The following is a 57,432-nucleotide window of genomic DNA, read 5'->3' on the forward strand; positions in this document are numbered from 1 at the left end:
TGATCGAGAAGGCAGCGACGCGGTAATCGCGCTTCAGGAAGCCGCCGGCGAGCCTAGCGAGCCCTTCGGTCGAGGCCGCGATACTGGCGCCGCTGAAGATCGCTTCGCTGCTCATGTCGGCATTGCGGGCCTGCTGGAAGGCCTTGGCGAAGGCATCGTCTTTCGAATAGAGCGCCTCGAAGAACAGAAGCTCATCCGCCGAGATCGGGATATCGTCCTTCGGCGACCAGATTTCCGCCGGATAATCGCCCTGCAGTATCAGGTCGGAGTCGGAGGTGACGTCGATAGCGCGAAGCTGTTCGCTACCCATCATGCCGATCGCGCGATTGAGCCAGCCATCGCGGCCGGCATGGCCGTTGCCGCCGGTCTCCAGAATGTCCTGGCCATCGAAATGGCTGCGGGCATCGCGGTAGGGCGTCGACACGGCGTGGACGAATGAGAGTTCGCCCGCCTTCCACAGCGGATAGAGATCGGCCGCGGCCGGGTTGAGTCCGAAACGGCCATCGAGATCGAGAAGGCCGGTATCGGGCGTCAGCGCCAGATCGGGACGCAGCCCGCGAAAGGCCGGATCGCCATAGGGCTGGACGAGATCGAGCCCGTCCATGGCGCCACGCAGAACGATCGCGACGAAGCGGTTCTCGCCATTGCCGCGGGCAAGCGCGAAGCTGGTCATCAGCGGCATGGCCGCCAGGCTGCAGGCACCACCGAGAAACAGGCGCCGTGTGGGATTGAAATCAATCGACATGCTGTCACCGCCTATCTGAGATTGAATTCGGGAGAAGCGAGCACGAGCGTCATCGCCGAAACCCGGTTCGGCGCCCGTTTCACCAGCGTTCTGGTATTATCGGAAAGCAGCGGACCGAGCGCCTGTTCGGCAAAGGCCTGCGGCTCCTGTTCCTTGTCGGCGAACCAGTTGATCAGCCGCCGCGCGGCGACGATCCGTCCGGCCAACTGATGGCCGTTCACCCAGCTCGCCCGACCGGCCTCGAAGCCCTCCGGGCTCGGCGGGTCCCAGACGGGCTGGCCGAGTGTGTTCAGCGTATAGTTGACACCCCTGCCGCGCTTGTCATCGGTGGTCAGGGCACGACCATCGACATTCAGGGCCCGCAGACAGGAGACGACATAGTCAAAGGGCTGCTTGACGTTGCAGGGCGCAAGCGTGAAGGCCTGCGGCGCCTCCAGCATGGTGGCGTAGACGGCGGCGAGGTCGCCATCCGTGCGCTTCCAGGTTTCTTCCATGGCGGCAACGACGTCTTCCGGGGCGTCCTCGTCGATGAAGTAGCTGGCAAGCTTGGTGCTGATATAGCGCGCCGTCTCCGGCCGGACCGCAAGGTCGTTCAGGAAATCATCGACATCCGAAATCTGGCGGGTATCGCCACCATAGGTCTTGCCGAGAATGGTGAAGGTGCCCGGCTCGGCGCGCTTGGCGTCGAAGACGGTCTTCGCGTCGGGGCGGTCAAGGGTGAGACCGGTCAGCAGGTAGGAGGCCTGACGCACGTCTGTCTGGGTATAGCCTGATCCGGCGCCAACCGTGTGCAGTTCGAGCAGTTCGCGCCCGTGATTCTCGTTGAGACCCAGCTTCTTATTGCGTTCCGCACGCACCGAATGCGGGCCGACCGAACGGAACTGATCGAGATAGGTGATCATCGCCGGATGCAGCGTGGCTTCGGTCAGAAGCGCGCCGAACGTCGAGGTCATGTTGGGGCGGATCGCTTCGGCTTCGTAAAGCGGCGTCATCAGCCGCATATCATCGGTCTTGCGGAACGAAACGGAGAAATGATCGGTCCAGAAGCTGGCCAGACGCTCATCGAAGCCATAGGGAGACGCCGCGGCTTGCGCGATGCGCGCGATCTGATCCGCCTGAAAGGCCTTTGCCGCCGACTGGCGAAGCTTCTTCATTTCCGCCATGCGGGCTTCGCCCTCATAGGCCTTGCTGATCGCACTGCGCTCGCTGAAATAATCGATCGCATGCTGGCGGCGGGCTTCGATCCCCTCCACCGGAAAGCCGGGCGCACCTTTGGTCGCCTGGCGAAGTGCGTTCTCGACCCCTGCGGGGTCATCGGGTGCCGTCTCGCCTGGACGAAGTCCATAGCCGAAACGCACCGCCGAAATTGCGGTTTGGCTTGATATCATCGTGCTCGACACATGGTTTCAGTGAAAATGCCGGGGCAAGACCGGACGCCGAGGCGAGTACTGAAGAAATGGCCGGTTCTGCAACTCCCACGACTTTATATGCCCCAACAATGTGGACAAAATGTCGCAGGAATTGGTCCGTTCGATGACGTTTACCAAAGACAGTCCGCGAGACCAGCCTCAGGCACGGAAGATGAACGCGGCCCCTGCGGCGATCAGGGCGAAGCCGATCAGATGGTTGAAGGTCAGCGACTCCTTAAGCCAGAAAACCGAAAAGCCCGTGAACACGGTGAGCGTGATCACCTCCTGGATGGTCTTGAGCTGGGCCGTGGAGTAGACGGCAACACCGATCCGGTTGGCAGGTACGGCCAGGCAATATTCGAAGAAGGCGATCCCCCAGCTCGTGAGGATCACGATCACGAGCGGCGCGCCGCGGAACTTCAGATGCCCATACCAGGCAAATGTCATGAACACGTTCGAGCAGACCAGCATCAGCACCGGCCAGGCGGCCGCGGGCGAAAACGAAGCAGGCATCAATGATCTCCGTGGAAACCGGCCCCAGCCGGATGCGCGTTCTTACAGCATGCCGAGCGGCCACGCACGCGATTTGACACCCGCACATGTTCTATTTTTGTTCACAATTCGGGTTGCCCTCTTTTCTTTTAGCTGCAACCTCTCCATATTCGCACCCATGGCCAGATCACCCAGAAAATCCCAGCAAAAGCCAGGTTTCGAAGAAGCGCCGCAGGCTCCCTTCGAGGGCAAGCCCTATGACGGCTCGATGAACGACTGGCTCGAAAATCTCGAACGCGAGGCCGAGGCGGAAACCGTCGAGAGCCAGCGCAAGCTCGCCTCCAAGGCCGGCAAGCACCGCCGCAAGGCGGCTGAAGGCGGCGGCACAACCGCCGGCCGCACATCGCGCGGCGTTTCGATCGGCGGCTCCTCCGATCCGGCAACCCGCGCCGCAGCCGGCCTCAACCCGGTTGCCGGTGTCGATGTTTCGCTTGAGGATGCCAAGAACCTCGCGCCCGGCGCCGTGACCGCCACGGTCGATGCCTTGTCGAAACTGATCGAGAGCGGCAATCCGCTGTTCAAGGACGGCAAGATCTGGACACCGCACCGGCCGGAACGACCGCAGAAGTCCGAGGGCGGCATCGCCATCGACATGGTGACCGAATACAAGCCTTCCGGCGACCAGCCGACAGCCATCGCCGATCTGGTCGAAGGGCTGAATTCCGGCGATCGCAGCCAGGTGCTGCTCGGCGTCACCGGTTCGGGCAAGACCTTCACCATGGCCAAGGTCATCGAGGCGACGCAGCGCCCTGCCCTCATTCTGGCGCCGAACAAGACGCTCGCGGCCCAGCTCTATTCGGAATTCAAGAACTTCTTCCCGAACAACGCGGTCGAGTATTTCGTCTCCTACTACGACTACTATCAGCCGGAAGCCTACGTGCCGCGCTCCGACACCTATATCGAGAAGGAATCCTCGATCAACGAGCAGATCGACCGGATGCGCCACGCCGCGACCCGCGCCATCCTCGAGCGCGACGACTGCATCATCATCGCCTCGGTCTCCTGTATCTACGGTATCGGTTCCGTCGAGACCTACACCGCCATGACCTTCCAGATGGAGGTTGGCGATACGCTCGACCAGCGTCAGCTTCTCGCCGACCTTGTCGCCCAGCAATACAAGCGACGTGACATGGACTTCCAGCGCGGCTCCTTCCGCGTGCGCGGGGATACGATCGAAATCTTCCCCGCCCACCTTGAGGATGCGGCCTGGCGCATCTCCATGTTTGGTGATGAGATCGACGCCATCACCGAGTTCGATCCGCTGACCGGCCAGAAGACCGGCGACCTGAAATCGGTGAAGATCTACGCCAATTCGCACTATGTCACCCCGCGCCCGACCCTCAACGCGGCAATCAAGTCGATAAAAGATGAGTTGAAGGGACGCCTTCAAGAGCTTGAAAAGGCAGGGCGTCTTTTGGAAGCCCAGCGCCTTGAGCAGCGCACCCGCTTCGACATCGAGATGATGGAGGCAACCGGCTCCTGCCCCGGCATCGAGAACTATTCGCGCTATCTCACCGGCCGCAAGCCGGGCGAGCCGCCCCCGACCCTTTTCGAATATATCCCCGATGACGCGCTGATCTTCATCGACGAAAGCCACGTCACCATTCCGCAGATCGGCGGCATGTATCGCGGCGACTTCCGGCGCAAGGCGACGCTCGCCGAATACGGCTTCCGCCTGCCCTCCTGCATGGACAACCGGCCACTGCGCTTCGAGGAATGGGACGCGATGCGCCCGGACACGATTGCTGTTTCGGCAACGCCGGGCGGCTGGGAAATGGAACAGGCGGGCGGCGTCTTCGCCGAACAGGTCATCCGCCCGACAGGCCTGATCGACCCGCCCGTCGAGGTGCGCTCGGCCAAGACCCAGGTCGACGACGTACTGTCCGAAATCCGCGAGGTTTCACTCAAGGGCTACCGTACGCTGGTGACGGTGCTGACCAAGCGCATGGCCGAGGACCTGACCGAATACCTGCATGAACAGGGCATCCGCGTGCGCTACATGCATTCCGACATCGACACGCTGGAGCGCATCGAGATCATTCGCGACCTGCGGCTCGGCGCCTTCGACGTGCTCGTCGGCATCAACCTGCTGCGCGAGGGCCTCGACATTCCCGAATGCGGCTTCGTCGCGATCCTCGACGCCGACAAGGAAGGTTTTTTGCGCTCGGAGACGTCCCTTATCCAGACCATCGGCCGTGCGGCCCGTAACGTCGATGGCCAGGTCATCCTTTATGCCGACCAGATCACCGGCTCGATGCAGCGCGCGATGGAAGAGACCAGCCGCCGCCGCGAAAAGCAGCTGACCTATAACGAAGAACACGGCATTACCCCGGAATCGGTGAAGGCGAAGATCTCCGACATCCTCGACTCGGTCTACGAAAAGGACCATGTCCGCGCCGACATCGGCACCAAGGGTGGCAAGGGCTTCGCCAAGGACGGCCATCTCGTCGGCAACAATCTTGCAGCCCATCTGGAGGCGCTCGAAAAGCAGATGCGCGATGCAGCCGCCGACCTCGATTTCGAAGCGGCCGCCCGCATCCGCGACGAGATCAAGCGCCTCAAGGCAGCAGAGCTTGAAGGCATGGACGACAAGCTCGAGCGCCAGGAATCCCGAGAGGCCGAGAGCGCGCCGAAATCGGAAGGCTATTTCGCCAAGCCCGACCTCGATTCGATGGGCCCCGGCACGGATATGGCGAAACCGCTGTTCCGCAAGAACGACCTCGACGAGATGACCGTTGGCCGCACCGAGAAGCCGCTCGGCGGCGACGCCAAGCCGGTGCAGCGCGGCAAGATCGGAACGGGTTCCTATGAGGATCCGGCTGAACAGAAGCGCCGCAGCCGCCGCAAGGGCAAGACCGGCCGGCCGGGGTCTTGAGCTCCCCCCAGCCGAAAAACACTACTTTAGATTATATCTTATCCACTCCTAGTTGTAAAATACTATAGGTGTGCTATTTTTATACCGCTTACTTAAACGGGTATCGTTTTATGGCGGGCGGATATGATCGATGATCTCTTGGCAATCAGTGCATCTCTTGGCGCTGCATTCGCGCAGGCGCAAAAGGTTACGGAGCCATACGACCACTGGCTGCTTAGCAAGCTTTTCCCGACGCATATCCTGCAGCAGTTGCAGACAATGGCCGCGCCTGCCCCTGGTCCGCAACTGCTCTCCGGAACACGGGAATCCAACAACGAGACGCGGTATTACCTGAATGCCGAGAGCAACAGGAAACACCGTTTCTGCGCCGCCGTGTCCGCAGCATTTCAGACGATGACCGTTGTTACAGGGATCGAGCAGATGACCGGCGCCCACCTGGAGGGGTCATATCTGCGGATCGAATACGCGCAGGATAGCGATGGCTTCTGGCTGGTGCCGCATACGGATATCGGCGCAAAACTGTTCACGCTCCTGATCTATCTTTCCGGGGAAGACGAGCAGCTCGGCACGGATATTTACAGCGCTCGCGACGCCTGGGCCGGGCGGACACCCTTCGCGCCCAATCTTGGCCTTGCCTTCGTTCCCTCCGACAAGACATGGCACGGCTTTGAAAAGCGACCGATCCGGGGCATCCGCAAAACCCTGATCGTCAACTACGTGAAGCCGGAATGGCGCGCGCGCGATCAGCTAGCCTTTCCGGATCAGCCCGTGACATCCCGTTAGCGCAACTCCGGAAGATGTGGAAGCCGGTCGCAATAGCGCCATATCAGTGCGACAGAGCGCTTTCGCATCATTGGGAAAAGCGAAATCGCTTCAGGCCTTGGTAGCGCGCTCCCGCATCGCTTGCTGAATGGCCTCTGCGATCAAGGCCGTTGCATCGACAGGCTCGTAGCTGTAGGGCGCAAGCGAGCCAGAGAACGGCCTGACCAGGCCATCGGCCTCCAGCTTGGCAAGAAACCGGGCCAGTTTCGGGTTGAGCCCTTCGGTGATGACCGGAAACACCGGCTTGCCGGTGAAAAGCGCCTCGCTGACCATATTGTGCGAGTCCGCGGTCACCGCCAGCATGTCGCAAAACCCGAGCAGAGCCCGATAGGGATTGTCCTCTTCGGGCGACCAGATCCAGTGCGGAAAGCCGGCAAGCCTGGCCCGGAGCGCGGTCATCACGTCCTCCGGCGTGCGTCGCGACTGGGTGACGATGATGCTTCCACTTTCCGCCTTCGCGTGATCGACCTCCCTGAGAAACCGCTCGAGCGCCGCCCGTCGGTCGCGCGCACGCGCGACCGGGTCTCCGATCAGCAGCCCGAGGCGCGGTGCAGGCAGCGCGTCCCAAGCAGCCGGCCTGTTGGCCGCAGCTTCGGCGAGCGCCTCCTGCGTCAGCGGATGCGGCCCGGTGTCGCTCACCAGCACATTGTCGCCCCTCAGCCGGTCATGCCGCGGCACCCAGATGAGATCGGCGGCCGACGAGCCGGTATGCGGATCCTTCAGGAAAACGGTAAATGTCCTGCCCCCGGACGCGGCCTTGATCGCCTTCAGATACGCCACCATCCGCCGGCCGGTCGCGATCGCGAGATCCGGAAACGGCGGCGCGATCGGGCTAGAGGCGCTGTCGGGCCGATGTGCCGGCGGCACAGGTCCCCAGGGCATGAACCATTCCCAAGGCTTGCCCGGCCGGATCGTCCGCTCCTCGGCATCGACACCAAGCCTGTTGGCGACCCCAAGGCACTGCACCCGATCCCCCATCTTCCCGTCGGTCAATATCCAGACTCGCAACGCCAAACCTCGCTTGTCAGCACCAACACCCCAGCCGCCCTCGTTTCTGCCGCGCCCCACCCGCACAGTCAATCGCCTGCCGGCCGCAAACCGAAACGTTGAACGGGGTACGAGCCGCTGAGGGCTTAGTGCTAGTGTTGTCGAGACGAGACGTACAACGGTGATTTCCGCAATGTTTTCAATCCACCAGATGGACCACTACGGCGAATTTCGATCTTAGCGTTTTCAATGACTTAGCGGCAGCCTGCCCCATGCTAAAGATCTCTCGCCCAAGAGTTGCCCTGGCTTAGCCCCACCCGGCAGCAGCCTGATCACCGATCAAAGTTCCAGGGATGAGGAACGAGAGCTTCCCGATGGAAATTCCACTTGAGTTTCCCACAAGTGGCAAGCTTTGACGCGGGGGCATGATGTCAACCTGGGCCTATGGACTCAAATCGGCGCTCGGCGCGCTACCGAACTTCGCCTTGTACTCTCGACTGAACTGCGACGGGCTCTGATAGCCGACCTCATAGGCAACGCTTGCAACGCTGGCGCCGCCGGCGCTCAGAAGCTTCCGCGCCTCCAGAAGGCGCATCTGCCTCTGGAAGGCAAGCGGGCTATAACCGGTCACAGCTTTGAAATGCCGGTGAAACGACGTGACGCTCATGCCAGCGGACGCCGCCAGGTCAGAGATAGCGACGGGCGCATTGTTGTTGACGCCAAGCCAGTCGGCCGCGGCCTTGATCTGGCGTCCGCGTTCATCGCGTTCAACGACCTGGCGCAGCGTGCTCCCCATCGGCCCCTGCAGTAGCCGATAGTAAAGCTCGCGTTCATAAAGCGGTGCGAGCACGGCGATGTCATCCGGCGTGTTCACTAACCCAACGAGACGCACGAACGCCTTGCCAACCACGCCACTCAGATCGTCCGCCGCAACAGCGCAGCTCCAGCGCTCCTCTTGCCGCGGCATATCGAGCGCGACACGGGCGAGACGGTCTATATCCAGATGCAGGCTGATGCCGACATAGGGAAGTTCGCGGGTCGCGCCTGTCAACTCGTGCGAATATGGAAGACCAAAGGAAGACGCAGCCGACGCGCCGGGCCGAAGCTCAAACCGGTTGGCGCCCATGGTCAGAACTTTGGTGCCGCGCAGGACAACATAAAACATCGGCTCAAAGACCGCCGATATCTTTGAGGTATCCGAAGTGCTTGCCCACACAGTCAGGCGCGGAACGGGTGTCGCGCGCCCTACCGGTCCCGGTAACGAGGCTATGTAAGGTGCCACATCTGTGAGTAGGCGTTGCTTGGTAGTTTCGATGTCGATCATCGGCCATATATAGGATCACGACAGGATCAGGCAAATGTTTGGCACCATCGTCGATGGTATCCGTCCCTTTTCTCGCTACTTATTCGGCAACTTTGGTAGAAAAGGACAAGACCATGATTGAGTTGACTGGAAAACGTACGCTGGTGACGGGCGGCTCGCGCGGGATCGGCGCTGCAATTGCCCAGGTTCTGGCGGAAAATGGAGCAGACGTCGCCTTCACCTATCAGCATTCGGGAGAAAAGGCGGATGAGGTCGCAAAGTCGATCCGCAAAATCGGACGACAAGCACTCGCCGTCCAGGCGGACAGTGCGGACCCGGCGGCGATAACCCGCTCGGTGGAAGAAGCTGTCGCTGCTCTTGGGGGACTTGACATCCTTGTGAACAGCGCAGCGAAGGGGCACTGGGGCATGACAGCGGACCTCGACCCGGATGAGTATCAGGCCGTAATGGATACCAACGTCCGCGCGCCGGTGTTCTACGCCAAGGCCGTCATCCCTCACCTTGGCGAAGGTGGGCGCATCATCAACATCGGCTCGGGTCTGGGCGAACGCGTTCCCTTCCCCGGCATCACGACCTACGCGACGTCCAAGGCAGCCCTGACATCCTTCACGCGCGGACTGGCACGCGAGCTTGGACCCAGCGGCATAACAGTCAATCTGGTGCAGCCCGGTTCGGTCAACACTGACGCGAATCCATCAGACGGCGAAAGCGCTGAAATGCAGAAAAGCATGATACCGCTCGGGCGATACGCCGAACCACGCGAGATCGCCAACGTCGTGGTCTTTCTCGCAAGCCCTGCCGCGAGCATAGTCACGGGTGCCGTTATCCTCGCCGACGGCGGCGCGCTCGCCTGACGGGGCGGCAGCCGGCATTTCAAGCGTGACTGGAAGAGATCAAGATAGGGCACCTCCAACACGCAGATGTGCCTTAGCAAGAGGTTCGGTGAAGCCGACCCTCTTGCTTCGATTATGCACCTGCCTCCAGCCAGTGCAGAAAGGCTACAAACGCGATTGAAGCTCTTTCCGCGTGCGGGCGGATGGCGATCCGGTCGCCCGTCTGCATGGCAACGGAATCACCGACCTAACATAAATGTGTTTTGAATTCGGGGCAGCGCTTCGCCATCTGAATGGCCAACGGTGAAGAAGGAATTCAACCTAGTTTGAACGTGTCTCTGCCTCTTCACCGCCCCTCAGGCGACTGTTGCGAGGTCTCGGCTTTGTTGTCGCCGCTCATTTTAAGGCAACCTCCAGTCCGTAGGAGAAAAGGCTTGGCCAGATCGCAAATTCTCTCAGCAACCGCCCTCCTTGCTATCGTGATGGCTGCACCCGCCAGCGCGCAAAGCGTGAATGCGGGCAATCGCAGTTTCAGCCAGACGACACCATTTGCGGCAGAGACGATTGCCGAGTTTGATACGCCCTGGGCAATCGCGTTTCTTCCAGACGGTCGCATGCTCGTCACTGAAAAGCCGGGTTCGCTCTTTCTGGTCGATCAGCAGGGAGGCAAGCTTGAGATCGGCAATGCTCCCGACGTCGCAGCATCCGGGCAGAATGGTCTTCTCGATGTCGCCGTGAGCCCCGACTACGCGCAGACCGGCGCGGTCTATCTGACCTATGTAGAACCGGGCGATAGCGGTTCTCGGCTGGCGCTGGCCCGTGCGCGACTTGACGATACGGCCGGGCGCCTTGAGGACCTCGCGGTGATCTGGCGTCAGACCCCTGCCGGAGGCAGGGGCCAGCCAGGCGGTATTATTGCCTTCGCTCCCGACGGCGAGCATCTCTTCCTGACCGTCGGAGACCGAATGGAACCTTCGAGCGCTCAGGATCCGCAACAGGCGCGCGGAAAGGTCATCCGCTTGGAGCTCGACGGCAGCGTCCCGGACGACAATCCGGGTGCCGATCAGAGTGGTGTGCCGGCCGTCACCTGGACGACGGGTCATCGGAACCCATACGGCCTTGCTTTCGCGCCAGACGGCGACCTCTGGATGCACGAGATGGCTCCACGCGGAGGCGATGAATTCAACCGCATTGTCAGTGGCGAAAATTATGGCTGGCCCGAAGTCTCCAACGGAAGGGAGTATAGTGGCGCTCCGATCCCCGATCACGAAACACGGCCTGAATTCGCTGCGCCCGCCGTCTACTGGACACCCGTGATCGCGCCCGCTGGCCTTACCTTCTATGAAGGGTCAATGTTTCCAGAATGGTATGGCTCAGCACTGATAGGTGCCCTGAAATCGATGGCGCTTGTCCGCGTTGAGATCGGTCAAGGCGACGCTGCAGACGAAGCCGAGCGCTGGGATATGGGCGCGCGCATCCGCGATGTGGCGGTCGCCCCCGATGGTGCCGTCTGGGTCATCGAGGACGCCGACCCGGGAAGGCTCCGCAGGTTGACGCCAGCCGAGTGAGCGGCGTTCTCCCCTGCGAAACCTATAGGCTGTAGTAGATGGGCGCACTGCAGCAGGTCACAAACTCTACATCAAACGCGGGACCATGCGGGGCGCAGGTCACAAGTTTACATTTAAATCCAACGGCGGCCCAAGAACTTACCGGAACGGCGTTCATAACCAGAAGTACTACCTATGAAGGCAGGATTAGCGAAATCGCCGTCAGCTTCTCCGTGTGTCTTGCCATAGCGCAGCAAACCATGACGAGCGCCAACTGCATTGGTAAGTCCGCCGGCCTTTCGCAATATAGCATCACCTGCGGCGGTATCCCATTCCATGGTGCGCCCAAAACGAGGATAAACATCCGCCAATCCCTCGGCTATCAGGCAGAACTTCAGCGACGATCCAACCGAGGCAAAATCTGTCACACCGTTTTGTCTGATGTACTCTTCCGTTTCTGGTCCGGAATGAGAGCGGCTAACGACCGCAGTAATCACTTCGCCCATTTCTCGGCATTGAATTACCAACGGTGTTGTGAGGTTGCCCTGTTGAATTGTTTGCTTGACGGCATAGTTTTCGTAAGTTCGGTAAAGAACCCCTTTTGCGGGAGCGAAAACAATCCCCTCAACCGGGCGCCCCTGTTCAATGAAGGCAATGTTAACGGTAAACTCGACCCTTTTCGCGACGAACTCTTTCGTGCCATCGAGAGGATCAACTAGGAAAAAAGGCTGGCCATCAACCGTAGGGACACAGCCGGCAGCCACCGACTCTTCTGCAACTATCGGTATAGAGGAAAACTTTTCAGCAAGATGCTTTAAAATTACCTGCTCAGCCTTCTCATCTGCGAGAGTCACGGGCGATTTGTCATCTTTGTAATCAACGTCAAATTCAGTCCTAAAGATATCCATAATGACCGCACCCGCCTCAAGAGCCGCCTCTAAAAAAACATCTTGCATTTTCGTCAACTCAGTCAGTCCTTATTCTGAATACCCAGTAAGTATTCATCTATCCGAGTGGCCAATTCGAAGGGATCACTTCCATTCGTTTCCAGATGAATTTCAGGGTTCTCGGGCACCTCGTAAGGAGATGTTACGCCCGTGAAGTTGGCTATCTGTCCGGCCATGGCTCTCTTGTATAGGCCTTTCGGGTCACGTCCGGAACAGACCTCAATAGGAGTGTCGACGAATATCTCAATAAATTCGCCTTCATCCATCATCTCACGCGCCAGCCGTCGTTCCGAACGGAAAGGAGAAATAAGCGAAACCAAAACGATAAGGCCTGCGTCGGTCATTAGCTTCGCGACCTCTGCGATACGGCGAATGTTCTCCACCCGATCTTCAGCCGTGAATCCTAAATCGCGACAAAGCCCGTGCCGGATATTATCGCCGTCCAGAAGATAAGTGTGCTTACCTTTTGCATAAAGAATTTTCTCCAATTCATTAGCGATAGTGGATTTTCCCGCCCCGGATAAACCAGTGAACCAAAGCACCGCTGGTTTTTGAGCTTTTATCTCAGCGTGTGCTTTCTTGTTGACTTCAACCGCCTGCCATTGAACGTTCTGCGCGCGACGCAAAGGAAAATCAATCATGCCAGCAGCGACGGTGGCGTTACTAAGTCTGTCGATGAGTATAAAGTTTCCGGTTGTGCGGTTGTCCTTGTAAGCATCGAAGACAATCGAAGACTGTGTCGACACGTTGCAGATCCCAATCTCATTCATAACCAATGTCTTGGCCGCCTCATGCGAGAATGAGTTGACGTTCACCTGATATTTGAGGGCAGTGATCGTGGCTGACGTGCTATCAACCTCTGTTCTAAGAATGTATGAGCGGCCAGGAATCATGGCAGTTGAATCAAACCAGATGATCTTCGCTTGAAACTGATCAGCAAGAGCGGGTCGGCTATCAGGAGCGACGAGAATGTTTCCGCGTGAGACTTCGATCTCATCTGCGAGCACAAGCGTAACGGCTTGGCCGGCTTCTGCGCTTGTCAAAGATCCGTCCATTGTGACGATTTGTTCAACTTTGGAGGATTGACCGGATTTCGCAACAACGACTTCATCTCCAACAGCAACAGTCCCTGACGCCACCTCCCCCGAAAAACCTCGGAAGTTGAGATTGGGGCGAGAAACAAGCTGGACTGGCATACGAAATGGCTTCTGCAGAAGATCCGAAGCAATAGGTACGGTTTCAAGGTGCTCGAGCAAAGTAGGGCCCGAATACCAAGCCATATGCTGAGAAGGAGTAGTCACGTTATCGCCGAAGCGGGCCGACATCGGAATAGGGGTAATCGATTCAAAACCAAGATTTTTCGCAAACTGGAGATAGTCAGCGACGATCCTGCTATAGACGTCATGCGAATAGTCCATAAGGTCGATTTTGTTGATCGCTAAAACGATATGGCGAATTCCGAGCAACGAAGAGATGAAGGAATGGCGCCGCGTCTGACGCAATATCCCCTGCCTGCTATCGACAAGAACAACGGCAAGATCGGCAGTAGAGGCACCAGTCGCCATGTTTCTCGTGTATTCCTCGTGCCCAGGCGTATCGGCAACGATGAACTTACGACGAGACGTGGTAAAAAAACGGTATGCTACATCGATTGTTATCCCCTGCTCTCGCTCAGATTCCAGTCCGTCTACTAAGAGAGCAAAATCAATGTCTTTACCGTTAGTACCGTGTTTATTGCTATCGCGTTCAAGGGCGGCAAGTTGATCTTCAAATATGAGTCTTGTATCATAAAGTAAACGACCGATCAGAGTGGACTTTCCATCATCCACGGATCCGCAGGTAAGAAAACGAAGCAAAGATTTCTTTTCCTGATCGGCGAGGTATGAAGCAACGTCACCGGAGAAATCTGAAAGATCGCTCATCAGAAATAGCCCTCGCGCTTCTTCTTTTCCATCGATCCCGCTTCGTCCTTATCAATTATCCGCCCTTGGCGTTCAGATGTTCGAGCAGTCAACATCTCGCGGACGATATCCTGAAGAGTCGTAGCTTCAGATTCCACCGCCCCAGTGAGCGGATAGCAGCCGAGCGTACGAAACCGCACCATTCTATTCTCGACCCTCTCGTCCGCGTCCAGCGGCATCCGCTCATCATCAACCATGATCAGAGCTCCATCGCGCTCAACAACAGGACGCATGGCAGCGTAATAAAGTGGAACGATGGGAATATTCTCCTGCATAATGTATTGCCAAATATCGATCTCCGTCCAATTTGACAGTGGAAAGACCCTGATCGATTCACCTTTGCCGACCCGCGTGTTATATGTTTTCCACATCTCAGGCCTTTGCTTTTTAGGGTTCCAAGCATGGTTTGCGTTACGGAATGAAAATATTCGCTCTTTAGCCCGCGACTTTTCTTCATCGCGCCTTGCACCGCCAAATGCTGCATCAAAACCGTAGCTGTCGAGTGCTTGCCTGAGACCGACAGTTTTCCAGATATGGGTATGTGTATTTGAACCATGATCGAAGGGATTGATTTTTCCCTCAACCCCCTCCTGGTTGATGTGAACGATTAGGTCAATGCCCAGATCACGAGCGACTTTCTCGCGGAACTCGTACATCGCCTTAAATTTCCATGTCGTATCGACGTGCAAAAACGGAAATGGTGGCTTGGCGGGGTAAAAGGCCTTAATCGCTAAGTGCGACATGACCGACGAATCTTTACCGATCGAGTAGAGCATTACCGGCTTCGAAAAGCTGGCTGCAACCTCACGCAAAATATGGATGGATTCCGCTTCAAGGCGAGCAAGATGGGACAAAGTCACTTCGGCGGGCGCTTTCAAATTAGTTTCGTTTGCGTGGATTTGTAACACCCACGCATCCGTAAAAAAACAGACTTCACTTCAAATCCGCCCGTCAGAGCGGATTGATTTGGCGCCAAAGACCATCAACGAGGAACGCCATTCGAACCGACGAGGCTGCCGCTTATCTATGTCGGAGAGGTTTGGATGCCCTTGAATCGCCCAGATGAGGCGGCCATGCACAGCATCATCGAGAACACCCAAGCAATCCTCGGCGTCACTGGTACGTCGCTGAGTATGACATCGAACTCTGCGAAATCGGCCAGAGGCTGCTCGCCGGGCGACGCAACTCCCGAGGATGCCGGCTCCCGGTCAGGCGGGTAGGTTTTTACTCACTCCCGTAGATAAGATGCAAACGTATCGACCACCGTCGCTAAATCCTTCTTGGGGCCATAGCTCCAAGCCCCAAGAACTCGATCTGCCCAACCTCTTGAAGTGGCCGACACCATTACCCGTCGCCGGTGCATACCCACGCTCGTAACTGGAGGCCTCGAAATACCTACCAGTTTCCGGCGTTTCATGATTCAGTTGGTTCGGGATGAATTCTCGGAGATTGGTTATGGACGGGCAGCCTGGTTTCTTTGATGTTGACGAGCGTGATGCGCGGCTGAGCGCTGTCGGTGATCCGTTGGAGAAGTTGAACGCGATCATACCGTGGGCTGTTTTCGAAAGGCCTCTGGCCAAAGCGCTGAAGCGGTCGGACGGCTCGAAAGGCGGTCGTCCCCCTATCCGGCCATCATGATGTTCAAGATCCTGATGCTGCAGGCTCTTTATAACCTATCGGATGACCAGTCCGAGTTCGTCATTCAGGATCGTCTGTCGTTCATGCGGTTTCTCGGCCTGCCACTTTCGCAGAAGGTGCCGGATGCCAAGACGATCTGGCTGTTTCGGGAAAGCCTTGTCCGGGCTGGTGCCATCGACAATCTGTTTGCCCGTTTCGACAAGCATCTCTCGAAATCCGGCTATTTGGCCAAGGGTGGCCAGATCGTGGATGCGACGATCATACAGGCCCCGAAACAGCGCAATACCCAGGACGAAAAGGATGCGATCAAGCGCGGGGAAATTCCTGATGGCTGGAAGGACAGGCCTGCAACGCTTGCCCAGAAGGACCGCGATGCGCGCTGGACTGTGAAATATTCAAAGGCGAAACGCCCGGAGGCAACGCCACATTCCGACAAGTCACAGCAGCGCATGATGGCGCTCAGCTCAAAAAAGTTCTGCGCAAGGACAATACGGCCTCGACGGTCTGGGCTGACAGCGCCTACCGTTCGAAGAAGAATGAAGCCTTTCTCGCCGACAATGGTTTGAAATCGGATATTCATCAGCGCAAACCAAAGGGCAGGCCCATGCCGGAGGCCATGTCGCGGGCCAATGGGCGACGATCAAAGATCAGGTCCGCCGTCGAGCATGTGTTCGCCCAACAGAAGGACAAGATGAAACTCTTCATCAGGACCATCGGCGTCAACAGGGCGAAGGTGAAGATCGGCATGGCCAACATCGCCTACAACATGCTCCGCTATGTCTTCCACGAACGAAAACCTGCCGCGGCATGACGACGGGCCCGGCAAGGGGCTGAAATGCCGAAAACCCAAACACCGAAATGACCGAAAAGCAGCCCCACGGACCGGAACTCTTGTCGCAAACGGCTCAAGCCGGGGTCAATCGAGGCGTCCAACTGTCTCCCTCGGCTCGCCCCATCCAAAGAAGTATGGGTGATCACCCCTCGCCGGTCTTCCGGGGCTAGCTCCCTAAGATCGGCGGCGCGCAGATAACGCAAATGAATAAAGCCGAGAATGCCTTTAAGTAACCTTGGACAGTTAACGTACCGGCGCATTTTTGAAGGCACGGGCAATTGCGTACCAGATGGGCTTGCGCGCGAAGTCTGAATCCAATGGCAGAGGCCTTGGTAGGTGCTCGCCACGATCTTCCGGTTCTCGACCTTGTTCAATTGGTGACCAGTAGAAGCTAGTTTGCGACGACAACCGGTCAGTAATGCCCCAGGTAAGTACTTTTTTGACATTCGGCTGCGCCAATGCAACGTCCAAATACGCTTCTGCCGCGCTAGCGACGCACTGATCTTGTTGCTCTATGGACTTCTCTGCTAGATTATCTTGTACGTCGAGCTCTGTTATATATATTTCATATCCCATATCAGAGATTTCCTTCAGAAACGCTGAGTAGATCTCTGCATTGAAGGGCTTGCCAGCAGTGAGATGAGACTGAAGACCGGCCACATGGCACGGAACTCCGCGCTTTCTGAATCCGCTCAGCAAATCGATAAAAGCCCGTCGCTTCACTTCATCTTCTGGAAGGTCGTACTCCATGAGATTATCGTTGCAGACAAGCTTAGCATCGGGATCAGCCTCGTGAGCGAGATGGAAAGCCGCATCAATATAAGCTGGCCCCATCGCGTGGTACCAGAAATTTTTCCGGTCACTCAGCAGACCGACATTCGGACTGAGAGCTTCATTGATCACATCCCAATCCGTAATCGTACCGCGATACCGCCGCATCACAGTGAAGATGTACCGCTCCATGATCCGATGTGCGTTGATGCTTCCAAGTCTGTAGACTTGCTCCGGCAACCAGTCAGGAGCTGAACGCGATCTGATCAACTCGTGTCCCCGGACCTCCAGACCATTAGATGTAGCAAAATCGACGATCTGATCGGCCTGTTCGAAGTTGTAATGCTCTGGCCGAGGTTCGATATGTCGCCATTTCATCTCGCTCTCGGAAACGACAACATTGCAATTTTCAAGAATTGCACTCCTATAGGCTGGAATGGATTTCAAGCGCCCTGCGCGTACAGCCGCACCATACCGGATGCCTTTTTCGCAGGCGATATCACCAAGCCCACTCTCCGCGCAGTCCATACCCGCGAAAGCTCTATTACCTGAGACCAGGACCCCCCCGCTTGCCTTTAGGAAAGTTCTCCGGCTGATCATCTTGTGGTCTTTCTTCAAAAGGCTCGCCAGTGCAACATCTTCGACCAATCGAAAGCTCTGCAGAGGTGAAAGAAAATTGATCGGCTTGCTGCCATTGCAGGTCTTATTGTTCAAAGAGGTTGCGGATCTTTTTGGCCACGCACTCCGCACCTTCGGCCGTCAAGTGCCCATAATCAAACTGACGGGGCACATCGTTGAGTAGAACGCCGCAATCGTCCTGATGCACTGCATCATAAGTTGAAAAATAAACGACATTTTCCGGAAGCCGATCTTCTTTAAAAAGGCGGTCCGCTTTCTTTGGCTCGGAAATCTCGCGACTTCTCACGTAAGATGACACGTCCACGCCTTTCCGCATTGCTGTAGCAATTTGACGGGGCAGTGTCCCTTCATACTCTGTGATAGGGCCCGGGATTATAACTTTGTCCGCATAAGCAGTAAGCGCTGCAGCCGTCCTGACGGCGTCAGCTTCATCAGCTGTTGTCCAGCGGCCGGCCAAAATAATACCATCCAAGTGATGCTTCGGTACAAATTCGTCAAAAACATATTCAAACAAGTCGGTGCATGATGCCCGTCCGCTCAGAGGAAGTATCGGCTTACAGCCGGAGGCCGTGGCCTGAAGGAAGTTCACCTCCGGCGCTTCCTCATTCAGCCCTGCAATCAAATGCGCAGCATGACTATCACCGACAAGCAAATAGTTCGGCTTGTCATCAACCAGGCTCAAGCATTTATTCTGATCGAAGAATCTGTAATCATCGTAGGAACTTGTAAGGAAACAAGTTCCTGTGTTCATTACCTCCGGATAATCGGTTCCGTAAGTTTCATAGGTCAATATCTTCTCTATTCCGCCCGGCAACTTCCCCCAAATAAGGGTGTTAATCCTGCCGGTAAAGCTTGCAACAACAGCTGTTGCTGCCATCAATGTCACACCCAATGTAAGCACACGCATCGTCGGCATTTGACTACGCCCGCGGAAGGGTTTCTCAATCACAGCCCAAGAAAAGGTGGCCATCACGAAGCTGAGAGCGATAAGCAATAATCCAATTCTTCCGCCCGTGCCCTGCAGGTCAGTTTGTTGTGCAAACACGTAAATCGGCCAGTGCCATAGATAGAGAGAATATGAAATCAGACCAATGAAGCGGATCACCGAGAACCCCAGTAATCGCGCAACCAACGTATCGCCATCTCGCCCGGAATAGATGATGGCAGCAGCGCCAATGCACGCCGGTGCAGCAGATAATCCAGGAAACGGCATATCATCTGAAATAAGAAGCACAGAGCCGACTACGAGCAAAAACCCGACAACTCCCAACCCTTCCTTGCACCATTTATTTGTCGGTAATGCCGGCGCAGAAATCGCTAGGACGCCACCAAGCATCAACTCCCAAGCGCGATATTGAACCAGGTAAAACGCACCACTTGGATCGAGATTGAGAGCCAGTTGAGCAGCCACAAGGCTTACGCCGGCAAGCAGCAGCAGTGCCCATACCTGTACCCGAAACCTGAACCGCGCGATAAAGAGGACGATGATCGGAAAGAATATGTAGAACTGTTCTTCGACAGAAAGCGACCATGTATGGAGCAGAGGATTACTGTGCAGCCCAGCATCAAAATAACCCGACGTATTATAGAATAATATATTGGAAACGAAAAATATCGAGCTTAGGAGCGTCTCCCCCACTTCCCTTGATTCAGAAGGAAATTGGATGCTAACAGATGCGACAATACAAAAGCCATACACAACATATAAAGCAGGAAAAATTCTCTTTATCCTACGCTTATAAAACTCAAAAATACTAAATCTTCCCTCACTAACCTCATCGTATATTATCCTTGAAATAAGGAATCCAGAAATCACAAAGAAAACATCTACACCAACGAATCCGCCAGGCATATATTTGGCAAAATTAATATGAAATAGAACGACTGGCACAACCGCCAAGGCCCTGAGTCCGTCAATATCTCTTCTATATTTCATACAAAACCACCATAATAAAATTAACTCGATCTATATTTAGGAATAGACCTTTTCGCAAAAACAATAGCGATGGAGAACAAAATTATGACCCACTCCGGACTATCGCGGTCGAGAAACTGGCTTTTGGTCATATTCCCGATAATGCCAAACAAGATCCAGGAAAATGCAAGGCTGCCGGCCTTGTCGACCACATTGAAAGACAAAACACGAAAAAGCGGAATCACGGCAAAAGCCAGGGTGCTCAGGACAAGCCCCACAACGCCGGTAGTCGCAAGAATTTCAAGATAGGAGTTGTGTGCGTGACTGACAGACTCCATCCAGCTCGCCACGATATACTGGCGCGCAGGCGCTGAAGCCCCCTCCCAGAAAGCACCGAAACCGGAGCCCAGCAAAAGATGGTCCGGCACATATGCAAATACAACTCGCCAGATAGAAAGGCGCCCGGTCAATGTCGTCGGGTCATCAAGCAACAGAGTAATTTCGGTCTGAAAGGCAAAGTACAGGGCTGTCATAAGCGACACAGCCCCGAGTACGACAAAGCGGAAAGCAAGTTGCCGATTTTTCGAACGCTCGAAATATCGGTAAACCAAAACCATAAACAACAGGAGAATAAGAAGCGCGATTGACGTTTTCGACTTCGTCCCGATTAGAAAAATAACCGAACATACGAAATAAAGCGTATCGAGCTTTCGTTTATCTAGCCACATATAGTGAAAGAAGACCAGAGCAGCAAGGCTCGCGATCGCACCGGCAGTATTCTTATGTCCGTGCATACCCGCCCAGGCAATGGCTCCTTCATAGGGATGTGTAGCCCCAGGCATGATCGGTATCGACAAGAGATCGACGATAATCACGAAAGCCAAGAGCTTCTTCAGGATACGCAGGCTCTTGTCGACGCCCAGCATGTCAACCGACCAGAACACACTGAGGGTCACAATAATGACAATGACGGACCGTCTCAGGGTCAGGGCTGGGTCAACAGACCACGAGATGCTGACGAAGACCCAACATAAGACAAGCAGCGTCGAAAGCGGGACCGAGCGGATTACACTGCCGCGCCCTCTCGCCACATAGACATAGAATATCGACGCAAAAGTCAAAATGTAGAGGAATTGGCGCAACAGGTTGCCCGAGCCAGCCGAAGCCGCCTCGCTGAGCGGCGTAAACGGCCTAACCCCGATAAAAATCAATACCAGGAAACAGGTAAAAACAAAGCGGCGCGCCTGCGCGCCGTTAACCCTATAACCCGAAGCGCCAGACCTGCCGACGTCCGCATGTGCCATACCTATTTCTCCCGATGAAGAGGCAATCCCAAGGCACTCAGATAGCTCTCAACCATGGACGAAGAGGCGAACTCATCAGCACGTGCCCGCCCGTCTTCCGCTATTTTCTCAAGGCGTTCGGGGCCTAACGAATGAATTTTTCGACCCCAGTCCCCCGGGTCCGACGACGCGTATACCGCTGCGTTGCCCCCAGCTTCTCTCATAACCTCTACATCATGGGCAAGAACCGGCGCGCCCGCGGACATTGCTTCAAGCATGACCAAGGGATGACCTTCGTATATCGAAGTCATCAGCAATAGGTCCACGGCTTTAAGGAAACGCGTAACGTCGGCGCCTCTCAGCGGACCAAGAAAATGAACGCGATCTTCAACGCCGCATTCGCTCGCGAGTCGACGAAGCATCTCCTCTTGAGGCCCACCACCAGCCATATAGAGATGCCCCTCCGCGACATATGGCATAGCACGGATAGCAAGCTGAAAGTTTTTTTGCTCGTGCAGTCGACCCAAGGTACCAAGCACAGGAGTACCATGTGTCATTCCAAAATGCGTCTGACATGCCACCTTGTCTTCATCAACCTCCGGCAACTTTGGAGGTTCATTATAGATCACCGATGTTTTCTTCTCGTATGCCTTGCCGCGGTGAGTAAAACTGTTTTTGACAAAATAGCTGCACGCTATGTTGCCTGAAACGAGCGGTGTTCGCGTCAGCAGCGTCTCAAGTTTCTCAGTTCCACTCGACTGCTGATCACGTGGCCAAGCCTGACGAGAGTAGAAGCGGCCTGCCCAGCCAGTGTTAAGCGCTCCAATGATATTGGCTAGCGGATGGAACCCTAAGGTCACACGCGGCCGTCTTCCAGCTATTTCTACACGGCAACGATTGAGAAAAGCACTCCACTCACGCGGCCCGGACGGCAGTTTGTAATAAACGACAAAAAAATCCTCGATTTCATGATAGTAGTCCGGCTCGCGCTCGAACAAGAAGCCCAGCTGCGCATTGTACCCACGCTCGCGAAACGCTTTAGTCAGGCGGCCCGCGTTATTTTGTGCCCCGCCAACACCGTGGGGCGTGCAAAGGCAAAGAATATCAGCACGTTCTTTAGTCATATCTACGCATACTCTCTTCCACCGCTGCTATGTATTTTTCTGCGATCGTCTCTGGTGAGAATTCTAGTACCCGACGCCGCAGTCGTGCCGCATCACGGTTTGACTGAAGCGCTTCCAACAAACCGCTGGCCAGACCTTCGCGATCGTTTTGCGGGACGAGAACGCCGTATTCTCCTCCCTTCAAGATCTCCCTAGGTCCACTCTCACAGTCGGTAGACACAGCTACTGTTCCACAAGCCAACGCCTCGACCAGCGCATTGGGCCAGCCTTCCCAACGAGAAGACAATACGAAGCAGTCAGCTTTGGCGACATAAGAATAGGGATTCTTGACAAACCCCGGCAAGTCGACACACTTTTCCAACCCCTTTCGCCTCACAAGTTCTTCAAGTGCTGCGCGTTCATGGCCTTCGCCAAGTATCACAAGGCGTGCTGGCGTTGTCTCGATTACCAAAGCAAACGACTCAAGAAGTCGGTCGAAACCCTTTTGGACAGACAGACGCCCCATAGCGACAACAACGGGAATCTGCCGATCCGCCGCGAACCACCTATGTTCCACCGCTTCTCCGGCCAGCGCGTCAATCCGGCTGGTATCGACGGGATTGGGAATTGCCGTGATCTTGACCGGCTTGCCGTTGAAGTGCTTGACAAGGGCCGCGCGAATACCCTCACTTTTGGTGATGATGTGATCGGCATGAGGGTAGAGATAGGGGCGCAGCCTCCGTATTGTCTTCCAAGCCATTCCAGTAACCGCCCCGCCGCTCGCCAGTGGGTTGTTACATTCGACAACAATCACCCTTGTTCTACCGATAAATGGCTTCAATAGAAGGCAACCGATGCTTGGCTGGTCGAGTACGGTAAGAACTGCGTCAAACCTCTCGCGCCGCAAGAGCCGGGCCAGCGAAGGGAGTGCCGAAAGCATTCTCTTCCCTAGAGAAAGAATACGCACGTTGGCGGAGACGTCGCTCAAATAAGGTCCGCGGCGATGATTGAGCACTAAGCTGACATCATGCCCGAGCCCGGCCATTGTATTTGCGACGTTGACCGCTACCCGCTCAGCACCGCCACCCGATAAGTTATTTAGTACAAAAGCTACGCGCATTAGCTCCACTCTTTATCGTTGTTTCGCGCAATGCTTAATGCCGTGACTATCATCACGAAATTAAATACAACACAAATAGATGTATAGCCAGCAATAGCATAAACGGAATCGTAATTGTAGGATATTGATAACAACGCCATTAACTGACAAATAAACATAAGTATCTCGAAGATAAATTGCAACTTCTGCCGGCCATAGGTATGAAAAATACACCAGGCGGGTATTTTAACCAGAACGGTCAGCATCCAAAGACCGACCCACCGGGCATACTCGCCGGCCTCACGCCACTCATCGCCAAATATGAAACCAAATATATACGGTCCGAAAGCAATCACTGGCGAAAATATGACACCACCAAATGCGGCCAGCCCGAGAGACGCCTTCAGCGCGCTTGGAAAAGCGCGCTGCCTGTTGTTAACACGCGCCGAAATATGCTGCAGCAGAACCTGCCTAATGGATTGACTAATGAAATTGATGGGAAGCTGCATGGTGCGGATCGTCAACCAATACCAACCGACAACATTCGCGCCAAAAAAACTGCCTAAGATAAAATATGGAAGGTTTTGCGTCAGGGATGTCAAAAGGTCCTGCGGGGCGGTGAACTGCGGTAATCGCCTGAAGCGGATGGCCGCCACTTTCATCCGGCGCCATGAGTAACCATGCATCAGGATACGCCGGTGAGGCCAGACCGCCTGCTTTATAAGAACTCCAGCAGCAAAAAAGAAGGCTATTATCTGGGCAGCAACGAGACCATGAACGCCCCAAGCCAAGAAAGCGGTTATGATCTGCAGGGATGCGAGAACGGCAGCTCGGGAGAACTGATATAGAGCCTGAGGACGATACACTTTGTGACGCGTAGCCCATTGGCTCCCGCTAAGAAAAAGGCCAATCGATATGACCTGAAGAGGAACCCATGGCAGGACGTCAGTGAGGGCATCGGAGCTCATCAGACGTGCCACGATATCGCCCCCGCCCGACACCAGGAAAAGGCCGAAAATTGCAGCTATGGAAAATACGATAGTGATGCAAAGCCCCCATAATGACGCGGCCATCCCCTCACCTTTTGCCAAAACAATACCGAGATCGTAGCGGAGGGATGAGACATTACCGATGAGGAATGCGAGCGACGTAAAAAGACCGAATAGGCCAAAGGTTTGAGGATCCAGAAGTCGCGTCAGAACAGGCGACGCTAACAGTGTGATTGCCTGCCCTGCTGCAACACCGACGCTAAGCATTCCGACGCGCCTCAGCAGAACGCTGCTAGTCAGCTTTGAAAACATATTTTGCGGCATAAATAATCTCGTAAAACCGCCTCAATTTTTCGCAATAAAGTCTTTGAGCGCTTGAAGTAATTGCGGCGTCGCCGTTGCAGAAACATCACGTCCGCTTCCCGTTAACTCGTCGCGTCTGTCGAGCAAATCAAACATCTCAGCCTTGTCTTTAGCGACGTAGATGCCTGGCTTGTTTGAAAAGCGCTGCGTGGTTGCCAACTGATGGTCATTGCGATGCTCGCCGAAGCGCGCCAGGCGAGGCATAATCACAAGCGGTTTCGCCATCTCCAAAGCGCCGATAATGGTACCCATACCAGCATGGCCGATGAGCAGAGCAGCCTGCCGCTGAAAACTTGCAAACTCCAAGGGGTCGATATAGGCGTAGGTCTTGATCGCCCTCGACTTGAAGTTGCTCGGACCTACTTGCGCTACGACATCTGAGACGCCCCGCTCGAACGCCCACTGATCAATTATCTCAATCATCCTATCGAACGGGAACTGCGTGCCAACGGCGACGAAAATCATACGACGGCTCCCTTCCACTCAACCCCTTCGTATTTTGCAGCAACTTCCGGCCACTGCGACAAAACCATATCAGCTCGACCGACGGCCAAACGGCCCGACAATGAGAGCTCTTCGGCGTTTGCTATGCTGTCGATCCAAACAGTGTTGGCACCAAGCAAACGGCCAATCAAAAGCGCAATGACACCAGGAGCAGCACCCGTAGTGACAATAACTTTAGGGCGAATACGTATTATCAGATAAAACAACCTAATTGATAGAATAAAAAGCCTAAACTTTTCCGATTTCGATGCGTCTGGAACAAATCTAACCTTTTCACCGGGCAGTATATCAGACATATGCTTCATGGTTGTGATATAGGTGACATCACAGCCCTCGAAGGCTGGCCTAAGACGCAGAAGCTGCACCCAGTGCCCCCCTGCAGACGCAATAGCGATAAGCTTTTTCAATTATTCACCTCAAAAATATACACAAATTATCAGATTATATACTCACGAAGATAAATTCACCACACGATATATAGAGTATACAATACTAAAGAATCATATTCATATAAACGAGTTTGTTCGATATGAATTTTTTACGTCTATTTTAGGCGGTCTTTGTACAATTCGAGGTAAAAAGACTTCTTTTCGTCATCCGGCAAACGCTTAGTGCGCTTCCCGATCTCATGAACTTTCTCACGATACTCATCGAGCCTGCGGAGCACTTTTGCCGGAACTCCGACAGCAACAACATTATCGGGTATGTCACGTGTGACCACGGACCCAGCACCAATTACGACGTTACTCCCAACTGTCACGCCAGGCATAATTACTGCCCCATAGCCTATAAAGACATTGTCTCCGACTACGATAGGTTTTACCACATCAATGTCAGGGCTACTATTGCGGAAAACCCAAACGCCTCCATCATGGGTTTCGAACCGTGTAGCCGTGGCACTGACATGATTACCAAGCTTTATGAGATATGGTTCAGAACTATAGCTGACTCGAATAAGGCGGCAATTCTCGCCAACATTGACACCAATCATCCGTGCATAGTGCACCGGGGCGCGACGCTTGTAATAGGCTAATTGGATCTTTTTCAATATGCGTTTCAAACCGTTTCTCCGGATCAGCTCAAGACAATATTGCTTCGTGATTAAACAGAAGGGCTAAAGGCGGTTCTCGCTCAAGAAATCAACTGCTCTCTGCCCGTCCTGTCCAAAAGACAGGCTGCAGCAAGAGAGAGAACGCGCGCTGTAGCAACAACCGAGTTTCAGCCACGAGCTACCCAGATCCTAAAGCTGATAGTAATCGCGATACCAATCAACAAACTGAGCAACCCCCTTAATTACCGGCGTCGTCGGCCTGTAGCCCGTGAGCGACATGAGCAGCGACGCATCCGCCCAGGTTGCAGGCACATCTCCGGCCTGCATTGGCATCAAGTTGCGCTCTGCGACCTTCCCCGTCGCCCTTTCGATGGCCTCAATGAACTCGGTCAGCTGAACTGAATCGGAATTTCCGATGTTAACTACCCGCCATGGGGCTACTGGTGACAGGCTATCACCGTCAGGCACAATCCCGTCTTCGGGACGCACCGGCGGTACGTCAATCAGCAATCGGATGGCATTTACGAGATCTTCAACGAAAGTGAAGTCACGCTTCATGTCACCGAAGTTATAGACATCAATCGGACGCCCTTCGAGAATAGCTTTAGTAAACTTGAACAATGCCATATCAGGCCGCCCCCAAGGGCCATAAACGGTGAAGAACCGAAACATCGTGATCGGAAGTTCAAACAAATGCGCATAGGAATGCGCCATGTTCTCATTCGCCTTCTTTGTGGCAGCATAAAAGGACATCTGGTGGTCGGCCTTCACCGTTTCGACATAAGGCATGTCCGTGTTGGCACCGTAAGCCGATGAGGTAGAAGCCAGCAAAGAATGAGCAGGCGGAAATGCCCGCATAGCCTGCAGCAGCTCAAATGTGCCGATAAGGTTGCTTTCAAGGTAAGAGCGAGGATTCTCGATAGAGTAACGCACGCCGGCTTGCGCAGCGAGATGTACCACGACATCTGGCTTTTCGTCAGAGAAGATATCCATCAGCAAGTCAGGCGCTTCGACACAATCATTGATCGCGCGAAACCCTTGATTCTGCAAAAGCATGGACTGCCGCCGCTCCTTGAGAGCTACATCATAATAGTCAGTCATTGCATCGAGCCCGATCACCCTGAAGCCATCTGCGAGCAAGCGGCAGCAAAGATGATATCCAATAAATCCGGCGGAACCGGTAACAAATGCTGTACGGCTGGTCATATCAATTCTCCTCAGTCCGCACCGAACAGGTCACGGGTAAAGACCTTGTCAATCACATCTGAAATATCGGCCGTCACTCGGTTAGCTACGATCACATCGCTCTTTGCCTTAAATTCAGACAGCTCGTTTACCACAGGAGATTTAAAGAACTCCGGAGCATCAAGAACGGGCTCATATACGATAACGTCGATACCCTTAGCCTTGACCCGCTTCATGATGCCCTGAATGGAGGATTGCCGAAAATTATCCGATCCAGCTTTCATGACCAGTCGATAGATGCCGACCGTCTTGGGACTTTTCGCAATGATCTGGTCGGCCAGATAATCTTTCCTCGTTCGATTTGCATCCACGATGGCACGGATGAGATTCTGCGGCACTTCCGAGTAGTTTGCCAATAGTTGTTTCGTGTCCTTCGGCAAGCAGTAACCGCCGTAGCCGAACGAAGGATTGTTGTAGTGGCTACCGATACGTGGATCGAGTCCGACGCCCTCGATGATCTGCTTGGAGTCCATTCCATGCGACATGGCGTAGGAATCGAGCTCATTAAAATAGGCAACGCGCATTGCGAGATAGGTATTGGCGAACAGTTTGATCGCTTCCGCCTCCGAGGGATCGGTAAAGAGGACAGGAACATCTTTTGTGATCGCCCCTCCAAGTAGCAGGTCGGCAAACTGTCTGGCGCGCTCAGAGCGCTCTCCCACAATGATCCTGGACGGGTGAAGGTTGTCATAAAGTGCCCGTCCTTCCCTAAGGAACTCAGGCGAGAACATCACCATATTTGTATTCAGCTCGCTGCGCATACGCTCAATGAAACCAACAGGCACTGTTGACTTCACCACCACCGTCGCAGAGGGATTGATCTCCTTCACCTGCTTGATGACGGCCTCAACGGATGATGTGTCAAAATAATTGTTTACCGAATCGTAGTTAGTCGGCGTAGCGACGATCACGAACGAAGCGTCCTTGTAAGCAACACCATATTCGGTGGTTGCGAAAAGATTTAGTTTTCTGTTCCTCAGAAAATCTTCGATTTCATTGTCGACGATCGGACTAATTTTATTGTTTAGGTCAGCGACCCGATCCGGACTTATATCTACAGCAATCACTTCGTTGTTCTGCGCCAACAAAATGGCATTTGACAGACCAACATATCCAATTCCTGCGACGGCGATCTTCATATCAACACCTATTCAGTATCTAAATTCTATAGCTTAAAATGAGAAACTATATGAAACGTCAACTCGACACTATCGATGACAACAAGACTACATCACCCCTCCTTAGCTCTGGGCAAGCGAGCAAAGAGAGATGCTAAGATATTGGCATACCAGTAGCTTTTCCGCTCGATGAAATTAAACGACATCCAACCCAGAAACAGAACCAGCGCAATCGTGCCAGCAATCATAAGTAGGTATCCAGCCGCCGACCAGCCGGCGGGCAGTGAAGTCAGAATCGTCACACCAATATTCTGATGCAACAAATAGGTTGAATAGCTGACAGCTCCAACAAAAACCAGCGGTCTAAAGCAAAGAAATCCCACGAGAGGCCGATTAAAAACAAGCAATATAAAAATAAAATAAAATGAAGTAACAACTAAACAACTATAGAAATCATTTCCGGTTAAGAATAATGCAGAGTAGACCACACAAACCATAATGGAATTTGATATTAAGTTACGACCCTGAAATATATTATAAAACAGAACACCAGATATAAAAAGATATAAATGATCGGTGAAGAATAACATATTGTTCGCAAAGTAAGCATATCGCCATCCAAGGAGCAAGAATATTATTCTGAGGGCGTACGCAACAAAAAACATAAACATCATGTTCGTGACGAGCGTAAATTTGCGAAAATACGGCATGAACGCAAAAACCGCTGCCCAAAAATAGAATCGAACTTCAACAAATAGCGACCAGTACGCCCCATCTATATAATCCGCATTGGGGAATATCGGATGCCAGAGCAGCGGACGCGTGAAAGTCCACGAAGGAAAGAACCCCTCCCAACCGACTCGTCGAAACTGCGTGAAGGGCGTATCAACGGACCACATAACCGCGAAGGTTAAGAGGGAACACGCAATCATCGGCGGCAGCAACCGACCAAGACGTTTTGAAACAAATTCAACGGCCACCGCACTCCGCTCCAATGTGAGCGAAATCACGAATCCGGAAATAATAAAAAACAGATGAACGCCAAGCTTCCCATACTCGAACACGTTGCTGACATTGAACCCATAGGGATAGAAGTCTGGAAATCGGCCAAGGTAGTGATAGAAAATTACGATGAGTATCGCCACCCCACGCAAACCATCGAGTTCTCTCAAACGGTCTCTCATTAATAACTTCCTAAAAACTCTTTTTGAACAAGCATCATAAAAAATACCCGAGAAAACTTAGCTAGTTCGAAGACGAGCGAAGACCCCGATCAAGGGTTGCTCCACCAATCTGTAAGCGACGCCGCCAGCAGAAGCTGCAATCAAAAACGCGACGAGAAAATAAGCATGCGGTCCAATTGCGTCGATCACCCCAAACTTCATTGAAATCTGCGTTAGTACAGAAATTACAGCCGAATGAACCAGATAGACGGAATAAGATGCATCGCCGAAGAATCTGAGTAGTGAGGGATACCGGAGTGCGTATCGCCTTTCGATCAGTATCGCACCGATAATGATGCACCAGAAGCTTGGCCCTAGGATAAAGTGTAAATATGAAAAGCGCTCCTCGGAAAGGTTCGCAATGCGAATAATTTCCGATCCCAGCACGGCATACAAAACGAAGAGAAGCATGCCGGCCATGAAGACAACGGCTCCTAAGCGCTCGGGAATGTGCTTGAGCAAAACGAACCCGAGCATCCCCATCAAGAAATAGAGATTCCAGAGAGATAAAAGATCAAACGGAAGAAACCATCCGGCGAAATATCCCACGATAATTACGCCAGCCCACCCCACGAACCCCCAAAGGGCCCTCCGCCCAAACAAAAGCAACACGATAAAGAGCAGATAAAATCGCACCTCGTACACAAGCGTCCACGCGACCTTCAGCGGCAGGCTGATAGCACCGCCATCCAGCGGAAACAGAATGTAGGACGAAATCAAATTAATAGGGTGCCAAGAAAAATCGGGATAACCGATACCGACAGCTGCGGCTAGCAGGAACAACGTTAGATAGACCCAATATGCGGGATAGACACGCGCAGCACGCTTATAGATATAAGTAGGAACAGAACTCGGAACGCCCAAATCTTTGTCATGTGCGAGGTAAATTATAAAACCGCTCAAAACAAAAAAGAAACTCACCCCTAAAAAACCATATTTTGCAAATCCTTGAAAAACGACGTGGCTTCCGTATTGAGGTTCCATCAATATAATATAGGTGTGATAGCAAACTACTGCCAACGCAGCGAGCCCCCGCAACACCTGAACGGATTCAATATTTTTCTTCACGTTATTGTGCACAAAAACCTCAAAAAAAGGGTATAGCTAAACAAAAAATATAAAAAAACGCATAATTAGGCTGAAATAAAGCGCCGGCCCAGATCGAAATCAGCATAACCAATCTTGATCGCTTTGACAAAGCCAAAGAAATCACTGAGCGCTTCAGCGTCGTGACATGGCCGCGCGCAACGAATTCCTCCTATCCACGATTTTTCTGCGTTTGCGGGACCTGCTATTTCCTATCACTGTCGCCGCCGTCAACTCCTGTCCTATTCCGGTACGGTCGTACGGTACAACGATCTGAACTGATGCCGTGATTGCCCCTTTGATAAGCTTTGTCTACGAGCCCAATTTAAAATTTATTGAATGATACGAGAAAGGATGGGTTCAACCACCTCTGCCAAGAGCGTGGAGAATCACATGCCCTGGACTGATATCGCCCGCCTGCAGCTTAACCGTGATTGCCTTCGCTATCCAACCGATTTGGCGGGACGTGATTGGGCTGTAGGGGCGCGAGGCCTCGCCCACGGCCGGTGTCATCGACAGCCAGAGTGTCGCTGATATCCAGGACCGTGACGGTGCACCCGATGTCCTGAAAGCCATCCGTTACCGCTTCCCCTGGCTGCGCCATGTCTTCGCGGATGGCGGCTATGTCGGGCAGAAGTTGCGAAAGGCGCTGCGTGGATGCGGCCAGTGGAACCTTGAGATCATCAGGCGCTCCGACACAGCGAAAGGCTTTGAGGTTCTGCCCCGCCGCTGGGTCGTCGAGCGCACCTTCGGCTGGTTCGGTCGATGCCGGCGACTGGCAAAGGATTGGGAAAAGTCCATCGCAACCGCCACAGCATGGATCAACATCGCAAGCATCAAGGTGATGATCAGGCGACTTGCAAGATATTGTTTCCCATCATGAACCTTTGAATCCGGCTCTAAGTTTTTTCGGCGGGGCCTTCCACCGAACATGTGACGGGCCTCAGATTGTGGCCTTCGATGGCGCCACGGGTCTGTATGCCATTCGGAATGGCTGGGCTCACATCGCTGCAGATCGCTACAAGCGCTAGAGCCCCCCAGTGCTGCATTTTCCTACCTTGAACTTCGAGACCCGTGTCGCGCACTTCTCATCGATCGCTCACTCCGGCCTTGCGGCTATGTCATGCCTTGTACTTTGCCGGTTTCAGTCACGCGTTTAGGTAATCGGCTTGCTTGGTCGAGGTTTCAGGGATTCTCCGGACCATCGTATTCGCCAGCGCAACGGCCGCGACCATTTGGGGCTTGCTTGCCACGAGGACAGCGAGGCAGCGGTTCGAACCGCCAAGCTTTTCGATGATCCGGCGATCACCCTCATCGCTCCGACGATTCGCAGTCGTCGAACAACGGTTCCCCGATATGATGAAGTACGGACTCTCGACTGGACGCCGGGCCTAGCATCAACGGAAAACAGCCATGGAAGAGTATATCGGCCGCGATGTATCTATGAAAGAGACAGCAGTTGCGATCCGCGGGTTGGGGTGCGTATCTGGCGCGGGAAATGCGCATTAGATCCTCACATTATTGCCGAGTTGATCCGCAAACGAGCACCCACGGTTAAGCGGGTGGTGTTTGAAACAGGGCCGCTCTCGGTGTGGTTCTATCATGCGCTTCGAGCCAAAGACCTTCCTGTCATCTGCATTGATGCACTACACGCTAAAGCGGCGCTCGACATGGCAACGAACAAAACGGCTGCCAATGATGCCGATGGGCTGGCCCACCTGGCGGAGGTAGGATTCTTTCGCGAGGTCCGCGTGAAGCGGTTCGACAGCATGTTAGCGCGCACGCTTGCCGCGGCCAGCACCCGGTTGGTCCATATGACGACCGAACTTTCCAACCAGATCCGCGGTATCATGAAGACGTTCGGCTTGGTCATCCCAGCCGGCAAAGGAAGCGTATTCGAGAAGAACGTTCGAGATCTTCTTTCCAGCAGTGATGATCTCGCCCATATCGTGTTACCGCTTCTCGATGCCTGGAAAGGTCTGCGCGCTCGCGCCGCGGACCTCGGACGTCAGTTGGTCGTGGATGCCCGACAGAGCCGAGCTTGCCGCGTTCTGATGTCTATTCCCGGCGTGGGAGCAATCATTGCGACTTCTTTCGCAACGGCCATTGAGGAGCCTGGGAACGTCAGAAAGTCTCGATCCGTGGGCGCATGGGTCGGCCTCACCACGCGCCGTTACCAGTCTGGCGAAGTCGATTATGACGGGCATATATCCCGACGCGGAGACCGCCATTTGCGCGGGCTCCTATACGAAGCGGCCTCGGTTATTCTCACGCGCAGTTCCAAACAGAGTTCGTTGCGGACATGGGGTCTTCAGCTGCGAGAGAGGGGCGGCTTCAAAAGAGCTGCCGTGGCTGTCGCGCGAAAGCTGGCTTTCACCATGCACACCATGCTGAAGACCGGAGAATTCTTCAATCCGACTGCGGGCGCGACCGCATAATACCGATAGCGTTCTATAATTTAGCGTTTGCAGCGTCCCTGCCGGGACGTGAGCCGAGCCATTCCGTTGATGGAGTTGCATCGCTATCTCAGCTGAATGCGTCATCCACATTGAAGGCTCGTCCCGCGAAGCTCCATCATGCGGCGCCTGATGTCGACCGCGAAGACAAACATGTACTCGGCAGCGATCTTGAGAGAAATTCAACCTTGACGACCTAGCTGCGATTAGACGATCCCATCAGTCCATATCGAGAATATCGCACCCTCAATTCTTGGGATCCAACACCTAAACTTTAGCCCCGACTTTAGGCTTCGAATTTAGCCTCAGACTGGGCAACCCGCGCGGTGCCAAATACCCGCAAGGGCAAGGGGCTGCGGAAGGACCCACCGTTTTTCTGAAGGCTGGCGGACCCCGTAAACCAAAGGGCGGACCGCCAAAACGATCCGCCCTTCTGCACCCGTCCCAGGCACTCAGTCAGAAGCTCTGAATCTGGACGCCGGGAACGCGTTGATTTAACAACGCATCAATGATGCCGACAATCCAGCCATTGGACTACACCTTGCTGATCGATGCCAAAGGCACGACCATCGGCGTCATCCGCCCGAACAGATCGACCTCGATCACGACATCACCCTTGCCCGTGGTGTTGGGCGTCACCACCGTCCCCACCTGCCCGGCGAAGATCCCGTCTTCGACCGTCACCCTGTCACCGGCAACAACCAGTACATCGCTCTGCCGCTCGTAGTCGAAAGCACCGTTGTCCGCCTTGCGCAGGAGAGCTGCGATGGCATCGGCCTTGAGGGCATAGGGTGTTTCCCATCCTCCGAGGATCGCCGTCACATGCTCCTGCCTCAGCAATCCTCTCAGCGCCTTCGCCGTGCTGACGAAGCGGACGAGGACATAGCCGGTCATCAGCACCTCGTCCTGCGGCGGCAGCAGCTTGCCACGGCGCTTGCGTCTCTTACCCCGGCGCATCGGTACCAGTGCCTCGGCCCCGATCGCCTTAAGGGCTGCCTCCGTCTCCTGCTCATGACCCGGATGAACAACGGCCACATACCAGCAGGCCGTGTCGCTTTCGGTATCGGAGGCTAGCGCCCCCTGCTCGTCCCGCCGCATCCGCCGGACAGCGTCATCCCGCTCCAGCTTGCGCAGACTGCGTTCACCGAGTTCCGCTTCCATGCTGCTCGTCATCATCTTCGCCACCGTCCCCGCCACCATCATTGTGCTGCCGCCTCGCTCTGTCCGATCCGCTGTAACCTGTCGAAGAAGCCGTTGAGCGCCGTTGCCGGCGTGCCGTCATCGAGCGGCGGGAAGTAGACCCATTCCGCCCTGCCCGTATCGGTCAGCCACGGATAACCGCGGGCCCTGTGCTCCTGCTCCCATGCCAGCCAGAGATCGCTTCCAACCTTCACTGGCTCGAAGTCAGAGCCGAACAGCACCGTTTCCGCCGAGACCCGGATACCTCGGCCCGGATAGCGCACCGCCTGGTCATGCATCGCATTCACGGAAGGCCAGCCCATCTTCTGCATCCGCTCATGCTGGAGGGCTTTGCGGTCCGTTCTGCCTGCAGCGATCTCATGCTCCTGGAACCGGGTGAGCGGTGGCAGCGGCGTGCAGGGTTCTGCAAGCCGGATGAAGCGTTCGGCCATCCAGGCCTTGCCGAAGGTTGCGGCCATGGCAGGGCCGGTTGCCGGGGCTTCCATGCCTTCAGGCACATCCTGCCAGCGCTTGTCCCGGAGATAGGTGCTGGCAGCAAACTTCACCGCCCTGCCCTTCATTGCGGCAAGGGTGAGGAAAGCAGGCAGCAGGCTCGATGCCCTCTCCCGGTCTTCTGCCGTCAGTCCCTGCCATTCGGCAAAGGCCCGCTCGTCACTGTCATCGCCGAAGGTCGGCCATTGCCGGTAGAACTTCAGGAAGGTCTTTCTGAGTGTCCTGCGGTCTTCGCTGTCAGTGCCGGTCATCGTGGCCTCCTGTGGTTCGGTGAGCCGCGGCTCCGGCGATCAGGGCCTTGGCGGCTGCGACCTTCTCCCTGCGGCGTTGCTTCTCCTCCGGTGAGAGCGATGCCGAAAGCCGCCGGCGTTCTTCGATGCCACTCACCCGCTCGCGCTCGATCCGCAGCATCTCCCGGTCATGACGAGCGGCATCATCGACGAGGGCGGAGAGTTCGGGCGGTTTCGGCAGGAAGGAGCGGAAGCGCTCATAGCGGCCGAGCCTGAGGTTCTCGAACACCCGGCGCATGGCACCGACAGGCTTGTCCCTCAGCACGTCCGCATAAAGCTCCGGTGCCATCTCCGGATCGATGCTGTCGGGGAGAATGAAGCCGTACTGCATCAGCTTCGCCAGCATCAGGTCGGAGCGGTGTGCACCTGCCGGTTCCATTGCTGCTTCATGGGCGGCGGCTCTCAACCGTCCAGTCAGTTCTGTCGATGTCGATGTCGATGATGTCTGCATCTCGTTTGCCATTGTTCTGCCCTGTGCGTTTGTCGAAGGATGCCTGCGCCCGCCTTTGGTGTTCACGCAGATGATCGGCGCGTGTTGCCGGCCATGGCGGTGATCTGGCCGATGATGCGGCGGGCGTGGACACGGGTTCCGGGGCAGGCCTGTCGGTCCAGCGATCCTGATTGAGCCATGTCGAGAGGTTGCACCACGGTCGGTCGTCGGTCTTGACGACGTAGCGCTTCAGCCCGGCGATGATCGTGTCGAAGTCGGCGCGCTGCCGTGCCGAGGCCCATGCCTTCAGCGCCGTCTTGCGGGCAACCTTCTGCGGATAGATCGGCCAGACAGCGTCATCGAACTCCGCCGTCAGCCCGGTGATATCGCCACCGTGTCGACGGGACCGGCGTTTGCCGGTGTTGACGGTGTCGCCTGTTGCCCCTGCCCTCTCCGGCTCGACTCCGAGGTCTGCCCTGAGACCTGCCCCGAAACCGGTGTTGAGACCGGCATCCGGTTCTGCTCCAAACAAACCCGCTTCCGCCCCGACGGGGGGATCTTTCTTTTGGGCCCCTTTAGGGGCCTTTTCTTTCAGGGGGGAATTTTTCTGATAGGGGGTTTGGGGGAAAGTGTCTTTTTGCGGCTCACCGTAACGCGTTACGTCACCCGTAACGCAGCGTAACGCCGCGTTACGGTCTGAAGCGTCACCGACCGCGGCCTGATCTGCCGTTTCGCCAGCATTCTCAGGGGCTCTGCCGTTATCGTCTGCATCCTGCCCACCGTCACGCGTTACGTAACACGTTACGTCACGCGTTATGCCTGCGTTACGGTCTGCCTCCGGTTTTGCCGCCCTCCGAGCACGGTAGCGCGCCTGCCGTCTGGCCGCAGCAGAACGACCGCCATGGCCTTCTGCAGCCATGACGTCATCCGCCTCGCCGGTGGCCGGCACGAACACGGGTTCGCGCTCGGCCAGCGCTGCAGCCGTGCGGCCGATCAGATCGGCATCGACGCCTGCACGCACCAGATCGGCTATGAGGGCGGCAACCGGGGTCATCAGCCGAGTTCCCGCTCGATCCGCTTGCCGATCCGGGCGATCTCGTCGGCCTTGCCGGAAAGATCCAGCGCCAGCTTCAACAGCCGGTCATGTTCTTCGCAGTGGGCTTTGCGGGCTGCCATGAAGCCGGCATGGAGACGATCAAACCCTTCCTTCTCGGCGGTGTATTCGTCGAGCAGCGGATTGCTGCCCTCCGGACCGAAGAAGGCCTCGCGGACGTCGCTTACCCAGACACGCGGGACATTGAGATCCCGGGCGAGCGTGGCATCGGTCCAGGATCCGCGATAGCCGCGGTCACCATAGACGTCATCCAGCTTCTCGGTGATGATCCGCCGGTCTTCCCGGTCCATCGCCGGTGGCGGGTCTGCCTGCGGTGCTGTGGTGGCCTCTGTTGGTGCCGGGGCTGCTGTGAGGGCTTTGGGTGCCGGGGCTGCTGTGAGGGCTGCCGTTGCCTTGACGGCGAAGGCCTTCGTTGCCGCCTTTCGCGGCTTTGCGGTTGCCATGTCCTGTCCTTTCGTTCGGTTTGTGACTGAGGTTCTGCGCCGGCAGGCCGGGCACCGGTCATCTGCCGGTGTTGCTCCGACCTTCCAGCCGCCGGCGTGGAAGTGGTCCGTGATCGCCTCGGGTGGGGCCTGCCGCAGCGCGGCGGTGAGGATCGCGTAGCCGCTCGCCTCGCAGCAGCCGCAGACGATCCGCAGGGCTGCGGCCATGCTGCTGCCGTGCGCGACGGTGGTGCGTTCGAAGTGGCGGACGGATGTGTTGGCGCTCATGCGGAGAGCTCCTGCAGGGCGTCCTCGGCATATCCGCCCCATTGGGTGGCCATCGCAGCTGCAATGCCCGGATATGTCCGGGAGCGCAGCCGCCAGCGGTCCGCCCCGGATGGCGCCCGGTGCACGATCGACCAGCGGCGGTGTTCGTCCGTGCCGGGCTTCGGCGGGGTCAGCCTGTCGGTCGGGGTCAGTTTTGGCAGGCCGCGCAGATAGAGCGAGGTGGCCTTGAAGGCCTGATCGCCGAACCACCACGGCTGAACCGTCTGTGCCGGCGGGGCATAGCCTGCAATCCGGGCCTTGGCGTGCCGGTGCATCACCGGGTTCTCCACCGCGATCCGTTCGACCGGTGCATTCCAGCAGGCCGAGAACAGCGCCGCCCCTTCATCGAGAAGCCGCCACATGATGATGCGGCGGGCTTCGGTGGAGAGCGATGGCCATGCCTGTTTCTCCTGTGCCGTGGTCTCGCCCGGCGGATTGGTGGGCGGACCCGAGAGCCAGCGGACACCGCTGTTGCAGAGCCGTGTGCACGGCGGATGCATCACCGCCAGCAGGTCCCAGCCGTCATTGAGGATCTCGCGGATATCGCAGACCATGTGACGGTTGCTGCCGTCTTCGGCTGGCAACAGATCGCAGGACCAGACATCATGACCGAGGGCCGCAAAGGCCCGGCGGACAACGCCCGAGGTCTCGCAGCCGATCAGGATCCGCATGGGAGGTGAGGAAGGCGATGCCATCACCATGCCGGCATCCTCCTCTCGTAAGGCCGATACATCAGCTTCTGGTGTTCCGGGCAGTAGGCAGCACCTTCTGCCACCGGTCTTCCGCAACAGGGTGCATCCGGGCCGAGCCGTTCGCCGCCCGGTGTCAGCACCAGCCGGCAGCGGAATTCTCCGCAGTCGATGAACGGCACGGTGGGACTGCCCGGAAGCTGCATGTGCTGTGTGTCATAGGCCTCGATCGGCACCTGCCTGCGGATCGGTGCATCGATGGCAGTTGTTGGTGCAGGCTTCTTCTTCCGCTTCGCCAGCAGCCTTGCAGCCTTCGCCTTGCGTTCGGCCTCGATGGCGGCTGCCTTCTCCGCTTCGGTCTTCCTCTCCCTCACCGGAAACAGATCCGGATTGCGGCGGGCAATGCCGGCAACGACCATGCGCGAGACACCCCACGCTTTGGCAATCGCCGTCAGCGCCTTGCCATCCCGCCGCATCGCGGCCATCGCCTCGATCTCCTGACGGTCCCAGTACCTCATGCTGCACCAGCCTTCCGACCGGGCATCAGGCCGGATCCGTCCGCCAGAAAGTGTTCACGCGGTCGCCAGTCGGTACCGCTTTCGATCACCTTGCGGATGGCCGCATCTTCGGCCTCCTCCTGTGCTTCGGCACAGGGCGCCTCGATCATCGGATGATCGCTCCAGCCGCAGCGGCAAAAGCTGAACCCTGCCACCGAGACGAGATGGCAGGAGATGCGGGGCGAAAGATCTGTGCCCGTCATCGGCCGGCTTTTCCGTCGATCACCGAAAGACCGCCGCCGGCAATCGCGCCGATCAGGCAGCGCTTCAGCCGATCCTCGCTGATTTCCTTGTCGGAGAGCTTCTGCAGGCAGAGCTGCGCCTCGGTCGGCGTCACATGACCGTCGGCCAGCGCCTCGAGGATCGTGCTCATCAGCTCGCCTTCGCTCGCCTGATCGCCCGCCATGCACTGGATCAGCGACAGTGCCGTCCTGCTGCGCTCATCCGATTCCGTCAGCCTGCGTCCGGCAGCGGCTGCCATGGCTTCGGTCACCAGCGGTGCATCGGTATCCTCTTCCAGGATCCTGACCACCGGGATCGGCATGATGTCGGTATCGCGCTTGCCGTTCCAGCGGCCGACGGCACTGGTCGAGCGGTTGGTGATCAGGGCAACGCGCTCGATCCCCCCTGCCCTTTTGATCAGGTCACGCTGGGCGCAGCGGATGGTGAGGATGAACGGATCGATGGAGGGCTCTTCGGCCATGTCTCTCCCTTTACGAAAACAACAAAAGCTATGCGCGCCGGGAAAGGCCCGGCGTCGTTTCCCATGGCGGGACGGTGGATCGCGGTTTAGGGTCAGGTCAGTCGGATGGAGCGCCTAGGGCGGGTGCAGCCGGGAAGGACACGAGAACGATGGGTCAGCGCCCGCAGCGAATGATGGACACCAGCGCCGGAGCAGGCGCCCATATGGCCCGCTCCGGCGCACCCCGCGCGGACCGGCCGGGAGGAGATCGCCGGGTCCGCGCCGCGCGCAACAACGGGCAAAGGCTGCCCGGTGCGCGCGAAAGGGAAAAGGGTCGAGCGGCCAAACCGGCCGCGCAGAAAGTGCGGAAGAAGTCTGCCACGACAGTTTTGGCGACCTAAAACACGCCGAGATTGCAATGGGCAGTTTTAAAAGATGGTTCGATAGATGCAGCTTCATGCCGCAAACAGATAATGGTATTTTTCCCATTTTACAATGGGAAATCTAACAGTGATGAAAGTACGGGAAATACCCTACAATCATTCTATGGAATTAAAGGATATCGTCAGCACCCGATTGACCGAACTTGGCATTGGTCATGTGACCGCGGCAAAGCGCAGCGGGCTGAAAGAAAATTTTATTGGCGACATTCTCAAAGGCAGGAAGCAGAGCGTGCAGCTCCGCAACCTCAACCGACTTGCCGAAGCATTGCTGCTCGACCCCGTAGCCATGAGCCGCGGCGAACTCGTACGCACAGATAGATCGGCAAAAGCGCCGCAAACCAAACCCTCGATCACGAAGGTACTCTCAGACGCGCCAACGATATCGATCCGCGGCCAGGTCACAGGATTATTCACCGAAGAAACCTCCCAAGACGATACCGAGAAGGTGGGGGCTATCCCCATAATTCCGTCAGCCCTAATGACTATTTCGGAGGTGTATGCCCTCTATGTGTCAGGCCGATCGATGGAACCACAGTTCTTTCCTGGCGACCTGATATTTGTAAATCCTGCTCGCCCGGCTCGGCTCGGCGACTGCGTTGTGATAGTGATTAGTCATGGACCCGGCTCACGCCGCGTGCTTGGTGTTTTTGACGGCGAGAACTCGGAAACGGTCACTCTCAGGAGGCACCTGGCAGAGGGCAACGCGCCTCTAACAACCGAGATTCCAAAGGCGCGCATTACCGCGCGTCATAAAGTCATGACCACCAACGAAATCTTCGGGGCGTAATGCGCTCACCCGCGTGACTGACTCACCCACTATTTTCAATGAACACTTATCGCGACGTTTAGGTCGATCAATAGCTCCGATATTACTAAAGTCTGAAGCCTCGTTGGCGTGACCGCCTTCCTGCATGGTGACTGAAAATGATTTTGCGCAGCGTAGCGGCAATTGCATGACGCTTGTCGCCTGCCTCCAAAAGGCTGCACCACAGCGGACAGCTTCACCGACCCATCTTCCCACTCAAACAGAACGCCAGAGTGCTTCCGCGTAGCGCTCCCTCTAGAATCCGGCTTGTTTTGCTACAGTGGTATTTTTACCATTACCCAGTTGACTATGGTATTTTTCCCACTTAGTTTCGCACTTAATGAGCTTACTGTCTTGGCCTGTGCGCACCACTGAGGCGTCGAACTACAACCCAAGATCAAGCGAATTGCCAATAGAAGCTGGAATATCGCATAATGTACAGTGAGAGAGAGCGGCAACTCCCGGCCGCCGCCGACACCGAATCCATCTCCAACGAGTTCCGCGAAACCGCGAAAGTCTCATCGCTCTCCAACCATGACCGAATAGGGTGCTCACTGAATATCCCAGCCGCGACAAGGTGGCAAAACAGGTGCTCGGCTGCTCGTTGGCCCCGCGTTAATCCCTCCTTTACCCGCCAACCTCGCAGGGATTGGAAATTGGGATGAGCAACTACCTGGTAAGGTCGATCGAGACAAAGCACTTGCACGGTATTGTTTGGGGCAATCTCGATGATATCTGGGATGTCGTTGACGAAGTGGCCGAACCCTCGGACTTCGAATTCGCTAAGCTCGGTCCCGGCGGCATGTTTTCCGAAGCAGGGATCGCAGCGCGCATTTCCGATGACACCGACAGCTCCGATTCAACCCCGCTGCCCAATGGCGGATACCTACCGCCAGACCTCGATCCGTCGGAAGTGACCTTCTACGCCCTGACCGAGCCTGATCGCCTCCGCTGGCGCCGCTTTGACGACACCCTCGGCAAACATGGCCTCGTCACCCGCATCTTCGCAGCCGTGGATGCGAAGAATGACGGTGATGCATGATCATCCGCCTCGCCGCTCACAGGCACCCTCTCACTTTGGCAGACTGCACCTTCCTGCGCCGAATCGTCCTGCCGGCGATAGTTCTTGGCAGCGCTCTTCTCTTCCTTCTCACTATCCATGCGCTTGCCGCCTTCGAGGCAGCACTTGCAGCGGCCTCGGGGGTATGATCATGACGCGGCACGAAACCATTGCAAGCGGACCTGCAGGCGAGGAAACACCACCTCCGACGTTCATCCCCTCGCCTGTTCTTTCAATGCGAAGTGGCTGTGGCCGATGAAGGCGGTGATCGACTATGCCCGCCTGCTGGCCACCAAACACGGGCTGACAAGGAAGCGACCGAATGTGATGACCGTTGAAGGTCATCCGGAGTTCATTGGCTTCTGGATGCCGATGCGTGAGGCACTGCCGGAGCATGAACCAGAAGAGTTCAGAGATATTCCGGTACGGTTCCTGAACGAGGTATCCAGCCATGGCTAGTCGTCTGCCCGCACGGGAACGCCTCGACAACTATCGTGCGCTGATCTCACGGGCTGTTCCGCTCGTCGACGTTCTGGCCGACACCGCGGGCATGCATCTGGAGATCACCGGCCCGGACGAGCCGGAGATCATCTGCTCGCTTCCCGCCGCCTGCCCTGCCGACAACCGCGAATTGATCCGACGGCATATCGAAATCCCTGCAGATCTGATCAGCATGCTGGATGCAGCCGCCAGACGTGACGCCGAGCGCCGCCGGGAGATCCAGAAGCTTAAGCAGGCGCTTGAGGCGAAGGGCGGGAAGCCAGCGAAAGACTATGCCGCAGAATGCGCCATGAAGTGCACCGAGCCGGCATTCATTCGGTTTCTGATCGAGCAACACGATCTGCCGCATCCGGCGACCGACAGAACTGCCGCGACGCGGGTGCTGTCGGTGTTGGCGATCACCAGCCGGAGCCGGCTGAACACAGACCCAGCCGCTGCAGCGCGATGGCGGCAAATGGTCACTGATTTCGAACTGTGGAGAAAAAGAGGATGACGACAATGGACGCTTCAGAGACCACGAAACCCAGCCGCCGCCTTCGGGCAACTGAAAGCGGCCTACGCAAGGCCTTGCTTGCCGCAAGGGCCGCAGGCCTTACCGTAGATCGGCTGCAGGTATTGGGCGGAGAATATGAAATCCACTTTTCAGGTGTCGCGCCCGATGCGCCTTCGCCTGAGGATGAAGGCCTCGAACAGTGGTAGACGCAAAAATGAAAGTCAATTATCCAGGGCTGATCCGCGAGGCCCTGCCTTCCGGCAATTTTCGCTGGCGTGTTCGCCCCGAGGGCAGACCCAAGCAAAAAATCCGCATTCATTGCGGCCCGGGCGATGACGATTTCCAGAGACAATATCTGGCGGCACGGCGGGGCGACAAACCCGAGCCGCTTCGCACGGCTTCCGATTACGCCAAACCAAGGTCGATCGGTTGGTTGATCAACAGCTACTTCGAATACCTCGATAAGCGCGTCGACGCGGGAACGACCAGCGCGAAAACACTCAAGAAGAAGAAGAACCTTCTCTCAAGGCTGCTGACGCATCCCGATCGCGTGATGCTCATACCCACCGAGAAGCTGATCGAATTTCAGGACGCCATGAGCGCTTCGCCGGCGCAGGCGGATGCGTATATTGAAGCAGTAGCGATCATGTATGACTGGGCGATCAAGCGCCGGTACATCAGCCATAACCCGGCGAGGGGCATTGAGAAAATTTACCGCAAAGGCAACGGCGCCACACCATGGAAAGCTGCTGACGTGCGCGCATTTCTGGCCAGGCACAGGCAGGGAACGAAGCCACATGTCGCCATGTCCGTTCTTCTTTGGACCGGATGTCGTATCGAAGACCTGACCTTTTTGGGCCCGGTCAATGAATGCGTGATCGACGGAGTGGAAGCCCTTCGCTGGAAGCCCAAGAAGAGAGGCTCCACCGAGGTTACCATTCCACTGCTGCCACCGCTGAAGGCTGCGACGCGCGCGGCTGAACAACAGGGAAAGACCTATGTCGTCAGTCGCGGCAACAAGCCCTTTGCTAGCGGCGACAGTATGTCTGCCATGTTCAAGCGCTGGTGCAGAGAAGCGGATCTGGGGCATCTTTCAGCGCATGGCGTGCGCAAGGGCCTCGCCGAACTGTTGGCGGAGCTCGGCTGCAGCCAGTACGAGATCATGGCGATCCTCGGTCACTCGGAAGCACGAACAAGTGAGGTTTACACGCGCCGCGTCGAGCGCTGGAAACTGGCGCTCGGGGCTATGGAGCGTATCGACGTATCGCATGCTTGGCGATAGATAGATTACACACGACCTGCCCGGCAAATCAGATGATACCCTGCCCACTCAGGCAAGCCGCCCCGACAACCAACTTGGAAATATCATGCTCGATCCACGCACCCCACTCATATTCGACGGGCACAATGACCTGCTCGCCCGGATACATCTCAAGCACACCAGCATTGAGGACGTGGTCGGTGGCAGTGCGAAGGGGCATATCGATCTGCCCCGTGCTCTCAAGGGGGGCTTTGCGGGCGGCTTCTTCGCGCTTTGGGTGCCATCCACACAGACTGGAGCAAGTGCCAACGGATCGCAGGAGAGCGGCAACTACACTGATGTGCCGTTGCCCGGAATGGTGGCGTGGGAAGATGCGATTAAGGTTGTCATTTCCGAGGTGGCGATCTTCCAAAGGCTTGCCGCCGCGGGAGTTCTGACGCCATGCACGACCGTCAAGCAGCTGAAAGCTGCGCTACCGGGAGAGCCGATGGCTGCTATCCTCCATCTGGAGGGAGCCGAGGCCATCGACCCTGAGTTCTATACGCTCGAACTACTCCATGCCGCGGGGCTGCGCTCGCTCGGGCCGGTCTGGAGCCGGCCGACGCTATTCGGCCATGGCGTGCCGTTTCGCTTCCCCTCTACAGGCGACATCGGACCGGGGTTGACCGACCTCGGCAAGGAACTGGTGCGCCAGTGCAACCGCCTCAAGATCATGCTCGACGTCTCACACCTCAACGAGAAGGGCTTTGACGATCTGGCAGCGATCTCCGATGCCCCCATCGTCGCTACGCACTCCAATGCCCACGCCGTCAGCCCGCACGCCCGCAACCTCACCGACCGCCAGCTCGCGGTAATCGCCGAGCGCGATGGGCTGGTGGGCCTGAACTTCGCCACGGCATTTCTGCGTGATGACGGCCGCATGATCGAGGATACTCCCATCGAGCCGATGCTCCGCCACCTCGATCATCTGATCGCGAAGCTCGGTGAGGATCGAGTTGCGCTCGGTTCGGATTTCGACGGCGCAATCGTACCCAAAGACATCGCCGATATCGGCGGTTTGCCCGCACTGAGAGAGGCAATGCGTTCCCATGGTTTCGGCGATGATCTGATGGCCAAGATCTGCAACGGCAACTGGATGAGAGTGCTGGCGCGGACATGGGGCGAAGAAGAAGAATTATAGAGCGACCGCGAAGTCCTTCGATTCGCCGCTATCTTTCACAGGAAACCTCGCCCCCCCCCTGCAATCCTCCGTCCGCGGATGCCGCTTCAAGAACCAGCAAACCATTTCAGCTCCACGGGACCCATCATGCATTTCAAGACGTCCTGACTAAGCCCCGAACTCCTCCTTGAGCCATGCAAGGAGCGCGTCTGTTTCAGCGTGGTGTCCCCGGCGAGATCCACGAAACACTGAAATTTCCGCGGGGCGGAAAACGGTTTCGGCGCAGACCTGCTGGAGCTGCCCGCTTTCGATAAGGCCGGAAACAGTTCTGCGCCAGCCGAGCGCGATCCCCTGCCCGGCTATGGCGGCCTGAAGAACCAGCGGGTAGCTGTCTAAACTGGTTATCCTCGGCTTCCGAGGGAAGCCACGGTCAATGGCATCAAACCATCCTGGCCAATCCATCCAGTCCTGCGGCAGCACCTGATGCGTCAGCAACGGATAGTGCACAAGATCGGCGGGCGATAGCGGCAGCTTCTCCTTGACCAATCCCGGCGAGGCAACCGGAAACACCTCATCTGCGGCGGTGAAAGCCAGGCGTGCGCAGCCCGAAGGACGGCCCGTTGTCTGGATAGCAACATCGAAGGGTTCGGAGGTATCAGTTAGAGGGCCGAGGGCGCTGATGACGCGGACATCCAATCCGGGATTGCGCTCGTGAAAGCGGGACAGGCGCGGCATCAGCCAATAGAACGCCTCACAAAGCTGACAATGCAGCACGATCCCGCCCGTCTCGGGCCCTCCCCTCAGTTTCGAAGCCTCGGCCGAGATATCGGCAAGAGCTGTACTGATGACCCGCCCGAAGGCCCGTCCCGCATCCGTGAGGAATGCCCTTCTGTTGCGCCGCTCGAAAAGCGCAACGCCGAGATCGGCTTCAAGCGCCGCAATCTGCTTGCTCACTGCAGTCTGGGTCAAGCCGAGTTCTTCTGCGGCCGCGGTGAAACTCTCGTATCTCGCGGCAGCTTCGAAAGATGGCAAACGCGAAAGGGGTGGCAGAGACAATCGTTCCATTCCATTTCCTCATGAATTTGCGACGCTTTCTCATTTTATACAGGGCCCATGGGATGCTTTCCATGCCTGATGCTCGCGTTTTTCAAAGCACAACTTCACACTGGCACCCGCCTGCAGGGCACCGCCTCTATCGTCCTGGCAGTTTTCCTGCTGTCTTTATCCGACGCGCTGGTGAAAGACGCTGGGGCACGGTTTGGGCTGGCGCAAATCATCCTATTGCGCTCGCTCGTCGCGACAGTCATGATTGCGGCGACGCTTGTCGTCATCGGTGGGCCAGCCGCACTCCGCCTGAGGTGTTCCCTGTGGGTCTGGGCCCGAAGTCTCAGCCTGGCAGCAATGTGGCTCTGTTACTATGCCGCGCTTCCATCGACCCCATTCGCACTCGCAGCGGTCTGCTACTACACGTCGCCGATCTGGATGGCGCTGATGACACGTATCCTGGGCACCCACACCGGAAAGAAAGGCTGGACCGCTGTAACCCTATCGATGGCGGGCGCGTTTCTGGCAGTAGGGCCACGCATGGGCGCCCTGCCGGTTACGCTCTTCCTGCCACTGGCCGCAGCCGCATTCTACGCTTTGGCGGGTGTCATCACATGGAACCGCTGCCAGAAGGAAACAGCGGGCGCCCTGGCGTTGAACCTCAATCTGTGCCTTGGGCTTTTGGCGAGCGGCGGGATCCTAGCATTGGCCATCATGCACCCATCGGAAAATCAGGGCTTCGTTTTCGCAATCTGGCCCGACCTTCGCGGAGCCGACTGGGGGCTCGCCATCATTCTCGGCTGCCTTCTCGCAGTCATCACCACACTGGTTGCACGCGCCTACCGTCTGGCGCCGACACCGCTCATTGGCGTTTTCGATACTGCCTATCTGGGATTCGCAGCATTCTGGAGCGTCGTCTTCTTCGACGCGGTACCGACAACACCAGAAGGCATCGGCATTGCTTTGATCGCGCTGGGCGCGATTATGATGAGTTTTCAAAGGGGCAGGCCATAAGTGAGACTTGCTTCGACCGGGACTAGTCTCACAAAGCTACTGCGGCTTCCGTTGGCATGCCGCTAAGAGAAAGTTCCCCCAAAGAACAACCCTCATGATCATTGGGTTGATGGTGGGCCCGACACATGCAATTGCGCAGGTCCATCTGACTTGCTAAGGCTACATTGTATTTGAATATTTTCTATTTTTTCGACTATTAAGGAGATTGATTTGCCCTCACGTAAAAAGGTTCGCAAGGCGGTTCTGCCGGTCGCCGGTCTCGGTACACGCTTCCTGCCCGCGACCAAGGTCGTGCCGAAGGAAATGCTGCCCGTCGTCGACAAGCCGATCGTGCAGTACGTGGTCGACGAGGCGATCGAAGCCGGCATCGAGCACTTCGTCTTCGTCACCGGCCGCAACAAGCACGTCATCGAGGATTATTTCGATATCCAGTACGAGCTGGAAGCGACGCTGAAGGCGCGCAACAAGAATGCGGAGCTGAGCCTGCTTGCCACGATGCTGCCGAAGGCCGGCACGGCGACCTTTACCCGTCAGCAGGAACCCCACGGTCTTGGCCACGCTGTCTGGTGCGCCCGCGAGATCGTCGGCCCCGAGCCCTTCGCTCTGATCCTGCCCGACATGGTGATGGAAGCCGACAAGCCCTGCCTGAAGGGCATGATGGAAGTCTACGACGTTGCCGGCGGCAATGTCGTCTCGGTCGAGGAATGCGACCCCTCACTTGCCCACAAGTATGGCATTGTCGGCGTCGGCGAAACGGTCGGCAACGGTTTCAAGATCACAGAGATGATTGAAAAGCCGGAACCGGGTACGGCGCCGTCCAACTACTTCATCAATGGCCGCTACATCCTGCAGCCGGAAATCTTCCCGATCCTTGCCGAGACCGAGCGCGGCGCCGGCAACGAGATCCAGCTCACCGACGGTATGCTGAAGCTTGCCCAGAGCCAGGAATTCTTCGGTTACAAGTTCGATGGCCAGACCTTCGACTGCGGCTCCAAGGAAGGCTTCATCATCGCCAATGTGGCGCTGGCGCTGAAGCGCGAAGATATCCGCCCGAAGGTCGAGGACGAGCTCAAGGCGCTGATTGCCGCGCTGAAATAGCTCGGTACAGTCGGCGCTAAACGAAAAGCCACCTTAAAATCGCGTCAGACGGCTCAGTAAGTGCCGTCTGAGCTTTCAAACGAAGACCCGTGTCTCTTGGCGAGCCAGGTTGCCCGGATCTTCTGGCGCATAGCTAGGCGAGCGGTAATCAAACGAAAAGCGAGACCACGAAGAAAGCCGACAAGGCAACCACGCGGCCAAGCATATGTCCGTTCGCTAAAAGTCCGGCCTTGGCGTCTTTCTATTGGCGGACTCTCCGTTAGCGCGTCGTTGTCCCAATGTGTCGAATGTATGCAGAGAACGTACGAATGCAAACGCATTGTGCGGACGGCTGGGACCTGTCTCTAGACGTTAATCGCCCACGAGCCTGTCAAAGCGCCGCGATTAGAGGCTCCTGATACACCACGATGCGGGCGTGATAGGGGACGCGGTCATAGAGATCGACGATGTCGTGGTTGATCAGGCGTACACAGCCCGAGGAAACACTCTTGCCGATCGAATTCCATTCAGGGCTTCCGTGCAGGCGGTAGAGCGTGTCCTCGCCGTTCTGGAATATGTAGAGAGCCCGGGCGCCGAGCGGATTGTCGATGCCGGGAGCCATGCCCCCGTTGGCGACGGAGTAGATTTCGAGTTCAGGCTGTCGCGCGATCATCTCCGCCGGCGGCTTCCAGCGCGGCCAGCGCTGCCGCCAGTGGATGACGCCCTCGCCCTGCCAAGCGAAACCCTCACGACCAATGCCAACGCCATAGCGCATTGCGGTTCCTCCCTCTTCGACAAGGTAGAGAAACCGGTTGGCCGTATCGACGACAACGGTGCCCGGCGCCTCGCCTGTCGGATCGGTGACGCGCTGCCGGAGATATTTCGGATCCATCTGCTGATATGGGACGGCCGGCACAAGGTGCCCGTCATCTTCGAAAGCCGCATACCGCGCTTCCAGTTCCGGATCCGCCGCGGGCGTCGGTACCTGAGGCACCGGCATGGCTGGGCCCTGCGGGTTTGAGGCACATGCGGAAAGCATAGCCGCGGTCGAAAGGGAACCCAAAAGAAAGGCACGGCGCGAGAGGGAACTGGATATCATAAACTCACTGACTATCGATTGATGCCGCTCGGGCAAGGTTTCGTACGAGCAAAGGAGCACCCTGGCGAGCGTAATCTCCGATGTCGGGGAATAGAACGCATGACAGCCGTTTATGGTTTCAAGCCAGAAGACCAGCGTCCTTGTCGATGCCTTTCAGCATCGTTGGACGCATGACAACAAGTCACGTTCGTGTGAGAGGCGGCCAAAGCCCCCACTCGTCGTCGCCTCAGTGAGATCTACAAGGTCAGGAGGGCTCCACGGAGCGATCGACAGTTTCAGGTCGCGCGCCGGCTCCGCCGTTATCGTCCTGTCCTTTTTCACCGTCCCGGTGGGACTTGATAGCGAAGAAGATGGTCGTGCCGATTGCGACGACTTTGATCAGACCAAGGGTTATCGGAACCCAAATCATCGTTTTGACTTCTCTGTTGTCTACGGAGCCTGTCGAGGCGAATGCAGCCTCAGCTCGACGAATTGTCCATCGGTGACCACGTTCAGTGGCCGTCTCGCCAGCTTGTCACAAGCCGATGCGGTACCGTTCAACTATGCTTCCGATAACGATCATTCAAGCTGACGCCACCGCTACAAGTTGACGCATATCAAGGATCGAAGGCACTGCTTCAACGCCTCCGAGCAGTATTGAAGAAAGGGTAATGTGTCGGCGCGATCGTCACGAGAGACGAGCAATCAGGCCGGCACCCACGCGCCGTGAAGCCCTTGTGGCACCCGCTGCGGCAGTCGCAGACGCAGCACCGGCTCATCGGAAATCCGGCCGGCATCGAGAAGCACAAGCTCGCTCCCGTCCGTTTCCGGATCATAGACATAGGTGGCAAGCCATCCGGCCGTTTCCCCGTTCCCGTGGGGAATGAAAACTGCCTCGCCCGCAATCCGGTTGCCGAAGTCATGCGCTGATATGTCACCGGTTTCGGTGTCGACCCGCAGGAGGCAGTTGAATGTGCCGGAAGCGCCGTTTCCGCCTGTCAGTGTCTCGGTCAGGGTTGGCGCAAAGATATACCGGTTCGAAACTGATGTCCGCCGCTCATCGATCCGGGGAAACTCGACCACCTTCTCGAACCACGGCTGCTCGCGGATCCGCCCCGACGTCGTATCAAGCACCAGTCTGTGCAGCCTCGGGGGCTCGCTGTTGCGCTCGCCATAGCCGAAATAGAGCTTCTGGTGGCGGACATAGTCGATCACGATCTCGCTGCTGCGCTCGAACCCGTTTGCAAAATGAAAAACGAAAAACGCCTCGGCTTCGAACCATCGGGGCTTGCCACCATCCAGAGGCACGACCGCAATGCGAGTTCCAAGATCTCCCCGCCACTGAATGAATGAGCCACCTTCCATCATCTTCTGCAGATCGAACACGGCCGGACCGATGAGCAGGACGAGGTAGCGCTCGGTGAGAACGAAATCATGGATCATGCTGGGCGCCGCCAGCCCGACATCGAAGCTGCGACGAAGCCGCCCGTCTCGGCCGATATGGTGGATCGTGACGGTCGGAGACATCAGGTCGTAGTTGAGGGCAAAGAGATCGCCAGTGACGGGGTGGACGCGATTGTGCGCGCCCATCAGGATCGGGCTGCCGGTGCCCGCCATCCATGGTCCCCGCGTTTCCAGGTCCGGGCCGATTTCCCATGCCGGCTCCCCCTCGCCCAATGCCAGCAGATGATCCCCGTGCTGCATGACGCTGACAAAGGCCGAGGCCTTGAAGGGGTTCTCCGGATCGTCATCCGGCCCGAGGTATTTGGCATCGACCGGCGACGGGCTCATCAGCCCACCAAAGACGGCGTGACCGGCGAGATCCTCGATCTCAAAGCTGCGGGTTCGGACATATCGGTTGCGATAACGCGCAATCCCGTTTTCGAAGCTGACTGCATGCAGCATCCCGTCGCCTTCCAGCGGGTAATTGTAGGACGAAGGCTGGTAACGGGGATTCGGCCCGTTCCTGATGTAGGCGCCGGCCAGGCCCTCGGGGATCGCCCCCTCCAGGACTTCGAGCCTTTCGGAATCGATCTCCGTGCCGACCGGTGCGAAATTGCCAGTGAGATGCGGATTGTCGGAACGCCAACTGATCGTCTCGGTGATGCGATCCCGGCTCATGCGCAACTCCTCCTTGCTAACGGGAAGAGGAAGGATCGCGTCTTTCGGCCGTTCGGTCAACTGAGTCGATTCGCGAATTGGAGCTGCCAGGACCGAGACAGTAAGACGCTCTCAGGAGCGAATCTTGAGATGCCGACCCGGGCTTTATTAGCACAGGTACTGCTACGTTTTTTATCGCGAATGATGGAGCGCCAGCGCGAACTGTCAGGGGCAGGAAAGGGCCGACGCAGAGGTAAAGTGCGAGCCAATGTGCCCCACGCGCCTTTCGGCGTGGTACATAATGGATCTTAACTGCCTGAAAAATATGAGATAAAATCTCAAAATGGTGCGGTCGAGAAGACTCGAACTTCCACGGGTTGCCCCACAGCGACCTCAACGCTGCGCGTCTACCAATTCCGCCACGACCGCATCGTGGTAGGGCCGGTTTGGGCCGGCGCCGCAGCATGTAGCAAAAGCATGAACGCCAGACAAGCGGTTATGACCGTTTTTTTTCATTTCTTCCGGGGAAAGGCGAAACCGCCTTTTTTCAAGGGCTTCGCGCGCCCTTGCGCTGCTTGCGATGCGCACCCAAATCTGCGACGAGAGGCGGCGCGAAGGACACGACCATGCAACGCAATGAAATCGACTATCTGATGCACCCCGAGCCCGGCGCGCCGCCGGTGCGCTGGCGGGTGAGCGAGGGGCTGACGCCCTACCCCGAGGCGCTGGCCTTCATGGAAGCGGAAGTCGAAAGGATTTCCGCCGGCGATGCCGACGAACTCGTCTGGCTGGTCGAACATCCGCCGCTCTATACCGGTGGCACCAGCGCCGAGGCGGCCGATCTGCTGATGCCCGACCGCTTCCCGGTCTATCAGACCGGTCGCGGCGGCGAATATACCTATCACGGCCCGGGCCAGCGCGTCGCCTATCTGATGCTCGACCTCAAGCGCCGGCGTCGCGACGTGCGCGCATTCGTCACCGCGATCGAGGAAACCATCATCCGCACGCTCGGCGCCATGAATGTCCGCGGCGAGCGCCGCGAGGATCGGGTCGGCGTCTGGGTGCAGCGGCCCGAAAGGCCGCCTCTGCCGGATGGCTCCATGGCCGAGGACAAGATTGCCGCGATCGGCATCAGGCTCAGGCGCTGGGTCAGCTTCCATGGTCTCGCCATCAATGTCGAGCCGGAGCTCGAGCATTTCGGCGGCATCGTGCCGTGTGGAATCTCGGGGTATGGCGTAACAAGCCTGGTCGATCTCGGCCTGCCGGTAACGATCGAGGATGTCGACATCAGGCTACGCGAAGCCTTCGAGGAAGTCTTCGGCGCAACCGCGAAGGATGACCGCTGACGCCGAGCCTCAATGGGTGGTGCGCGGTCCGGTTACGGTGAAACGCAGCCGGGTCAGCACGCCGCCCTTCTCGCCGGAATGCGGCTGGCGCTCGGCGCGGCTGCGGGTCATCTCGATCACGGGCGCCGGGCGGCCGCCCCGTCGGCCACGCGTCGGCACCGGCCTTTCGATGTCGCCAGAAATCAGCCACAAGGGCCTCACCCCCAGAAGAGCGGCCATGCGAACGAGCCGTTCCGCCGAAGGCTCGCTTCGGTCGGTTTCCCAGTGCTTCAGCGTCTGCGTTTCGATGCCGAGTTCGCCGGCCAGCCGGTCAAGGCTCATCCCGGCATGCTCGCGCGCAGCCAGTAGCCGGCCACCGAGCGTGTCGTCGGCGTAGAATTCCTCATCGATCATGATCCTTGAGACCCTTCCATCCCGTAAAGCTGTGCCGGCTTTTGCCGGTCTTGTGCTCCCTTCATAGCGAATCCGGCCGCAAAGCGCCACCCGTGGGAAAACCACGCCCGGAAGCTTGCGGATCAAGGTCCAGCCATGCCAAAGATTGAAAAACGACAAATCAGAAAACCTGGAGGTTTGCCCAATGGATGTGCGCGCAGCAGTGGCAGTGGAAGCGGGTAAGCCGCTCGAAGTCATGACGGTTCAGCTTGAAGGCCCGAAGGCCGGCGAGGTGCTGATCGAGGTGAAGGCGACCGGTCTCTGCCACACCGACGATTTCACGCTCTCGGGCGCCGACCCGGAAGGCATCTTCCCGGCGATCCTCGGCCATGAGGGCGCGGGTGTTGTTGTTGATGTCGGCCCCGGCGTCACTTCGCTGAAAAAGGGCGACCATGTCATTCCGCTCTATACGCCGGAATGCCGGGAATGCCCGTCCTGCCTGTCGCGCAAGACCAATCTGTGCACGGCAATCCGCTCGACCCAGGGTCAGGGCCTGATGCCGGACGGCACCTCGCGGTTCTCGCTGAACGGCAAGCCGATCTTCCACTACATGGGCTGCTCGACCTTCGCCAATTTCACGGTGATGCCGGAAATCGCGGTGGCCAAGATCAATCCGGACGCGCCCTTCGACAAGGTCTGCTACATCGGCTGCGGCGTCACCACTGGCGTCGGCGCCGTCATCAACACGGCGAAGGTCGAAATCGGCGCGACGGCGATCGTCTTCGGTCTCGGCGGTATCGGCCTCAATGTCATTCAGGGGCTTCGCCTTGCTGGCGCAGACATGATCATCGGCGTCGACCTCAACAACGACAAGAAGGAATGGGGCGAGCGATTCGGCATGACCCATTTCGTCAATCCGAAGGAAATAGGCGAGGAGATCGTTCCTTACCTCGTCAACCTGACGAAGCGCGGCAACGACACGATCGGCGGCGCCGACTACACCTTCGACTGCACCGGCAATACCACCGTCATGCGTCAGGCGCTTGAAAGCGCCCATCGGGGCTGGGGCAAGTCGGTCGTCATCGGCGTTGCCGGCGCCGGCCAGGAAATCTCCACCCGCCCCTTCCAGCTCGTCACCGGCCGCACCTGGATGGGAACGGCCTTTGGTGGCGCACGCGGGCGCACCGACGTGCCGAAGATCGTCGACTGGTACATGGACGGCAAGATCGAGATCGACCCGATGATCACCCATCTCTTGAAGCTTGAGGACATCAACAAGGGTTTCGACATGATGCATAGCGGCGAGAGCATTCGCTCGGTCGTCGTCTACTGATGAGCGGTTACGCCGTCGATATCGCCCGGCTGGAGGCACTCACGCCGGGCGAGCTCTACGCCATCCTGAAACTGCGCATCGATGTCTTCGTGGTCGAGCAGAACTGCCCCTACCCCGAACTCGACGGCAAGGACTTTGACGCTCTGCATCTGCGGCTGATCGCCGACGGCGCCGTCATGGCCTATGCACGGGTGTTCCCGCCAGGGGCGGATGGCGCCGAAAGCCGGATCGGCCGTGTGGTGGTCTCGCCCGATCACCGGGGCAGGAAGCTTGGTGACGCGGTGATGCGCGAGGCGATTGCGGCTTGCGGGCGGATCGCGCCGGACACCGCGATCGCCATTTCGGCACAGGCGCATCTGCAGCGCTTCTACGGAAGCCTCGGCTTTGTCGCCGTCTCGGCGGAGTATCTGGAAGACGGCATTCCCCATGTCGATATGATCCGCCAGAAGGCAGAAGAGACAGCCTCATGATCTATGTCGATGCCGATGCCTGTCCGGTGAAGGCCGAGGTCGTCAAGGTGGCCGAGCGCCACGACCTGCCGGTGACCTTCGTCGCCAATACCGGGCTTCGTCCGTCACGCGATCCGATGATCACCAATGTCATCGTCTCCGGGGCCTTCGACGCCGCCGACGACTGGATTGCCGAACGCGCCGGCGCCGGCGATATCGTGGTGACGGCCGATGTGCCGCTTGCCGAGCGATGCGTTGCCAACGGCGCGCGGGTTACCGGGCCGACAGGCCGGGTCTTCGATCCTGCAAACATCGGCATGGCGCGGGCAATGCGCGATCTCGGCCAGCACCTGCGCGAAACCGGCGAGAGCAAGGGTTATAACGCCCCCTTCTCGCCCCGCGACCGCTCGGCCTTTCTCGAAACGCTGGAACGGCTCTGCCGTCAGCTCAATACCGACCGATAACGAGGGACAAGATATGAACATCCTTTCGGAAAACACGGCCTTTGGCGGCATGCAGGCCGTCTTCTCCCACGATTCGGAGGTGCTGAACTCCGAAATGACCTTCGCGGTGTTCATCCCGCCGCAGGCCGTCGAAGCGCCCTGCCCGGTGCTCTGGTATCTGTCCGGTCTCACCTGCACGCATGCGAATGTGATGGAGAAGGGCGAATATCGCCGGCTTGCCGCCGAGCACGGCCTGATCGTCGTCTGCCCGGACACGAGCCCTCGCGGCAAGGACGTGCCGGATGCGATCACCGACTGGCAGCTCGGCAAGGGCGCCGGCTTCTATGTCGATGCGACGGAAGATCCATGGTCGAAGTACTACCGCATGGAAAGCTACATCACCAAGGAACTGCCGGAGCTGGTGGCCAAGAGCTTCCGCGCCGATATGGACCGGCAGGGGATTTTCGGCCATTCCATGGGGGGCCATGGCGCGATGACGCTCGCGCTGAAGAATCCGGGCCGCTACAAGAGCTGCTCGGCCTTCGCGCCGATCGTTTCGCCGTCCACCTCGCCCTGGGCGCAGAAGGCCTTCGAAAAGTATCTCGGGGCCGATACCAGCGTCTGGCGCAAACACGATGCCTGCGCGCTGGTGGAAGACGGCGCCCGTTTTCCGGAATTCCTGATCGACCAGGGCAAGGCCGATGGCTTCCTCGAGGAAGGACTGAAGCCGTGGATGTTCGAAGAAGCCGTCAAGGGAACCGATATCGGCCTGACGCTTCGCATGCACGAGCGCTACGACCACTCCTACTACTTCATCTCGACCTTCATGGACGACCACATCCGCTGGCATGCCGAGCGGCTGTGATTGGGCGAACCACCATTGGCGCTTCAACCAAACGGCCAGCGCCCGAAGCGACAATCAGGGCTTGTTGCGGCTCTGGCTTCAGCCGGCAAGCTTTCCGCCGGTCATCGGCGCGGGAACGCCGGTCGTGGTCGGGAAGCTGATCGGGAGGTTGCGCAGCGTCCGGACGGCGAGGAAGGCGAAGCATTCGGCCTCGATCGCATCGCCGCGCCAGCCGACCGTTTCGGCGGGGACGGCTTCGACGCCGGCGCGGGTCGCGAGCATCGCCATGATCGCCGGATTGCGGCGGCCGCCGCCGCAGACGATCAGGCGTTTCGGCCGCACGGGGAGAAGATCGAGCGCCTTGCCGACGGCCGAGGCGGTGAAGGCCGTCAGCGTCGCCGCACCGGTTGCGGGATCGAGGCCTTCCGCCATGGCGGACGTGAAGTCAAACCGGTCGAGAGACTTCGGATAAGGCGCTGAAAGATAGGGATGTTCGAGAAGTCGCGCGAGGCGCTGCTCATCGACGGTACCGGAGAGCGCCAGCCTGCCGTCGCGGTCCATCTCGCCGAGACCGTTTTGCTTCATGAAGTCGTTGAGCGGGGCGTTGGCGGGGCCAGTATCGAAGGCGATGAGGCGATCAACACCGTCCCACCATGTGACATTGGCGACGCCGCCGAGATTGAGCACCGCCGTCTCGCCCGATGTATCGAGCCCGCGCAGCAGCGCCTGGTGATAGCCGGCCGAAAGCGGCGCCCCCTGCCCGCCGGCGCGGACATCGGCCGTGCGGAAATCGTATGCCACCTTGCAGCCGAGCAGGTCGTGCATCAGCGCGCCATCGCCGAGCTGGCGGGTGTCGCCGATACGCGCCTTGGTCGGCGCACGATGGAGGACAGACTGGCCATGGAAGCCAACGACGCCGATATCGGCCATCGTGAGGCCCTCCGCCTCGACCAGTTCCCTGACGGCGGCCGACTGGGCGCGGGTTAGCACTGCTTCGGCCTCGGCAAAGATCGCCGGCTCGGGGCCTTCGAAATTCCATTTGCGGGCGATCGCGAGCGTTTCCTCAAGCAGGTCGCGTGTCGATTGCGGG

General features: G+C 57.3%; 52 protein-coding genes, 1 tRNA gene and 3 pseudogenes (2 of these 56 running past the window's edge). 20 read left to right on the forward strand and 36 right to left on the reverse strand.

Annotation, left to right across the window (positions count from 1 at the left end; all coding sequences use genetic code 11):
- The 3 genes from TM49_RS16720 to TM49_RS16730 form a co-directional block, all read right to left on the reverse strand.
- On the reverse strand, positions 1 to 745 hold the 5' portion of the coding sequence (locus tag TM49_RS16720; protein WP_045682954.1) for a DUF1501 domain-containing protein. It extends 425 nt beyond the left edge of the window; only the first 745 of its 1,170 coding nucleotides appear in the window; its start codon is at positions 743 to 745; its stop codon lies off the left edge, out of view.
- 11 nt (positions 746 to 756) lie between these two features.
- Positions 757 to 2,133, reverse strand: a complete 1,377-nt coding sequence (locus TM49_RS16725) for a DUF1800 domain-containing protein (protein ID WP_045682956.1) — start codon at positions 2,131 to 2,133, stop codon at positions 757 to 759.
- A 180-nt stretch (positions 2,134 to 2,313) separates the two neighbouring features.
- The gene (locus TM49_RS16730; protein ID WP_045682959.1) at positions 2,314 to 2,667 is read right to left on the reverse strand and encodes a DMT family protein; all 354 of its coding nucleotides are present in this window, start codon (positions 2,665 to 2,667) and stop codon (positions 2,314 to 2,316) included.
- Between the two features lie 157 nt (positions 2,668 to 2,824).
- Here TM49_RS16730 and uvrB point away from each other — a divergent pair, with 157 nt between their 5' ends.
- Both uvrB and TM49_RS16740 read left to right on the forward strand, forming a co-directional pair.
- Complete coding sequence (gene uvrB, locus TM49_RS16735; protein WP_045682960.1) at positions 2,825 to 5,581, forward strand: excinuclease ABC subunit UvrB; 2,757 nt, start codon at positions 2,825 to 2,827, stop codon at positions 5,579 to 5,581.
- Positions 5,582 to 5,704: 123 nt separating this feature from the next.
- Positions 5,705 to 6,364, forward strand: a complete 660-nt coding sequence (locus TM49_RS16740) for a 2OG-Fe(II) oxygenase (protein ID WP_045682962.1) — start codon at positions 5,705 to 5,707, stop codon at positions 6,362 to 6,364.
- A gap of 90 nt (positions 6,365 to 6,454) precedes the next feature.
- On the opposite strand, the gene TM49_RS16745 is transcribed toward TM49_RS16740, so the two are convergent.
- Together TM49_RS16745 and TM49_RS16750 are read right to left on the reverse strand one after the other, a co-directional pair.
- Positions 6,455 to 7,396 carry a mitochondrial fission ELM1 family protein gene (locus TM49_RS16745; RefSeq protein ID WP_144409589.1) on the reverse strand — a complete coding sequence of 314 codons (942 nt, stop codon included), beginning with the start codon at positions 7,394 to 7,396 and terminating at the stop codon, positions 6,455 to 6,457.
- A 436-nt stretch (positions 7,397 to 7,832) separates the two neighbouring features.
- The gene (locus TM49_RS16750; RefSeq protein WP_082074782.1) at positions 7,833 to 8,714 is read right to left on the reverse strand and encodes an AraC family transcriptional regulator; all 882 of its coding nucleotides are present in this window, start codon (positions 8,712 to 8,714) and stop codon (positions 7,833 to 7,835) included.
- A gap of 113 nt (positions 8,715 to 8,827) precedes the next feature.
- Between TM49_RS16750 and TM49_RS16755 the strand changes: the two genes are divergently transcribed.
- Complete coding sequence (locus tag TM49_RS16755) at positions 8,828 to 9,568, forward strand: SDR family NAD(P)-dependent oxidoreductase (protein ID WP_045685381.1); 741 nt, start codon at positions 8,828 to 8,830, stop codon at positions 9,566 to 9,568.
- A 461-nt stretch (positions 9,569 to 10,029) separates the two neighbouring features.
- Positions 10,030 to 11,115 carry a PQQ-dependent sugar dehydrogenase gene (locus tag TM49_RS16760; RefSeq protein ID WP_045682966.1) on the forward strand — a complete coding sequence of 362 codons (1,086 nt, stop codon included), beginning with the start codon at positions 10,030 to 10,032 and terminating at the stop codon, positions 11,113 to 11,115.
- Between the two features lie 113 nt (positions 11,116 to 11,228).
- Here the strand turns inward: TM49_RS16760 and cysQ are convergent, their stop codons facing one another.
- The 3 genes from cysQ to cysD are packed head-to-tail and all read right to left on the reverse strand — an operon-like array spanning position 11,229 to position 14,880.
- On the reverse strand, positions 11,229 to 12,050 hold the full coding sequence (gene cysQ, locus TM49_RS16765; protein WP_045682967.1) for a 3'(2'),5'-bisphosphate nucleotidase CysQ: 822 nt from the start codon (positions 12,048 to 12,050) through the stop codon (positions 11,229 to 11,231).
- A 14-nt stretch (positions 12,051 to 12,064) separates the two neighbouring features.
- Positions 12,065 to 13,963, reverse strand: coding sequence for a sulfate adenylyltransferase subunit CysN (gene cysN, locus TM49_RS16770; protein ID WP_045682970.1), 1,899 nt, complete (start codon positions 13,961 to 13,963; stop codon positions 12,065 to 12,067).
- Positions 13,963 to 14,880: a sulfate adenylyltransferase subunit CysD gene (cysD, locus tag TM49_RS16775; RefSeq protein ID WP_280136250.1), complete on the reverse strand. Its 918-nt coding sequence runs from the start codon at positions 14,878 to 14,880 to the stop codon at positions 13,963 to 13,965. The genes cysN and cysD overlap by 1 nt, the downstream gene beginning before the upstream one ends.
- A gap of 577 nt (positions 14,881 to 15,457) precedes the next feature.
- Here cysD and TM49_RS16780 point away from each other — a divergent pair.
- Positions 15,458 to 16,451, forward strand: a pseudogene (locus TM49_RS16780) (IS5 family transposase).
- Positions 16,452 to 16,715: 264 nt separating this feature from the next.
- On the opposite strand, the gene TM49_RS16785 reads toward TM49_RS16780, so the two are convergent.
- The 13 genes from TM49_RS16785 to TM49_RS16845 all read right to left on the reverse strand — a co-directional run bounded on the left by TM49_RS16785 (position 16,716) and on the right by TM49_RS16845 (position 30,843).
- Entirely contained in the window at positions 16,716 to 17,957 is a 1,242-nt protein-coding gene (locus tag TM49_RS16785; protein WP_144409590.1) for an endo-1,4-beta-xylanase, read from the reverse strand.
- Complete coding sequence (locus tag TM49_RS16790; RefSeq protein WP_045682972.1) at positions 17,947 to 19,818, reverse strand: acyltransferase family protein; 1,872 nt, start codon at positions 19,816 to 19,818, stop codon at positions 17,947 to 17,949. The genes TM49_RS16785 and TM49_RS16790 overlap by 11 nt, the downstream gene beginning before the upstream one ends.
- 20 nt (positions 19,819 to 19,838) lie before the next feature.
- Positions 19,839 to 21,101, reverse strand: coding sequence for an O-antigen ligase family protein (locus tag TM49_RS16795; protein WP_045682973.1), 1,263 nt, complete (start codon positions 21,099 to 21,101; stop codon positions 19,839 to 19,841).
- Positions 21,102 to 21,103: 2 nt separating this feature from the next.
- Positions 21,104 to 22,204, reverse strand: coding sequence for a glycosyltransferase (locus tag TM49_RS23110; RefSeq protein ID WP_082074783.1), 1,101 nt, complete (start codon positions 22,202 to 22,204; stop codon positions 21,104 to 21,106).
- Entirely contained in the window at positions 22,197 to 23,303 is a 1,107-nt protein-coding gene (locus tag TM49_RS16805) for a glycosyltransferase (protein WP_045682975.1), read from the reverse strand. Before TM49_RS16805 ends, TM49_RS23110 begins: the two co-directional genes overlap by 8 nt.
- Positions 23,303 to 24,595, reverse strand: a complete 1,293-nt coding sequence (locus TM49_RS16810) for an oligosaccharide flippase family protein (protein ID WP_082074784.1) — start codon at positions 24,593 to 24,595, stop codon at positions 23,303 to 23,305. The genes TM49_RS16805 and TM49_RS16810 overlap by 1 nt, the downstream gene beginning before the upstream one ends.
- A gap of 21 nt (positions 24,596 to 24,616) precedes the next feature.
- On the reverse strand, positions 24,617 to 25,099 hold the full coding sequence (locus TM49_RS16815; RefSeq protein WP_045682978.1) for a glycosyltransferase: 483 nt from the start codon (positions 25,097 to 25,099) through the stop codon (positions 24,617 to 24,619).
- Positions 25,096 to 25,545 carry a glycosyltransferase family protein gene (locus TM49_RS16820; protein WP_045682979.1) on the reverse strand — a complete coding sequence of 150 codons (450 nt, stop codon included), beginning with the start codon at positions 25,543 to 25,545 and terminating at the stop codon, positions 25,096 to 25,098. Before TM49_RS16820 ends, TM49_RS16815 begins: the two co-directional genes overlap by 4 nt.
- A 137-nt stretch (positions 25,546 to 25,682) precedes the next feature.
- Positions 25,683 to 26,198, reverse strand: coding sequence for an acyltransferase (locus TM49_RS23115; RefSeq protein ID WP_244464742.1), 516 nt, complete (start codon positions 26,196 to 26,198; stop codon positions 25,683 to 25,685).
- A gap of 180 nt (positions 26,199 to 26,378) precedes the next feature.
- Positions 26,379 to 27,395 (reverse strand): NAD-dependent epimerase/dehydratase family protein, encoded by a 1,017-nt coding sequence (locus TM49_RS16830; RefSeq protein ID WP_045682981.1) that lies wholly within the window; start codon positions 27,393 to 27,395, stop codon positions 26,379 to 26,381.
- An 11-nt stretch (positions 27,396 to 27,406) separates the two neighbouring features.
- The gene (locus TM49_RS16835; RefSeq protein WP_045682982.1) at positions 27,407 to 28,573 is read right to left on the reverse strand and encodes a nucleotide sugar dehydrogenase; all 1,167 of its coding nucleotides are present in this window, start codon (positions 28,571 to 28,573) and stop codon (positions 27,407 to 27,409) included.
- A 92-nt stretch (positions 28,574 to 28,665) separates the two neighbouring features.
- Entirely contained in the window at positions 28,666 to 29,736 is a 1,071-nt protein-coding gene (locus TM49_RS16840) for an acyltransferase family protein (protein WP_045682983.1), read from the reverse strand.
- 57 nt (positions 29,737 to 29,793) lie between these two features.
- Entirely contained in the window at positions 29,794 to 30,843 is a 1,050-nt protein-coding gene (locus TM49_RS16845; RefSeq protein ID WP_045682984.1) for an acyltransferase family protein, read from the reverse strand.
- Positions 30,844 to 31,342: 499 nt separating this feature from the next.
- Between TM49_RS16845 and TM49_RS16855 the strand changes: the two are divergent.
- Together TM49_RS16855 and TM49_RS16860 are read left to right on the forward strand one after the other, a co-directional pair.
- Positions 31,343 to 31,744 (forward strand): annotated as a pseudogene (locus TM49_RS16855) (transposase); the annotation flags it as partial.
- A gap of 530 nt (positions 31,745 to 32,274) precedes the next feature.
- Positions 32,275 to 33,299, forward strand: a pseudogene (locus tag TM49_RS16860) (IS110 family RNA-guided transposase).
- A gap of 552 nt (positions 33,300 to 33,851) precedes the next feature.
- Here TM49_RS16860 and nusG read toward each other — a convergent pair.
- Genes nusG through TM49_RS16905 form a run of 9 tightly spaced genes read right to left on the reverse strand, consistent with a single transcriptional unit; the run spans position 33,852 to position 39,541 of the window.
- Complete coding sequence (gene nusG / locus TM49_RS16865) at positions 33,852 to 34,493, reverse strand: transcription termination/antitermination protein NusG (protein ID WP_158498653.1); 642 nt, start codon at positions 34,491 to 34,493, stop codon at positions 33,852 to 33,854.
- A 23-nt stretch (positions 34,494 to 34,516) separates the two neighbouring features.
- A complete protein-coding gene (locus tag TM49_RS16870) occupies positions 34,517 to 35,260 on the reverse strand; it encodes a hypothetical protein (RefSeq protein WP_045682987.1) in 744 nt (247 codons plus the stop codon).
- Positions 35,247 to 35,678: a hypothetical protein gene (locus tag TM49_RS16875; protein WP_045682988.1), complete on the reverse strand. Its 432-nt coding sequence runs from the start codon at positions 35,676 to 35,678 to the stop codon at positions 35,247 to 35,249. Before TM49_RS16875 ends, TM49_RS16870 begins: the two co-directional genes overlap by 14 nt.
- Positions 35,679 to 35,685: 7 nt before the next feature.
- Positions 35,686 to 36,783, reverse strand: a complete 1,098-nt coding sequence (locus TM49_RS23495) for a hypothetical protein (protein ID WP_144409591.1) — start codon at positions 36,781 to 36,783, stop codon at positions 35,686 to 35,688.
- A complete protein-coding gene (locus tag TM49_RS22710; RefSeq protein WP_052699900.1) occupies positions 36,783 to 37,553 on the reverse strand; it encodes a hypothetical protein in 771 nt (256 codons plus the stop codon). Before TM49_RS22710 ends, TM49_RS23495 begins: the two co-directional genes overlap by 1 nt.
- A complete protein-coding gene (locus TM49_RS16890; protein ID WP_244464743.1) occupies positions 37,550 to 38,293 on the reverse strand; it encodes a hypothetical protein in 744 nt (247 codons plus the stop codon). Before TM49_RS16890 ends, TM49_RS22710 begins: the two co-directional genes overlap by 4 nt.
- Positions 38,287 to 38,799, reverse strand: a complete 513-nt coding sequence (locus TM49_RS16895; RefSeq protein WP_045682990.1) for a GcrA family cell cycle regulator — start codon at positions 38,797 to 38,799, stop codon at positions 38,287 to 38,289. The genes TM49_RS16890 and TM49_RS16895 overlap by 7 nt, the downstream gene beginning before the upstream one ends.
- A complete protein-coding gene (locus TM49_RS16900) occupies positions 38,796 to 39,041 on the reverse strand; it encodes a hypothetical protein (RefSeq protein ID WP_045682991.1) in 246 nt (81 codons plus the stop codon). Before TM49_RS16900 ends, TM49_RS16895 begins: the two co-directional genes overlap by 4 nt.
- Positions 39,038 to 39,541 carry a hypothetical protein gene (locus tag TM49_RS16905; RefSeq protein ID WP_045682092.1) on the reverse strand — a complete coding sequence of 168 codons (504 nt, stop codon included), beginning with the start codon at positions 39,539 to 39,541 and terminating at the stop codon, positions 39,038 to 39,040. The genes TM49_RS16900 and TM49_RS16905 overlap by 4 nt, the downstream gene beginning before the upstream one ends.
- Before the next feature lie 492 nt (positions 39,542 to 40,033).
- On the opposite strand from TM49_RS16905, the gene TM49_RS16915 reads away from it, so the two are divergent.
- From TM49_RS16915 to TM49_RS16945, 6 genes are all read left to right on the forward strand, one after another.
- Positions 40,034 to 40,750, forward strand: coding sequence for a S24 family peptidase (locus tag TM49_RS16915; RefSeq protein WP_045682993.1), 717 nt, complete (start codon positions 40,034 to 40,036; stop codon positions 40,748 to 40,750).
- A gap of 679 nt (positions 40,751 to 41,429) precedes the next feature.
- On the forward strand, positions 41,430 to 41,810 hold the full coding sequence (locus tag TM49_RS16920) for a hypothetical protein (RefSeq protein WP_045682994.1): 381 nt from the start codon (positions 41,430 to 41,432) through the stop codon (positions 41,808 to 41,810).
- 273 nt (positions 41,811 to 42,083) lie between these two features.
- On the forward strand, positions 42,084 to 42,287 hold the full coding sequence (locus tag TM49_RS16925; protein ID WP_045682995.1) for a hypothetical protein: 204 nt from the start codon (positions 42,084 to 42,086) through the stop codon (positions 42,285 to 42,287).
- Complete coding sequence (locus TM49_RS16930) at positions 42,280 to 42,822, forward strand: hypothetical protein (RefSeq protein ID WP_052699901.1); 543 nt, start codon at positions 42,280 to 42,282, stop codon at positions 42,820 to 42,822. The genes TM49_RS16925 and TM49_RS16930 overlap by 8 nt, the downstream gene beginning before the upstream one ends.
- A 214-nt stretch (positions 42,823 to 43,036) precedes the next feature.
- Positions 43,037 to 44,104 (forward strand): tyrosine-type recombinase/integrase, encoded by a 1,068-nt coding sequence (locus TM49_RS16940; RefSeq protein ID WP_244464744.1) that lies wholly within the window; start codon positions 43,037 to 43,039, stop codon positions 44,102 to 44,104.
- Between the two features lie 85 nt (positions 44,105 to 44,189).
- Positions 44,190 to 45,263, forward strand: coding sequence for a dipeptidase (locus tag TM49_RS16945; protein ID WP_045682998.1), 1,074 nt, complete (start codon positions 44,190 to 44,192; stop codon positions 45,261 to 45,263).
- A gap of 147 nt (positions 45,264 to 45,410) precedes the next feature.
- Here TM49_RS16945 and TM49_RS16950 read toward each other — a convergent pair whose 3' ends face one another.
- Complete coding sequence (locus TM49_RS16950; RefSeq protein ID WP_045683000.1) at positions 45,411 to 46,307, reverse strand: LysR substrate-binding domain-containing protein; 897 nt, start codon at positions 46,305 to 46,307, stop codon at positions 45,411 to 45,413.
- 69 nt (positions 46,308 to 46,376) lie between these two features.
- Between TM49_RS16950 and TM49_RS16955 the strand changes: the two genes are divergently transcribed.
- Both TM49_RS16955 and galU read left to right on the forward strand, forming a co-directional pair.
- Positions 46,377 to 47,300: a DMT family transporter gene (locus TM49_RS16955; RefSeq protein WP_045683001.1), complete on the forward strand. Its 924-nt coding sequence runs from the start codon at positions 46,377 to 46,379 to the stop codon at positions 47,298 to 47,300.
- Between the two features lie 210 nt (positions 47,301 to 47,510).
- Positions 47,511 to 48,398, forward strand: a complete 888-nt coding sequence (gene galU / locus TM49_RS16960; protein ID WP_045683002.1) for a UTP--glucose-1-phosphate uridylyltransferase GalU — start codon at positions 47,511 to 47,513, stop codon at positions 48,396 to 48,398.
- 370 nt (positions 48,399 to 48,768) lie between these two features.
- Here the strand turns inward: galU and TM49_RS16965 are convergent, their stop codons facing one another.
- From TM49_RS16965 to TM49_RS16975, 3 genes are all read right to left on the reverse strand, one after another.
- Positions 48,769 to 49,476, reverse strand: coding sequence for a L,D-transpeptidase (locus TM49_RS16965; RefSeq protein WP_045683003.1), 708 nt, complete (start codon positions 49,474 to 49,476; stop codon positions 48,769 to 48,771).
- A 684-nt stretch (positions 49,477 to 50,160) separates the two neighbouring features.
- Positions 50,161 to 51,576, reverse strand: a complete 1,416-nt coding sequence (locus TM49_RS16970; protein ID WP_045683004.1) for a carotenoid oxygenase family protein — start codon at positions 51,574 to 51,576, stop codon at positions 50,161 to 50,163.
- A gap of 323 nt (positions 51,577 to 51,899) precedes the next feature.
- Positions 51,900 to 51,984 (reverse strand) — tRNA-Leu (locus TM49_RS16975).
- A 197-nt stretch (positions 51,985 to 52,181) separates the two neighbouring features.
- On the opposite strand from TM49_RS16975, the gene lipB reads away from it, so the two are divergent.
- Entirely contained in the window at positions 52,182 to 52,901 is a 720-nt protein-coding gene (gene lipB, locus TM49_RS16980) for a lipoyl(octanoyl) transferase LipB (RefSeq protein WP_045683005.1), read from the forward strand.
- A gap of 9 nt (positions 52,902 to 52,910) precedes the next feature.
- Here lipB and TM49_RS23500 read toward each other — a convergent pair whose 3' ends face one another.
- Positions 52,911 to 53,294, reverse strand: a complete 384-nt coding sequence (locus tag TM49_RS23500) for a helix-turn-helix domain-containing protein (protein ID WP_052699902.1) — start codon at positions 53,292 to 53,294, stop codon at positions 52,911 to 52,913.
- 184 nt (positions 53,295 to 53,478) lie between these two features.
- Between TM49_RS23500 and TM49_RS16990 the strand changes: the two genes are divergently transcribed.
- Genes TM49_RS16990 through fghA form a run of 4 tightly spaced genes read left to right on the forward strand, consistent with a single transcriptional unit; the run spans position 53,479 to position 56,363 of the window.
- The gene (locus TM49_RS16990) at positions 53,479 to 54,606 is read left to right on the forward strand and encodes an S-(hydroxymethyl)glutathione dehydrogenase/class III alcohol dehydrogenase (protein WP_045683007.1); all 1,128 of its coding nucleotides are present in this window, start codon (positions 53,479 to 53,481) and stop codon (positions 54,604 to 54,606) included.
- A complete protein-coding gene (locus TM49_RS16995; protein ID WP_045683009.1) occupies positions 54,606 to 55,076 on the forward strand; it encodes a GNAT family N-acetyltransferase in 471 nt (156 codons plus the stop codon). The genes TM49_RS16990 and TM49_RS16995 overlap by 1 nt, the downstream gene beginning before the upstream one ends.
- Complete coding sequence (locus tag TM49_RS17000) at positions 55,073 to 55,519, forward strand: YaiI/YqxD family protein (RefSeq protein WP_045683010.1); 447 nt, start codon at positions 55,073 to 55,075, stop codon at positions 55,517 to 55,519. The genes TM49_RS16995 and TM49_RS17000 overlap by 4 nt, the downstream gene beginning before the upstream one ends.
- A 13-nt stretch (positions 55,520 to 55,532) precedes the next feature.
- Positions 55,533 to 56,363 carry an S-formylglutathione hydrolase gene (fghA, locus tag TM49_RS17005; protein WP_045683011.1) on the forward strand — a complete coding sequence of 277 codons (831 nt, stop codon included), beginning with the start codon at positions 55,533 to 55,535 and terminating at the stop codon, positions 56,361 to 56,363.
- A gap of 78 nt (positions 56,364 to 56,441) precedes the next feature.
- Here fghA and TM49_RS17010 read toward each other — a convergent pair whose 3' ends face one another.
- On the reverse strand, positions 56,442 to 57,432 hold the 3' portion of the coding sequence (locus TM49_RS17010; RefSeq protein ID WP_045685392.1) for an anhydro-N-acetylmuramic acid kinase. Its footprint extends 137 nt past the window's final position; the window shows 991 of its 1,128 coding nt (coding positions 138-1,128); the start codon falls outside the window, past its right edge; the stop codon is at positions 56,442 to 56,444.

This window comes from Martelella endophytica (assembly GCF_000960975.1).
In the GTDB taxonomy this organism is placed as follows: Bacteria; Pseudomonadota; Alphaproteobacteria; order Rhizobiales; family Rhizobiaceae; genus Martelella; species Martelella endophytica.

Bases quoted from the DNA above. Each gene is read 5' to 3' on its own strand.
- TM49_RS16915 (WP_045682993.1), top strand. From the start codon at position 40,034: ATGAAAGTACGGGAAATACCCTACAATCATTCTATGGAATTAAAGGAT.
- TM49_RS16730 (WP_045682959.1), bottom strand. From the start codon at position 2,667: ATGCCTGCTTCGTTTTCGCCCGCGGCCGCCTGGCCGGTGCTGATGCTG.
- TM49_RS16920 (WP_045682994.1), top strand. From the start codon at position 41,430: ATGAGCAACTACCTGGTAAGGTCGATCGAGACAAAGCACTTGCACGGT.
- TM49_RS16795 (WP_045682973.1), bottom strand. From the start codon at position 21,101: ATGGCACATGCGGACGTCGGCAGGTCTGGCGCTTCGGGTTATAGGGTT.
- TM49_RS16895 (WP_045682990.1), bottom strand. From the start codon at position 38,799: ATGAGGTACTGGGACCGTCAGGAGATCGAGGCGATGGCCGCGATGCGG.
- TM49_RS16905 (WP_045682092.1), bottom strand. From the start codon at position 39,541: ATGGCCGAAGAGCCCTCCATCGATCCGTTCATCCTCACCATCCGCTGC.
- TM49_RS16750 (WP_082074782.1), bottom strand. From the start codon at position 8,714: ATGATCGACATCGAAACTACCAAGCAACGCCTACTCACAGATGTGGCA.
- TM49_RS16725 (WP_045682956.1), bottom strand. From the start codon at position 2,133: ATGATATCAAGCCAAACCGCAATTTCGGCGGTGCGTTTCGGCTATGGA.
- TM49_RS16945 (WP_045682998.1), top strand. From the start codon at position 44,190: ATGCTCGATCCACGCACCCCACTCATATTCGACGGGCACAATGACCTG.
- TM49_RS16870 (WP_045682987.1), bottom strand. From the start codon at position 35,260: ATGACCGGCACTGACAGCGAAGACCGCAGGACACTCAGAAAGACCTTC.
- TM49_RS23110 (WP_082074783.1), bottom strand. From the start codon at position 22,204: ATGACTAAAGAACGTGCTGATATTCTTTGCCTTTGCACGCCCCACGGT.
- TM49_RS16875 (WP_045682988.1), bottom strand. From the start codon at position 35,678: ATGGAACCGGCAGGTGCACACCGCTCCGACCTGATGCTGGCGAAGCTG.
- TM49_RS16950 (WP_045683000.1), bottom strand. From the start codon at position 46,307: ATGGAACGATTGTCTCTGCCACCCCTTTCGCGTTTGCCATCTTTCGAA.
- TM49_RS16810 (WP_082074784.1), bottom strand. From the start codon at position 24,595: ATGCCGCAAAATATGTTTTCAAAGCTGACTAGCAGCGTTCTGCTGAGG.
- TM49_RS16755 (WP_045685381.1), top strand. From the start codon at position 8,828: ATGATTGAGTTGACTGGAAAACGTACGCTGGTGACGGGCGGCTCGCGC.
- uvrB (WP_045682960.1), top strand. From the start codon at position 2,825: ATGGCCAGATCACCCAGAAAATCCCAGCAAAAGCCAGGTTTCGAAGAA.
- TM49_RS16830 (WP_045682981.1), bottom strand. From the start codon at position 27,395: ATGACCAGCCGTACAGCATTTGTTACCGGTTCCGCCGGATTTATTGGA.
- TM49_RS16890 (WP_244464743.1), bottom strand. From the start codon at position 38,293: ATGGTGATGGCATCGCCTTCCTCACCTCCCATGCGGATCCTGATCGGC.
- TM49_RS16965 (WP_045683003.1), bottom strand. From the start codon at position 49,476: ATGATATCCAGTTCCCTCTCGCGCCGTGCCTTTCTTTTGGGTTCCCTT.
- TM49_RS16990 (WP_045683007.1), top strand. From the start codon at position 53,479: ATGGATGTGCGCGCAGCAGTGGCAGTGGAAGCGGGTAAGCCGCTCGAA.
- cysN (WP_045682970.1), bottom strand. From the start codon at position 13,963: ATGAGCGATCTTTCAGATTTCTCCGGTGACGTTGCTTCATACCTCGCC.
- TM49_RS16955 (WP_045683001.1), top strand. From the start codon at position 46,377: ATGCTCGCGTTTTTCAAAGCACAACTTCACACTGGCACCCGCCTGCAG.
- fghA (WP_045683011.1), top strand. From the start codon at position 55,533: ATGAACATCCTTTCGGAAAACACGGCCTTTGGCGGCATGCAGGCCGTC.
- TM49_RS16790 (WP_045682972.1), bottom strand. From the start codon at position 19,818: ATGAAATATAGAAGAGATATTGACGGACTCAGGGCCTTGGCGGTTGTG.
- TM49_RS16940 (WP_244464744.1), top strand. From the start codon at position 43,037: ATGAAAGTCAATTATCCAGGGCTGATCCGCGAGGCCCTGCCTTCCGGC.
- TM49_RS16840 (WP_045682983.1), bottom strand. From the start codon at position 29,736: ATGAGAGACCGTTTGAGAGAACTCGATGGTTTGCGTGGGGTGGCGATA.
- TM49_RS16760 (WP_045682966.1), top strand. From the start codon at position 10,030: ATGGCTGCACCCGCCAGCGCGCAAAGCGTGAATGCGGGCAATCGCAGT.
- TM49_RS23500 (WP_052699902.1), bottom strand. From the start codon at position 53,294: ATGATCGATGAGGAATTCTACGCCGACGACACGCTCGGTGGCCGGCTA.
- TM49_RS16925 (WP_045682995.1), top strand. From the start codon at position 42,084: ATGAAGGCGGTGATCGACTATGCCCGCCTGCTGGCCACCAAACACGGG.
- TM49_RS23495 (WP_144409591.1), bottom strand. From the start codon at position 36,783: ATGACCCCGGTTGCCGCCCTCATAGCCGATCTGGTGCGTGCAGGCGTC.
- TM49_RS16805 (WP_045682975.1), bottom strand. From the start codon at position 23,303: ATGCGCGTAGCTTTTGTACTAAATAACTTATCGGGTGGCGGTGCTGAG.
- TM49_RS16815 (WP_045682978.1), bottom strand. From the start codon at position 25,099: ATGATTTTCGTCGCCGTTGGCACGCAGTTCCCGTTCGATAGGATGATT.
- cysQ (WP_045682967.1), bottom strand. From the start codon at position 12,050: ATGCAAGATGTTTTTTTAGAGGCGGCTCTTGAGGCGGGTGCGGTCATT.
- nusG (WP_158498653.1), bottom strand. From the start codon at position 34,493: ATGATGACGAGCAGCATGGAAGCGGAACTCGGTGAACGCAGTCTGCGC.
- TM49_RS16970 (WP_045683004.1), bottom strand. From the start codon at position 51,576: ATGAGCCGGGATCGCATCACCGAGACGATCAGTTGGCGTTCCGACAAT.
- TM49_RS16835 (WP_045682982.1), bottom strand. From the start codon at position 28,573: ATGAAGATCGCCGTCGCAGGAATTGGATATGTTGGTCTGTCAAATGCC.
- TM49_RS22710 (WP_052699900.1), bottom strand. From the start codon at position 37,553: ATGAGCGCCAACACATCCGTCCGCCACTTCGAACGCACCACCGTCGCG.
- TM49_RS16930 (WP_052699901.1), top strand. From the start codon at position 42,280: ATGGCTAGTCGTCTGCCCGCACGGGAACGCCTCGACAACTATCGTGCG.
- TM49_RS16740 (WP_045682962.1), top strand. From the start codon at position 5,705: ATGATCGATGATCTCTTGGCAATCAGTGCATCTCTTGGCGCTGCATTC.
- TM49_RS17000 (WP_045683010.1), top strand. From the start codon at position 55,073: ATGATCTATGTCGATGCCGATGCCTGTCCGGTGAAGGCCGAGGTCGTC.
- lipB (WP_045683005.1), top strand. From the start codon at position 52,182: ATGCAACGCAATGAAATCGACTATCTGATGCACCCCGAGCCCGGCGCG.
- TM49_RS16995 (WP_045683009.1), top strand. From the start codon at position 54,606: ATGAGCGGTTACGCCGTCGATATCGCCCGGCTGGAGGCACTCACGCCG.
- TM49_RS16900 (WP_045682991.1), bottom strand. From the start codon at position 39,041: ATGACGGGCACAGATCTTTCGCCCCGCATCTCCTGCCATCTCGTCTCG.